This window comes from Paenibacillus taihuensis, assembly GCF_003386535.1.
Taxonomy (GTDB): Bacteria; Bacillota; Bacilli; order Paenibacillales; family Paenibacillaceae; genus Paenibacillus_Z; species Paenibacillus_Z taihuensis.
The window spans coordinates 57,672-111,491 of the sequence record NZ_QTTN01000021.1 but is presented as its reverse complement, the minus strand read 5'-3'; the positions used below and the strand labels follow the sequence as shown (position 1 = coordinate 111,491).

General features: G+C 52.4%; 50 protein-coding genes. 14 read left to right on the top strand and 36 right to left on the bottom strand.

Going from position 1 to position 53,820, the window contains the following annotated elements; genetic code table 11:
- Nucleotides 1-136 precede the first annotated feature (136 nt).
- Entirely contained in the window at nucleotides 137-763 is a 627-nt protein-coding gene (locus A8990_RS17915) for an O-methyltransferase (RefSeq protein WP_116190405.1), read from the bottom strand.
- A gap of 177 nt (nucleotides 764-940) precedes the next feature.
- Here A8990_RS17915 and A8990_RS17910 point away from each other — a divergent pair, with 177 nt between their 5' ends.
- On the top strand, nucleotides 941-2,089 hold the full coding sequence (locus A8990_RS17910) for a THUMP domain-containing class I SAM-dependent RNA methyltransferase (protein ID WP_116190404.1): 1,149 nt from the start codon (nucleotides 941-943) through the stop codon (nucleotides 2,087-2,089).
- A 22-nt stretch (nucleotides 2,090-2,111) separates the two neighbouring features.
- Nucleotides 2,112-4,115 (top strand): LTA synthase family protein, encoded by a 2,004-nt coding sequence (locus tag A8990_RS17905; RefSeq protein WP_116190403.1) that lies wholly within the window; start codon nucleotides 2,112-2,114, stop codon nucleotides 4,113-4,115.
- 108 nt (nucleotides 4,116-4,223) lie between these two features.
- Here the strand turns inward: A8990_RS17905 and A8990_RS17900 are convergent, their stop codons facing one another.
- The 6 genes from A8990_RS17900 to melA form a co-directional block, all read right to left on the bottom strand.
- Complete coding sequence (locus A8990_RS17900; RefSeq protein WP_116190402.1) at nucleotides 4,224-4,451, bottom strand: YuzB family protein; 228 nt, start codon at nucleotides 4,449-4,451, stop codon at nucleotides 4,224-4,226.
- Nucleotides 4,452-4,475: 24 nt separating this feature from the next.
- Nucleotides 4,476-4,778 carry a HesB/IscA family protein gene (locus A8990_RS17895; RefSeq protein WP_116190401.1) on the bottom strand — a complete coding sequence of 101 codons (303 nt, stop codon included), beginning with the start codon at nucleotides 4,776-4,778 and terminating at the stop codon, nucleotides 4,476-4,478.
- Nucleotides 4,779-4,910: 132 nt separating this feature from the next.
- Entirely contained in the window at nucleotides 4,911-5,150 is a 240-nt protein-coding gene (locus A8990_RS17890; RefSeq protein ID WP_116190400.1) for a hypothetical protein, read from the bottom strand.
- A 40-nt stretch (nucleotides 5,151-5,190) separates the two neighbouring features.
- A complete protein-coding gene (locus A8990_RS17885; protein ID WP_116190399.1) occupies nucleotides 5,191-6,396 on the bottom strand; it encodes a M14 family metallopeptidase in 1,206 nt (401 codons plus the stop codon).
- Nucleotides 6,397-6,526: 130 nt separating this feature from the next.
- Nucleotides 6,527-7,336: a glutamate racemase gene (racE, locus tag A8990_RS17880; protein WP_116190414.1), complete on the bottom strand. Its 810-nt coding sequence runs from the start codon at nucleotides 7,334-7,336 to the stop codon at nucleotides 6,527-6,529.
- Nucleotides 7,337-7,564: 228 nt separating this feature from the next.
- The gene (gene melA / locus A8990_RS17875; protein WP_116190398.1) at nucleotides 7,565-8,863 is read right to left on the bottom strand and encodes an alpha-glucosidase/alpha-galactosidase; all 1,299 of its coding nucleotides are present in this window, start codon (nucleotides 8,861-8,863) and stop codon (nucleotides 7,565-7,567) included.
- Nucleotides 8,864-9,043: 180 nt separating this feature from the next.
- On the opposite strand from melA, the gene A8990_RS17870 reads away from it, so the two are divergent.
- From A8990_RS17870 to A8990_RS17860, 3 genes are all read left to right on the top strand, one after another.
- Nucleotides 9,044-9,928 (top strand): AraC family transcriptional regulator, encoded by an 885-nt coding sequence (locus A8990_RS17870; protein WP_116190397.1) that lies wholly within the window; start codon nucleotides 9,044-9,046, stop codon nucleotides 9,926-9,928.
- Between the two features lie 189 nt (nucleotides 9,929-10,117).
- Nucleotides 10,118-10,582 carry a MarR family winged helix-turn-helix transcriptional regulator gene (locus A8990_RS17865; RefSeq protein WP_181909644.1) on the top strand — a complete coding sequence of 155 codons (465 nt, stop codon included), beginning with the start codon at nucleotides 10,118-10,120 and terminating at the stop codon, nucleotides 10,580-10,582.
- Between the two features lie 6 nt (nucleotides 10,583-10,588).
- A complete protein-coding gene (locus tag A8990_RS17860; protein WP_116190395.1) occupies nucleotides 10,589-12,232 on the top strand; it encodes an MDR family MFS transporter in 1,644 nt (547 codons plus the stop codon).
- 66 nt (nucleotides 12,233-12,298) lie between these two features.
- On the opposite strand, the gene A8990_RS17855 is transcribed toward A8990_RS17860, so the two are convergent.
- Together A8990_RS17855 and A8990_RS17850 are read right to left on the bottom strand one after the other, a co-directional pair.
- Nucleotides 12,299-12,721: a YtxH domain-containing protein gene (locus tag A8990_RS17855; RefSeq protein WP_116190394.1), complete on the bottom strand. Its 423-nt coding sequence runs from the start codon at nucleotides 12,719-12,721 to the stop codon at nucleotides 12,299-12,301.
- A gap of 20 nt (nucleotides 12,722-12,741) precedes the next feature.
- Nucleotides 12,742-13,227, bottom strand: a complete 486-nt coding sequence (locus tag A8990_RS17850; protein WP_116190393.1) for a hypothetical protein — start codon at nucleotides 13,225-13,227, stop codon at nucleotides 12,742-12,744.
- Nucleotides 13,228-13,675: 448 nt separating this feature from the next.
- Here A8990_RS17850 and A8990_RS17845 point away from each other — a divergent pair, with 448 nt between their 5' ends.
- Complete coding sequence (locus A8990_RS17845; protein ID WP_116190392.1) at nucleotides 13,676-14,788, top strand: IS4 family transposase; 1,113 nt, start codon at nucleotides 13,676-13,678, stop codon at nucleotides 14,786-14,788.
- Nucleotides 14,789-15,187: 399 nt separating this feature from the next.
- On the opposite strand, the gene A8990_RS17840 is transcribed toward A8990_RS17845, so the two are convergent.
- The 3 genes from A8990_RS17840 to A8990_RS17830 form a co-directional block, all read right to left on the bottom strand.
- Complete coding sequence (locus A8990_RS17840) at nucleotides 15,188-15,865, bottom strand: helix-turn-helix transcriptional regulator (RefSeq protein WP_116190391.1); 678 nt, start codon at nucleotides 15,863-15,865, stop codon at nucleotides 15,188-15,190.
- A 95-nt stretch (nucleotides 15,866-15,960) separates the two neighbouring features.
- Nucleotides 15,961-16,386: a DUF86 domain-containing protein gene (locus A8990_RS17835; RefSeq protein ID WP_116190390.1), complete on the bottom strand. Its 426-nt coding sequence runs from the start codon at nucleotides 16,384-16,386 to the stop codon at nucleotides 15,961-15,963.
- A 158-nt stretch (nucleotides 16,387-16,544) separates the two neighbouring features.
- The gene (locus A8990_RS17830; protein ID WP_116190389.1) at nucleotides 16,545-16,832 is read right to left on the bottom strand and encodes a Dabb family protein; all 288 of its coding nucleotides are present in this window, start codon (nucleotides 16,830-16,832) and stop codon (nucleotides 16,545-16,547) included.
- Nucleotides 16,833-16,942: 110 nt separating this feature from the next.
- Here A8990_RS17830 and A8990_RS17825 point away from each other — a divergent pair, with 110 nt between their 5' ends.
- On the top strand, nucleotides 16,943-17,200 hold the full coding sequence (locus A8990_RS17825; RefSeq protein WP_116190388.1) for a hypothetical protein: 258 nt from the start codon (nucleotides 16,943-16,945) through the stop codon (nucleotides 17,198-17,200).
- Between the two features lie 92 nt (nucleotides 17,201-17,292).
- On the opposite strand, the gene A8990_RS17820 is transcribed toward A8990_RS17825, so the two are convergent.
- From A8990_RS17820 to A8990_RS17780, 9 genes are all read right to left on the bottom strand, one after another.
- Nucleotides 17,293-17,676: a cupredoxin domain-containing protein gene (locus A8990_RS17820; protein ID WP_116190387.1), complete on the bottom strand. Its 384-nt coding sequence runs from the start codon at nucleotides 17,674-17,676 to the stop codon at nucleotides 17,293-17,295.
- A gap of 125 nt (nucleotides 17,677-17,801) precedes the next feature.
- Nucleotides 17,802-18,179 carry a YhjD family protein gene (locus tag A8990_RS17815; RefSeq protein ID WP_245996082.1) on the bottom strand — a complete coding sequence of 126 codons (378 nt, stop codon included), beginning with the start codon at nucleotides 18,177-18,179 and terminating at the stop codon, nucleotides 17,802-17,804.
- Nucleotides 18,180-18,341: 162 nt separating this feature from the next.
- Nucleotides 18,342-18,749 carry a phage holin family protein gene (locus tag A8990_RS17810; RefSeq protein ID WP_425463917.1) on the bottom strand — a complete coding sequence of 136 codons (408 nt, stop codon included), beginning with the start codon at nucleotides 18,747-18,749 and terminating at the stop codon, nucleotides 18,342-18,344.
- A 97-nt stretch (nucleotides 18,750-18,846) separates the two neighbouring features.
- A complete protein-coding gene (locus tag A8990_RS17805; protein WP_116190385.1) occupies nucleotides 18,847-21,042 on the bottom strand; it encodes an alpha-galactosidase in 2,196 nt (731 codons plus the stop codon).
- A gap of 156 nt (nucleotides 21,043-21,198) precedes the next feature.
- The gene (locus tag A8990_RS17800) at nucleotides 21,199-22,398 is read right to left on the bottom strand and encodes a Ger(x)C family spore germination protein (RefSeq protein WP_181909643.1); all 1,200 of its coding nucleotides are present in this window, start codon (nucleotides 22,396-22,398) and stop codon (nucleotides 21,199-21,201) included.
- Nucleotides 22,353-23,777: a spore germination protein gene (locus A8990_RS17795; protein ID WP_116190383.1), complete on the bottom strand. Its 1,425-nt coding sequence runs from the start codon at nucleotides 23,775-23,777 to the stop codon at nucleotides 22,353-22,355. Before A8990_RS17795 ends, A8990_RS17800 begins: the two co-directional genes overlap by 46 nt.
- Complete coding sequence (locus A8990_RS17790) at nucleotides 23,728-24,870, bottom strand: endospore germination permease (RefSeq protein ID WP_181909642.1); 1,143 nt, start codon at nucleotides 24,868-24,870, stop codon at nucleotides 23,728-23,730. The genes A8990_RS17795 and A8990_RS17790 overlap by 50 nt, the downstream gene beginning before the upstream one ends.
- 123 nt (nucleotides 24,871-24,993) lie before the next feature.
- Nucleotides 24,994-25,422: an RbsD/FucU family protein gene (locus A8990_RS17785; RefSeq protein WP_116190381.1), complete on the bottom strand. Its 429-nt coding sequence runs from the start codon at nucleotides 25,420-25,422 to the stop codon at nucleotides 24,994-24,996.
- A 29-nt stretch (nucleotides 25,423-25,451) separates the two neighbouring features.
- On the bottom strand, nucleotides 25,452-27,242 hold the full coding sequence (locus A8990_RS17780; RefSeq protein WP_116190380.1) for an L-fucose isomerase: 1,791 nt from the start codon (nucleotides 27,240-27,242) through the stop codon (nucleotides 25,452-25,454).
- Nucleotides 27,243-27,375: 133 nt separating this feature from the next.
- Between A8990_RS17780 and A8990_RS17775 the strand changes: the two genes are divergently transcribed.
- The gene (locus A8990_RS17775; protein WP_116190379.1) at nucleotides 27,376-28,398 is read left to right on the top strand and encodes a LacI family DNA-binding transcriptional regulator; all 1,023 of its coding nucleotides are present in this window, start codon (nucleotides 27,376-27,378) and stop codon (nucleotides 28,396-28,398) included.
- 198 nt (nucleotides 28,399-28,596) lie between these two features.
- On the opposite strand, the gene A8990_RS17770 is transcribed toward A8990_RS17775, so the two are convergent.
- Nucleotides 28,597-30,927, bottom strand: a complete 2,331-nt coding sequence (locus A8990_RS17770) for an alpha/beta hydrolase family protein (RefSeq protein WP_116190378.1) — start codon at nucleotides 30,925-30,927, stop codon at nucleotides 28,597-28,599.
- Nucleotides 30,928-31,001: 74 nt separating this feature from the next.
- Complete coding sequence (locus tag A8990_RS17765; RefSeq protein WP_116190377.1) at nucleotides 31,002-32,135, bottom strand: metallophosphoesterase; 1,134 nt, start codon at nucleotides 32,133-32,135, stop codon at nucleotides 31,002-31,004.
- Nucleotides 32,136-32,293: 158 nt separating this feature from the next.
- Between A8990_RS17765 and A8990_RS17760 the strand changes: the two genes are divergently transcribed.
- Entirely contained in the window at nucleotides 32,294-33,379 is a 1,086-nt protein-coding gene (locus tag A8990_RS17760; protein ID WP_116190376.1) for a DUF3231 family protein, read from the top strand.
- An 84-nt stretch (nucleotides 33,380-33,463) separates the two neighbouring features.
- Here the strand turns inward: A8990_RS17760 and ant(6) are convergent, their stop codons facing one another.
- The 4 genes from ant(6) to A8990_RS17740 all read right to left on the bottom strand — a co-directional run bounded on the left by ant(6) (nucleotide 33,464) and on the right by A8990_RS17740 (nucleotide 37,042).
- A complete protein-coding gene (gene ant(6) / locus A8990_RS17755) occupies nucleotides 33,464-34,312 on the bottom strand; it encodes an aminoglycoside 6-adenylyltransferase (protein WP_116190412.1) in 849 nt (282 codons plus the stop codon).
- Between the two features lie 120 nt (nucleotides 34,313-34,432).
- Nucleotides 34,433-35,281, bottom strand: a complete 849-nt coding sequence (locus A8990_RS17750) for a helix-turn-helix domain-containing protein (protein ID WP_116190375.1) — start codon at nucleotides 35,279-35,281, stop codon at nucleotides 34,433-34,435.
- A gap of 40 nt (nucleotides 35,282-35,321) precedes the next feature.
- Nucleotides 35,322-36,068 carry a phytanoyl-CoA dioxygenase family protein gene (locus A8990_RS17745; protein ID WP_116190374.1) on the bottom strand — a complete coding sequence of 249 codons (747 nt, stop codon included), beginning with the start codon at nucleotides 36,066-36,068 and terminating at the stop codon, nucleotides 35,322-35,324.
- 164 nt (nucleotides 36,069-36,232) lie between these two features.
- Nucleotides 36,233-37,042, bottom strand: a complete 810-nt coding sequence (locus A8990_RS17740) for a phytanoyl-CoA dioxygenase family protein (protein WP_116190373.1) — start codon at nucleotides 37,040-37,042, stop codon at nucleotides 36,233-36,235.
- Nucleotides 37,043-37,201: 159 nt separating this feature from the next.
- Between A8990_RS17740 and A8990_RS17735 the strand changes: the two genes are divergently transcribed.
- Entirely contained in the window at nucleotides 37,202-38,014 is an 813-nt protein-coding gene (locus A8990_RS17735) for a helix-turn-helix domain-containing protein (protein ID WP_245996081.1), read from the top strand.
- A gap of 92 nt (nucleotides 38,015-38,106) precedes the next feature.
- Here A8990_RS17735 and A8990_RS17730 read toward each other — a convergent pair whose 3' ends face one another.
- On the bottom strand, nucleotides 38,107-39,564 hold the full coding sequence (locus A8990_RS17730) for a DHA2 family efflux MFS transporter permease subunit (RefSeq protein WP_116190372.1): 1,458 nt from the start codon (nucleotides 39,562-39,564) through the stop codon (nucleotides 38,107-38,109).
- A gap of 173 nt (nucleotides 39,565-39,737) precedes the next feature.
- On the opposite strand from A8990_RS17730, the gene A8990_RS17725 reads away from it, so the two are divergent.
- Complete coding sequence (locus tag A8990_RS17725; protein ID WP_116190371.1) at nucleotides 39,738-40,433, top strand: TetR/AcrR family transcriptional regulator; 696 nt, start codon at nucleotides 39,738-39,740, stop codon at nucleotides 40,431-40,433.
- A gap of 59 nt (nucleotides 40,434-40,492) precedes the next feature.
- On the opposite strand, the gene A8990_RS17720 is transcribed toward A8990_RS17725, so the two are convergent.
- Both A8990_RS17720 and A8990_RS17715 read right to left on the bottom strand, forming a co-directional pair.
- A complete protein-coding gene (locus A8990_RS17720) occupies nucleotides 40,493-41,602 on the bottom strand; it encodes a slipin family protein (RefSeq protein WP_116190370.1) in 1,110 nt (369 codons plus the stop codon).
- Nucleotides 41,603-42,171: 569 nt separating this feature from the next.
- Nucleotides 42,172-42,969 carry a phospholipase D-like domain-containing protein gene (locus A8990_RS17715; protein WP_116190369.1) on the bottom strand — a complete coding sequence of 266 codons (798 nt, stop codon included), beginning with the start codon at nucleotides 42,967-42,969 and terminating at the stop codon, nucleotides 42,172-42,174.
- A gap of 191 nt (nucleotides 42,970-43,160) precedes the next feature.
- Here A8990_RS17715 and A8990_RS17710 point away from each other — a divergent pair, with 191 nt between their 5' ends.
- Nucleotides 43,161-43,499 carry a Ger(x)C family spore germination C-terminal domain-containing protein gene (locus A8990_RS17710; protein ID WP_116190368.1) on the top strand — a complete coding sequence of 113 codons (339 nt, stop codon included), beginning with the start codon at nucleotides 43,161-43,163 and terminating at the stop codon, nucleotides 43,497-43,499.
- Between the two features lie 81 nt (nucleotides 43,500-43,580).
- Here the strand turns inward: A8990_RS17710 and A8990_RS17705 are convergent, their stop codons facing one another.
- The gene (locus A8990_RS17705) at nucleotides 43,581-44,240 is read right to left on the bottom strand and encodes an NAD-dependent epimerase/dehydratase family protein (protein ID WP_116190367.1); all 660 of its coding nucleotides are present in this window, start codon (nucleotides 44,238-44,240) and stop codon (nucleotides 43,581-43,583) included.
- Between the two features lie 144 nt (nucleotides 44,241-44,384).
- Between A8990_RS17705 and A8990_RS17700 the strand changes: the two genes are divergently transcribed.
- Nucleotides 44,385-44,669 carry an Mpo1-like protein gene (locus A8990_RS17700; RefSeq protein ID WP_116190366.1) on the top strand — a complete coding sequence of 95 codons (285 nt, stop codon included), beginning with the start codon at nucleotides 44,385-44,387 and terminating at the stop codon, nucleotides 44,667-44,669.
- 102 nt (nucleotides 44,670-44,771) lie between these two features.
- Nucleotides 44,772-45,854, top strand: coding sequence for an ATP-binding protein (locus A8990_RS17695; RefSeq protein WP_116190365.1), 1,083 nt, complete (start codon nucleotides 44,772-44,774; stop codon nucleotides 45,852-45,854).
- 60 nt (nucleotides 45,855-45,914) lie between these two features.
- Here the strand turns inward: A8990_RS17695 and A8990_RS17690 are convergent, their stop codons facing one another.
- From A8990_RS17690 to A8990_RS32170, 5 genes are all read right to left on the bottom strand, one after another.
- Nucleotides 45,915-47,807, bottom strand: a complete 1,893-nt coding sequence (locus tag A8990_RS17690; protein ID WP_116190364.1) for a methyl-accepting chemotaxis protein — start codon at nucleotides 47,805-47,807, stop codon at nucleotides 45,915-45,917.
- A 198-nt stretch (nucleotides 47,808-48,005) separates the two neighbouring features.
- Nucleotides 48,006-49,457 carry a diguanylate cyclase domain-containing protein gene (locus A8990_RS17685; protein ID WP_116190363.1) on the bottom strand — a complete coding sequence of 484 codons (1,452 nt, stop codon included), beginning with the start codon at nucleotides 49,455-49,457 and terminating at the stop codon, nucleotides 48,006-48,008.
- Nucleotides 49,458-49,592: 135 nt separating this feature from the next.
- Entirely contained in the window at nucleotides 49,593-51,140 is a 1,548-nt protein-coding gene (locus tag A8990_RS17680; RefSeq protein WP_116190362.1) for a sensor domain-containing diguanylate cyclase, read from the bottom strand.
- A 27-nt stretch (nucleotides 51,141-51,167) separates the two neighbouring features.
- The gene (locus A8990_RS17675) at nucleotides 51,168-53,201 is read right to left on the bottom strand and encodes a PDC sensor domain-containing protein (RefSeq protein WP_116190361.1); all 2,034 of its coding nucleotides are present in this window, start codon (nucleotides 53,199-53,201) and stop codon (nucleotides 51,168-51,170) included.
- A 228-nt stretch (nucleotides 53,202-53,429) separates the two neighbouring features.
- Nucleotides 53,430-53,666, bottom strand: a complete 237-nt coding sequence (locus A8990_RS32170) for a response regulator (protein WP_245996080.1) — start codon at nucleotides 53,664-53,666, stop codon at nucleotides 53,430-53,432.
- Between the last annotated feature and the right edge of the window lie 154 nt (nucleotides 53,667-53,820).

Here is a 53,820-nt window from a genome sequence, read left to right as displayed (position 1 = left end):
GACACCCTTGCTCTTGGCTAGTGGTTGGCAACTACAAGCCCCCACAGCGGACTTTCACCGCCTAGTTAATCGCCATGCGTGGCACACAACAAAAAGAGGCGCACCACCATGCGCCTCTCTCTAACCAAACCAAGATCTACTTCACAACCGCAACCGCCAAGCCGTCGTAAGCCGGCAGCAGTGTGCCGATGAGGCGCTCGTCGCTCACCATCGACTCGTTGAACTGGCGCATCGCGAGCACCGACGGGCCGTTCTTGTCGGGATCGATCGTTCTGCCGTGCAGCAGCGCGTTATCGCCTGTGATGACTGCACCTGGATTCGCGAGCTTGATCGCCCATTCCAAGTAGAGCGGGTAGCTCTCTTTATCCGCATCGATGAAGAAGAAGTCGAACTTGCGGCCCTCTTCAGCCAGCACAGCCAAGCTCTCCTTCGCATCGCCAACGCGGTACTCAACACGGTCGCCCAGGCCTGCCGATTCCAAGCTGCCTCGCGCCACATCTGCATAATCCTGCAGCAGTTCTAATGATGTAACACGTCCGCCGTCAGTCAGTCCTCTTGCCAAGCAGATCCCGCTGTATCCGCCAAGCGCGCCAATCTCCAGTACATTGCGCGCGCCCGACATGCGGACAAGCATGGTCAACAGACGACCGTAACCCGAAGCGATGGAAATCTCCGGCATTCCTTTTTCGCGGATCGTCTGATGGACGCGCTCCAAATCCGCATCTTCCCCAAGCAGCCGCTCTACATACTGTTCCGTAGACATGTTCTCCTGCTCCTTTCGACGTTTGTCTCATGTAATGTTTGTAATTATTCCCTTAGATGTCCTATACTTGTACAGAAACGAATCTTTATTGATGAGCACAAGATTTGATTCCATAATCGATTGTATGATTTTTATAGACTAGACACAACCAGAGTCGTGAAGGCGGAGTGAGATATAATGGAAAAACTGCAGCTGATCGCAACTGCTCCAATGGGGCTTGAAGCGGTCGTCGCACGGGAATTGAAGGATCTTGGTTACCACGATCAGAAAGTAGAGAATGGCCGCGTTATTTTTACCGGCGGTCCTGAAGATATTTGCCGCGCTAACTTGTGGCTGCGCACTTCGGATCGTGTACTCATTAAGATGGCGGAGTTCCCTGCCACTACATTTGAAGAACTATTCGAAGGGACCAAAGCGATCAACTGGCCGGACTGGATTCCCGAAGACGCTGAGTTTCCGGTTGAGGGACGCTCCCATAAGTCCCAGCTATCGAGCGTGCCAGCATGCCAAAGTATCGTGAAGAAAGCCGTCGTTGAGAAAATGAAGTCTGCCTACGGGACCGAATGGTTCCACGAAGACAATGGCATGCGCTTCGTTATCGAAGTATGGCTGCTGAACGACATCGCCATGATAACGCTCGATACGACTGGACCGGGGCTTCACAAGCGCGGCTACCGCAAGCTCGTTACGGAAGCACCGCTCAAGGAAACGATGGCAGCAGCAATGGTGCTGCTCAGCAGATGGCGCCCGGAGCGCCCGCTCTACGATCCGTTCTGCGGATCGGGTACGATTCCGATCGAGGCAGCGATGATCGGCTGGAACATCGCGCCTGGACTGCGCCGCACATTCAACAGCGAGAGCTGGCCGATGGTGCCGGAGGAGCTGTGGGAACGCGCGCGGGAGGAAGCTTTTGACTCCGTAACAGATCATATTCCGCTTCACATTACCGGCTCGGACATCGATCCGCAAGCGCTCGAGATTGCCGCAGCCGCAGTGAAGAAGGCCGGATTCGCCAAAGATATTAAGCTGCAGCAGATGGCGGTTTCCCGTATTAAGCCCGAAGGCGACTACGGCTGCATCATTACCAACCCGCCGTACGGTGCTCGTCTCGGTGACGAGGACGATGCGGAGAAAGCGATCCGCCAGCTCGGCTTAAGCGCACTGTATCTGCCGAACTGGTCGATGTTCGCATTAACGCAGTCCCGGACGTTCGAGGATACGATTGGACGAAAAGCGGACAAGAAACGGAAGCTGTTCAACGGTCGGATTGAATGTACGTACTATCAATTCTTTGGCCCGATGCCTCCACATAAGAAATCAGAATAACGTAAGAGAGGATTACACGAAAATGGCTGTACCATTTCACTATTCGCGGCGCCGGCAGGCGCCGTTTTTTCTCATTGCTCTACTTCAACGGCTGGACTTCATCCTGTTCGTCGCCATCATGCTCCTGAAGCTGAACTTGTTCGACCGCATTATCCATGTCCCAAACATGGCAATGGTTCGCGATGACTGGATGACCGCAGCCGGCACATTAATCGTCATTTCCTTCTGGACGCTGTGGCTGCCAGCTCGCGGACGGCTACTCGCCCTCATCATACTCGATGTGCTGCTGACAGCAATCGTATACGCGGATCTGATCTATTTTCGCTACTTCCAGGATCTAATAACCGTCCCTGTGCTCATGCAAGCCGGGCAAGTTGGCGCTCTTGGAGAGAGCATCGATTCACTATTAAGCCCAAGAGATCTGTGGTTCTTCGCCGACTGGCTGCTGCTCCTGCCACTCTTCATCTACACAATCATACGAGCACGCAGAAATCGCACCCGCTCCGCAGAGTTGTCGTTCAACAAACCGCGCTGGATGACGATTGCACTTCGAAGACTCGCAGCATCGATAATTGTCTTCTTAATCGGCTTCATGCTCGTTTATGTACCTGTCCATAAGGCTAAACAAACATGGGCAGCTGAACTGTTCACAGGCAACTGGTGGAACCTGTCGCTGTATAACGTTACCGGCGTTCTCGGCTTTCACGGCTACGACCTGTACCGTTATGCGAATGAGCATTGGCTGCATAACAGCACCGTTACCGCCGAGCAAGAAACCGAGGCCAAGCAGTGGTTCCAGACTCGGGGCGAAGTGCGGGGGCAACTGGAGTCCGACGCATTATTCGGCAAGTACAAAGGCAAGAACGTCATTATGATTCAGCTCGAGGCGTTCCAAAACTTCGTCATCAACAGCTCCATCGGCGGCGTCCCAATTACACCGAATATGAATAAGCTGCTGGAGTCATCGCTTTATTTTCCAAACTTCTACCACCAGACTGCGCAAGGACGCACGTCCGATGCCGATCTGGCGGCCAATGTATCCCTGCAGCCGTTGCCGACTGGCTCCGTGTTTATCCGGTATGCACAGCATCAGTATGACAGCATGCCGCAAACACTGAGAGACAACGGATATACCGCAGCCGCATTCCATGCGTATGACGGTGGCTTCTGGAATCGCAACATGATGTATGATCAGCTGGGGTATGAGAAATTTTACAGCAAGAAAGATTTCACGATGAACGAGCCGATCGGCTGGTCGCTCGGAGACAAGTCCTTCTTCCAGCAGTCCGTGCAGAAGATGACGCAAGAGAAGGAGCCCTTCTACTCTTTCATGATCTCGCTATCGAGCCATCATCCTTACAAGCTGCCGCAATCCGCGCAGACGCTGGATACGAAGCAGTTCAAAGGGACGATGTTCGGCGATTATCTTGAAGCGGTTCACTATGTCGATGCATCGCTTGGCACGATGATAGATGCGTTGAAGCAGGCGGGACTATGGGACAAGTCGATCTTCCTCTTCTATGGGGATCACGACAATTCGATCTCGGATTGGAAGCCGTTCGAGTCCTTGCTTGGCCAGTCCTTGGATGAAACCGAGCGTTTCCGCATTCTCAAAGGGGTACCGTTGATCGTTCATTTACCGGACGATGCCCGTGCCGGAACCTATGAGCAGCCTGGCGGGCAGCTCGACATAACGCCAACGATTCTACACCTGCTCGGCATTGCAAGCAGTGACAAAGTCATGATCGGCACACCGCTTATTACAGCCGCTCCACCGAGAGCAGATAAGAAAGTGGTGTTCCGAAGCGGCGCTTATACGGACGGCAGCGTACTCTACCTGCCAGCCGAAGACGGACTGCCTGAGCATAGCAAATGCTACTCGATCACGGGTACGGGGGCTACCGGAACGAAGCATGCGCAGCTAACCGACCAGAGTGTCTGCCACACCGGTGCTCAGGAAGCGCGCAAAGAGCTGGAAGCTTCCGACCTTGTCGTTGAATATAACCTTGTGCTTCAGCTGCATTAGCCGTCTAAACCGCGCAACAAAAAAAGAGACTAGCTCCGCCCATCATCCCTTCGGATGACCAGGCAGGTTAGTCTCTTTCTCTTTCTCTTTCTCTTTTCACTTACGCGTCTATTTCTTCTTCACATACTTGCTTGCCTTCTCGATGACTTCGTCCTCAGTCGGCGCTGTGATGTAGCGGCCGTTGATGAAGATGAAAGCGAAACGCGAGCACGGGCCGCAATAAGACTTGCACGCCACTTTGATCTCCGTGTCAGGCGCCATCTGCTCCAGCTTCGGCACCATCGTTTTCACTTTGATATGTTTGCATTTGTCGCAAATGCGAATATCGTTTGACATGACTCTCTCCCTAACCGTTACAAATTAATGATCGCCGTGGTTGCCTTTGGTCGGGTTAGAAATCATGAAGCCTTCTTCAGGCACATAGAAATAGTCAATTCTGACGCCGTCCAGCAGTTCTACACCCTTCTCAATAATGACTTTAATGTCTTTATCCGTCTCGAAGACTTCGTCTTTATCGGTAGGCTCGTCCATTTGCATGCCGTAGTGGGCATGGTCGCCGTGCGAATGCGTTATAAATACGCGCAGAAACTTGCCTTCGTTCTCTGGCTTATCGATCTCTTCACGAAGCACCTTCGCGGCATTGCGTGTGATTTTGACACTCATTGTCCATTCATCTCCTTATGGATGATGCCTCGGATTGCCCGCTTCAGCAAGCAGCGCCAAGGCACGACTCGTCTAACCATCATCTCTCTATTGTAAAGAAACGCGGCGCATTGTTCAACCGCTGTCAGCACCTTATTTCAAATGCTCGCTGTATTTGCGCTCCATATAACGGGTGTACCACTCTGCCGCAATCATCGTAACCGCGATGTCGTCAATCGGCATGAACGGCATCACATCGGGCAATACCCAGTACAGCAGCACAGGAACGACATAGAGAAGCTTGTCTATCAGCCGAACTTCCTTTGCAGCGAGCAAACGGAAGATCCGGACAAACACCGCCCGCCAGTGGCGAAGCGACAGCAGCTTGCGCATGATGCAGCCCTCCTTCTACTTGCGCTCATTATAGCACAAGCTAGAGGGCAGCCTCCAACGCCGCGATCAGAAGCGGACGCACTTCATCATACAGCTCCGGGAACGAAGCGACCGGAAGTGGATTCACGCCATAACCAACCTCAATCGTAAAGCCAGGCTTGCGATAATGCAGGATGAACCAATCCTTGTAACCGGCGTCGCTGCCGGTCAGCTTAATCGGCTTGTAGCCGCTTGCTTTGCCCAGCTTCACCGCGATCGCTTCCGCCTCTGGAGGCTCGTAGCCGCGATAGTTCCAATAAATTTCTTGCCCCTGCGTGTGCAGCGCCACGACAAGGTCGAATTGCTGCTCCTGCGTCAGCGCGGCAATCGCCTGCGCCTCTGGTTCCGACAGCGGCTTCTCTCCTGTATAGTCGCGCGGTCCGGGACCTGGCACATCGCGCCGCTCGGCTTCCTGCTCCCAGAATGCGGGGAACTGATCGTTCAGATCGACGCCGCGCACATTTGCCTTCCACTTCTGGAACCGGTGAGAGCCATTGTTCCACTGCAGCAGCTCATTATAGAATGGATGCTCCCGCGAAAGTCCCTCCTGCACGAGCTCGGCGCCATCGGGATTAACGAGCGGAACAGCCCATAACGATACCCGCCGCAGCAGTGCTCTCACCTCGACACCGCACAGCTTCTCGCCTGCGGCCGCTGCCTTGCATAGATCTTCAATGAATGTCATGAGCAGCGGCGCCGTAATCCATTCATTCGCATGCATGCCTGCATTCATATGCACCTTCACCGGCCCGTCCCCAAGACGAAGCGCAGCAATCGGTTTCCCCATCACGCTATGGCCAATTGAATAACTCTGCAAGAACGGATAGGCCTCGAGCAGCAGCTCGATATTACTTTGCAGCTCGCGCTGGCCATATTCGGCCCTTGCATCGACGACGCGAGTATTCCCCGTATTCGGAATGGTCAGCAGCTGCCCTTCTTGAAGCGGTTTCAAATCTTGCGGGTGGTTCGCAGCCTTCAGCGCATAAGTCGTCACAGCGAACCGGGCAGCAATACGCAGCAGCGTATCGCCGGACTGTACCCGATACGTAAAATAATGCTGAGCCGGCACGTGCAGCAGCAGCCCTGGCACCAACGGTTCATCCGCGGCTATGCCAGGATTCGCAGCCAAGAGGGAAGCCGCATTCACATGATAGGTACGAGCAATGCGCAGCAATGTGTCGCCTTTCTGGACGATATAAGGTAGCATGTGATCACCCTTTCTAGTCACATGCTATGCCGCTCAAGCCTGCTGCATGACACTCCCGAGCAAACGCAAAAAGAGCCGCCGCTCTCATCCTGGGATAAGAACGACGGCTGCCTAAAGACATATAATCGCGTTATACGATCTTCGGAACCTGCCACACGACAGGTGTAAGTTCAATCTGCTCACCCAGCCATTCCTGGGCGATCATCCGAAACATCCGGGGATCTCCGCTGCAGAAGAATTGATGCACAGGCAGCTCCCCTTCCCGTGTCAATCGGTTGCGATCATGCAGGATCGTACTAATCTCTCTGGCCGTCTCATCTGCCGAGCTGATGAGCGCTACATCCTTGCCCATTACGCTCGCGATCGTCTCCGAGAGGAATGGATAATGCGTACAGCCTAGGATGAGGGTGTCAATGGCGCGTTCTTTCAGCGGCTGCAAGGAGGATTCCACGACATCGAACGTTTCCTTCGAACGGAAATTGCCCCGCTCTACCAGCGGCACGAAACGCGGACATGCCAGACTATATACTTGTGTGGATGGCGATAATTGCTTAAGCGCTTGCTCGTAAGCTCCGCTTCGGACCGTACCCTCCGTGCCGATGACGCCAACCATGCCGGTCTGCGTTCGGCCGTTCGCCGCACGGGCACCAGGATGAATAACGCCGACAACGGGAATTGCAACGCGGGAGCGAATATCTTCAAGCGCGACGGCTGTAGCTGTATTGCAGGCAATGACTATCATTTTGGGACGGTATTGGATCAAATACTCAACGATTTGCCTAGTAAACCGAGTCACCTCTTCAGCGGGCCGCGGACCGTACGGAGTACGTGCAGTATCGCCGAAATACATGATTTTTTCCCGGGGAAGCTGGCGCATAACTTCCTTGACGACTGTTAAACCGCCTACGCCAGAATCCAAAATTGCGATCGGTTGTTGCACAGACACACCGCTTTCTTGAACGTTTTGGCAGGACTTCAATAGAATATGAATGCTCTTGTTAAAAGGTACCTACATCTTAGCGCAAAATAGGACAAGGTTCAACAAAGTCCCCCTCCAAGACAGCCGCGGATCCACTCTTAGAAAACAGCCATGCCAATAAAAAAACCGCCTAAGCAGCGCTACTGCAACGGGGCAGCAGGGTAGCTTAGGCGGTATTCTCATTAAAGCTTACTTGTAAGCTGGAAGCCAGTCGCCATGCGCTTCGATCAAGTCGTCGCACATTGCTCTGATGTCGTCCATCGACAGCTCGGCGCTAGTATGCGGATCAAGCATTGCAGCATGATAGATATGCTCGCGCTTGCCAGTAATTGCCGCTTCGATCGTGAGCAGCTGCGTGTTGATGTTCGTGCGGTTCAGCGCTGCGCATTGCGGCGGCAGATCGCCTACGAACGTCGGCGTTACGCCGTTACGGTCCACGAGACACGATACTTCGACGCAAGCTTCTTTCGGCAGGTTGGTGATAAGGCCTGTATTCATCACGTTGCCGCCAATCTTGAACGGTACGTTCGACTCGATCGCTTCGAAGATATACGATGCATATTCATGCGTACGCTTGTGCTGCAGCTCCGGATTGTTAACAAGCTCAGCCTTCAGCTTCTTCCAGTTGTCGATTTGCTCGATGCAGCGGCGCGGATACTCATCCAGCGGAATGTTGAAGCGCTCGATCAGCTCCGGGTAGTTCTTCTTGATGAAGTACGGGTGGTACTCGGCGTTGTGCTCGGACGACTCCGTAATGTAGTAACCGAAGTTCAGCATCATCTCGTAACGCACCATGTCATGGTGCTTATCTTTCTGTCTCTCACGAGCGCGGCGCTTGATCTCTGGATAGAGGTCAACGCCATCCTTGCTTACTTCAAGCAGCCATGCCATATGGTTGATACCGGCGATCTTCGACTTCACGCCAGTTGTTTCCATACCCAGATCATGGAACAGATGATCGACGCACACTTGAACGCTGTGGCAGAGACCGACCGTTTGGATGCCGCCGTGAGTGTTCATAACGTTTGTTAGAACCGCCATCGGGTTCGTGTAGTTCAGGAACAACGCATCCGGACAAACCTCTTGCATATCTTTGGCAAAATCAAGCATGACCGGGATTGTCCGTAAGTTACGGAAGATACCGCCGATGCCGACTGTGTCCGCAATGGTTTGACGCAGACCGTACTTCTTCGGGATTTCGAAATCAGTGATTGTACAAGGGTCGTAGCCGCCAACTTGGATCGCGTTGACCACGTATTTCGCGCCGCGAAGCGCTTCCTTGCGGTCGGAGTAAGCTGTGATCGTGCATGTGCTTCCGCATGTGTTCTTAATATGATTGAGCATGGTTTCAGAGTCGGCAAGACGCTCCGGGTTAATATCGAAAAGCGCGATCTCGAAACCTTGAAGTGCTGGCGTATGTAGTACGTCACCTAGAACATTCTTCGCAAAAACTGTGCTTCCTGCACCAATAAACGTAATTTTCGGCATGATGATCCTCCCAAAATAGTTTCGCATTGTAAGCGGATTAATGTCTTCTCCTAATGCTTACTATACGCCATAAATGAACGGTTTGAGTAGGATATAATGCATGTTTTATATGTACATTTGTAGTTTTTTGAACTACACTATTTGTAGCAAACTGGTAATGAAAGCGAGGCTTCTTCTGCGATGAGCAAACTTAACGCTCGCACGTCCGACCACTACAAGTTCTCCGTCGTCAACAATACGCAGCCTGCTCAAGGCGAGCTGTCGGTCATGTTTGCGGGCGAAGGCAAGCCGATGCCTGGGCTTACGAACGGTCCCGCTGTACATAACTATTATCTGATTCATACCGTGATTTCCGGACGCGGCATGTTCGAGATCAGCGGGCAGCGCTTTATGTGCGCGAAGGGCGATACATTCGTTATTTTTCCGGACGAGCTGTTCACCTATATCCCCGATGACGCCGATCCTTGGCATTATATGTGGGTTGCCTTTAAGGGTCATATTGCCGATCATCTGCTGCTCAGCCTCGGTATTACACCTGCGAATCCGATCGTCCATGCAGATGACATCCGTTCGCTAGTGTCTCTGTACCGCAAAATTCGGGGTACGTTTGAACAGACGCCTTTTCCCGAGTTAGCCGATCTGGAGGCCGAAGGTCTGCTTCGCGTGTTACTGAAGGAGCTTGGTCAACACAATGCCGGGAAGTTGGCCTTCAACTCGCTTGCGATAATTCCGGATATTGAACGTCAAATCAAGCAGGCCGTCCGCTGGCTTTCTTATCAATATGCACAGCAGATTTCTATTGAAGATCTCGCGCGCAGTCTGGGCTACCATCGAACCCATCTCTCCAAAATGTTCAAGCAGGTGACGGGTATCTCCCCCATGCAGTTTCTGCTGAAAGTGCGGATGGAGCGTGCCAAAGAACTGTTGAACGGCGAGATTCACCTGTCCATCGACCAAGTCGCTTCATCTGTCGGTTATTCCGATGCGCTCTACTTCTCCAAGCAATTCCGCAAAACATTCGGCCTATCGCCCTCCGAATACCGACTGCAGGCGCACAGCCAATAAGTCCCGCTCCGCTTTTATTATGAACATGGGCAAAATAACGACGGCGGAGCCCCGCCTCATGTTGCTTCAGCACGTTCACACGCTTCCAATCGACGGCTCTTGACAGATGAGCTGTTCTTTTTTATCATTTACTTAAATTGTTTAACTATTAAATAGTGAAATCATTATTCGCGAAAGGAGATGCGTCCAATGACTAGCAGCTATGCCGAACGATTCCAGAAAGCAATCACGACAACGAACCGGAAGATCGGAGCGATGGTCAGCCACAGCTTCGAAGATGGATTGACGGGACCGCAGTGCTTCTTAATGAAACTCATTGCTGATGAGAAGCGCGCTACCTCCTCCATGCTCGCCGATCAGATGGAAGTGAAGCCAAGCGCGATTACGGTTATGCTCGACCGGCTCGTACAGAACGGGTTCGTCTCGCGGATTCCCGATGCGAATGACCGCCGGGTGACGCTGCTTCAGCTGACGGACAGAGGTACGGAAGCGCTCGCGAAGGTGCGGACGAATTATACGAGTATTCTCGACCAGCTTCTTCAGCAGCTCGGCGAGAGTGAAATCGATCGCTTCGTGCAATCCTTTGAATATATCGCTGCCGCAGCTGTGAAGTTAAACGACCAGATCAGCCAGAATCCACCACACAAGGAGTGATACTTAATGTCTCAACAAGCCGCTGCTACATCAGTGGAAGTGAAGGAATCTCAGGCAGCCTTCAAGCATCGCGGCATGCTCATCACGGGTCTCATCATTGCGATGCTGTTCGCAGCGCTCGACAATACCATCGTTGGTACGGCCATGCCGAAGATTATCGGCGAGCTCGGCGGACTAAGCTTGCTAACATGGGTAACGACAGCCTACATGCTCACCTCGACTACTGTCGTTCCGATCGCCGGTAAGCTTGCCGATATGTTCGGACGGAAGCTAATTTATGTAACGGGCATTATCATATTTATCATCGGTTCCGCGCTTTGCGGCATTTCAACCTCCATGGAACAGCTTATTATTTACCGCGGTATCCAAGGGATCGGCGGCGGCGTCATGATGCCAATGGCGATGATTATTATCGGCGACTTGTTCACAGGTAAGCAGCGTGCCAAATGGCAAGGGGTATTCGGCGGTATCTTCGGCCTCTCTTCCGTTATCGGACCGCAAATCGGCGGATTCATCGTCGATAACTGGAATTGGAATTGGGTGTTCTACATCAACTTGCCTGTCGGCTTGATCGCTCTCGTCTTTATTATCCGCGGTCTTCCGAAGCATCGGGCGGTTGGCAAGCCTAAGATCGACTACGCAGGTATCGTTACAATGATTGTCGGCGTTGTCAGCCTGCTGCTCGCACTATCGTTCGGCGGCAAAGACTACGCATGGACATCTTGGCAAATTATCGGTTTGTTCGTTCTCGCGATCGTTTCATTGTTTGCTTTTGTCCGAATTGAAGCCAGAACAAGCGAACCCATCCTGCCGGTTCAATTGTTTAAGAATCGGATCTTCTCGACCGTTAACGGCGTCGGCTTCTTCCTAAGCCTTGGCATGTTCGGCGCGGTCGTATTCGTTCCACTGTTCATGCAAGGCATTATCGGTACTAGTGCCACCGCATCGGGTACCGTCATGATGCCAATGATGATCGCACTGATTCTTGCCAGCATCGTCGGCGGTCAAATCGTCTACAAAATTGGACCACGCCGGCAAATGGTCACCGGCATGCTGATCGCTGCAGTGAGCTTTTACTTGCTCTCCACCATGAGCCAGGATACAACACGGGTGCTCGCTTCTTCCTATATGGTCGTTATGGGCTTCGGCATCGGTCTCGTTATGCCGCTGCTGACCCTGGTTCTTCAGGAGAGCTTCAAACGCGAGGAGCTCGGCGTCGTCACATCCTCCGCCCAGTTCTTCCGCTCCATCGGCGGTACGTTCGGCATTACGATCCTCGGCGCCATTATGAACCATGTGTCGGGCAGCGAGCTCGATACGAAGCTGACGCCGATTATTACGAAGATGCCGGATCAAATGGCGAATTTCAAAACCAAAATTATCGATATGATCCATACCGATCCGCATGGCCTGTACAATTCGCTGTTGAATCCAGATGCGCTCAAGCAGCTGCCTAAGGAAGCCGTCGAGACGATGGTTCCGGTGCTCAAGTCAACGCTTGTCGACTCCTTGCACAGCGTCTTCCTATACGCGCTCGTATTCATCGTCGTAGGCGCGCTGCTGGCACTGCTGATCGGCAAAGTGAAGCTGACACAGCGCTCCAAGGAAGAGAAGAAGGAAGCGGCTTTGGAAACCGCTGGCTCGCATTAAGTGAAAAAGGCTTCGCCGATAACTGATCGGCGAAGCCTTTTTCACATGTTCTGAACCAATCGCCGATTAGCCGATGGTTTGCAGCTCTTCTTGGCGCTCGGATGCAATTTCTTCTGCTTTATCTTCTGCAGCTTCAGCGCCAATTTCTTGCGACAGCTCAACGTCTTGCGCTTCTTCGACCAAATCAATGTCGTCGCTGCCGGAACGCCAGCCGCGCACGCTGTCGATGACATGGATTGCGCCGTCTTTTGCTTTAATCGCAGCTGTCGATACGCCGCTGCCTACTTGTTTCGCAATTTTCGTTGTGCTTTCGCCCACTTGGGACGCGATGCGTACTGTATGCTCGGATACCACCTGCGTGCCGTCAGAGATGTCCTTACGCAGCTCGCGTCCAGCTTTCGGTGCAAACAGCAGTGCTGTTACGGAACCGATTACGCCTCCTGCAATCGCGCCATATACGAAACTTTTTGCTCCACTTTTCTTTGCCATTTCAATACGCTCCTTTAAAGTTAGATAGTAGTATCCTGCCCTAGGTCAGGTCCTGAGCATGCAGAAGTGCGGTTTTCTTTTCGCTTCGTTTGCCAAAATTGCCATACCGAATAGCCTACCTCTGCCCAGTCCATTGCATCTGTAATTTGGTGCCTCAGCTTATCGCCGGATTTCGCAGCATGCCGCTCAACCGTTTCATTCAACTCAGCAGTCAGCCGGCTCACCGTAAGTGACAGCTGGTTAGCGGAATCGCCAATGCGGCGCGTCGCATCCGATAGCCGGGACACACCTTCCAGCTGTTTTTGCACATTGCGCATCGACGCTGTCATCGGATCAAGCAGCTCGCATACCTGCTCTTTGGCTTCCGCCGTATGGCGTTCCATGGCCTCCGCAGCCGTGAGCAGCTTCGCCAGCTTCCGGTCCGCCGCCCGCAGCCAAAGCAAAATCCCAGCAACTAGCGCCACAAAAGCCGCCACCGCAATCGCCTCAAGCCAAATCGAATCCATCGAATGGCACCTCCTTCACCATGCCCCCTAGGGCAAATGCCCATTTTCTTACTGTCATAATACCCAGCATGGGCTTGGCTTGACACAGCGTTCCGAAAAAAAATAGGCTAATGCCCGTATGGCATTAGCCCATGCTGTTGCGGTACAGTTGCCCCGCCGCTCACTTGACTCTATATTGGAAAAATCCACTCTAGAATGTCCATTTTCGCTCTCTGCTTGGCCTATGTTGGAATTATCCACTCATTTTTGGTGATTTGTGCGAAATGCGACTGTTTTAACAAGAAATGAGTGGATTTATCCTACATAGCATCGAAAAAGGGGCGATTTCGGCGAAAATGAGTGGAAAAATCCACGCCTGTTGATTAGCTAAAAAATGGTAGCAAAAAGACCGCTCAATTCTGTATAGTGTTTGTACCCCTACAAACTCTACGGAAGGTGAGACGGTCTCATGAAACATCGTACAATGTTAGCGCCTATTCTGCAATCCATCATTCCAAAAGAAGAACTACAAATCTTGTTGCAGCAAGCCAATTATGTCGATACAGCGAGAAAGTTTACTGTCTACGAACTCTTTGTCTTTCTAGCTGAAGCTGCGCTTCAACAGTGGGATGGCTACCGGGACGGAGAAAAGCGAATGGCTGCCTGTGGTTTGTCTAAAGTGGATCATTCCACGATCTCTAAGAAAGCGAAAGACGTTCCATTCGGCGTTTTTAAGCAACTGCTGCACCTGCTAATTGAAAAATGCAATCGCCCCACTCGCAGACGCCTTCGAATTCCGAAGGAGCTGCTTGCGGTCGATTCAACTACGATCTCTGCCGGGCATAATCGGTTACCATGGGCACCATCCGTCAAAGGCGAGAAGTCGGGCATTAAGCTTCACGTATCTCTGTTGACGGAGACCGGTGAACTCCACCGCGTCACGGAATCGACGGGCAAACAGCACGATTCAACCAAGTGCAGTGCGGTGACAGACTCGAATTTCATTCTGGTTGCGGACCGCGCATATGGGAAACACAAACAGTTCGATGCTTACATGGAGCAAGAACAGCCGCAATATTTTGTCATCCGGCTGAAGAACAACACGGTGTTGCATCAGCCTGTTTATCGTCAACGAAAACGTCCTTACAAACATACGATTGAGCAGGATTTGACTTGCCAGATTGGATCGAAAACGACCTTGACCCGAAACCGATTTCGGGTCGTGAAGTTGAAAGATCCAAACGGGAATCCCGTTATTCTAGCGACCAATTTACACCGTCCTTCTGCGGAGCGGATTGCTGAAATCTACCGACAACGCTGGCAAATTGAAGTGTTTTTCCGGTGGATTAAACAGCATTTGAATGTGCCTACGCTATTTGGAAGGACACCGAACGCTGTATATGGTCAGTTGTACACCGCATTGATTGTGTACGTGCTACTTCAGTTCGTGTACATGCAAGGAAATAGCCAGGTCCACCCAAGTGCACGGTTATCTTTTGCAGAGTTTGACCGACTCATCAGCTTTGCTGCATTGCCACCCGAATGGATAGTCTATTTGGTGAACCATCTCACTTTTCCGTAACCTAGATACTGGTAAATCAACAGGCGTAGAAAAATCCATTATAGCCAGTTTCCTATCCAGCTTGCTGGATAGTCGACCTTAAGGTAAGCCAAGGTCGGCTCTGTTACCCCCAAAGGGGGCTGTCCTTTGCTTCGCGCCGGTCGAAAAACAGGAGAGAAGCAGTCGAATGATTCTGGATAAGCGCTAGCGGTCGCCTAGGCGAAATGATTTGCGTGGTCTAACCAAGGCTAAATCATTTGCGCCTTTGTATTTGGATTCCAACCACATTCTATATTGTTCAATGGAATCCAAATACAACAGCGATCGAAAGAACATTCGACTGCGAAGCGGGAGTGGTTTTCGAGGTGTTTCGAGGCTTTCAATGTTTTCTCATTTTTCCCAAAACAAAAAGGCCGTCCTCTAAAGGACAGCCCCCGCCTCTCCGATCCGATAGCTGCACTTGCCCCCGCCCTTTGCCAAGCACTCCGTCCGTTCAACGTCCGTGCCGAGCAGCTGCTGAAACAACGCCAGCTCGCAGCCGCAAGCTTGCTGATAACGATTCGCCACCTGGGCAATCGGACAATTGTACTCATGCAGCATAATCCCATTGCCGTCCGTCTCGACCTGCACCATGTAGCCGCCGTCGTTCTGAATCGCTGCAAGCTCATTTACTTTCTGCTCCAGCGTCTTGCCTTCCATACGATACGCGTACCGGTCAATGAGCTTCCGTTTGCGGCCTTCAAACAACCGGTCAACGATAAGCGCCGTCTCCGGGTCGTCCTCCAGCTCTTCCAGAAAGTCGAGTGCAAGTACGTGGTAGTTCTTCGGGAACAAGAGCTCGGCTTGATCAGTCAGACTGAACATATGTGTCGGTCTGCCCATCGCTTGGCGAACAACGGTCGGTACGATAAGCCCGTCACGCTCCAGCGTGCTCAAATGCCGCCGCACAGCCATTTCCGTAATTTGCAGCTGCTTGGCCAGCTCGCCTGCATTCATCTGTCCGTTCGTCTTCAGCAGAAAAAGCACGGTCTGCCGTGTCGAGCCTTCCTGCCGGAATGCCTGCTCCTTCTGCAAAAACGGCGTTCCATCCTGTTCCATCCCAATCACCACCTTAATCGTTCCAGCCTCTACCCACAAATGTAACGCATTTTGACCGTTTCGTAAATCGACGAAAGTGCAGATTCCGCTAGAGCTTACTTCCCGAGCTCCCGTACCAAATACGATTCGACGGCAGACTTGAACGAGGCTAACGTCTTCGGAAGCACAGCCGTCATCGGATGCAGCTCGCCTCGCGTCCACTCGAAATAATCCTGCACGAGCGGCTTGCGCAGACGAACAAGCTCGAGCAGCGACTCCTGCAGCTCCGCCGGGAATACGTCTTCACCTGCAATAATGGTAACGATATCCTCGTAGCTGCTCGCATCCCGCATAATGAAGCCATCGATCAGATAGCTGCCGATGTCGGTTACGGCTTCGATGGCCAGATGGATCGCCCGCTCCTGCGCAAGCCCTTGCAGCAGACTGCCGTCCCAGCTTTGCTGCAGCAGCACGAGCGCTTCAACAACTTCAGGAATGACCTGCAAGCGTACATTCAACTGTTCACGATTTACATAATACATACTGCAAAATCTCCTGTTCTGCTTATGCTTATGACCGTTTTGTCTTATTCTTGCGTGCTTTGCGCTTGAGCCACAAGGTCATCACAATCGCACTGATAATAACAACGATCAGATAAGTCATCATTTCAAATACGTCACCCATTGTTAGCCGTCCTTTACTACGATTCGAAGTCTACGCTCACGGAAGCTTCGCGAACTTCAGTCATATGTGCGATAACTTCTTTATGTACAGGATGCACCTGATAAGCGCCAAGCGTTTCCATCGATTCAAATTTCGTAATGAGTGCAATATGATAAGAACGCTCGGAATGAAGCACATCTGTACCTACTTCAATCGAGAGCAGCTCATCGATCTTGCCCTCCATATTCTTCAGCACTTGAACCGTGCGCGCAACGCTCTCCGGGCTGCCATCCTTCAACTTGAACAAAACGATATGCGTAATCATAACTCGAACCGCTCCCTCGTCAATGTAATGGTTTGAGAAACATCCTTTTGTCACATAATAACCCAAGGTGCCGTCATTCGGCAATCTTCCAGCAAAGGTGTGTGCATCGTATGCGATATCCCGTTACCATTGCAGCCTCGCTGATCGGACTCCTGTTATGCCTCTATAACTCCACAGGGTACGATCCGCATAATTTCGTCTTCTTCATGTTCAGCGTGCCAGCTTGGTTCGCGGATATGATTATGGACATTCATAATGTGAATGTCTACTTCATGTACATCCTGACCATCGCCAGCTACGCGCTGCTTGGTTACATCTGCGACCAAATAATTGCACGAACACGCGGCAGACGCCGTTCCTACGATTAACAACCGTTCAACCGACAACCGAGCCCATATGCCAAAAGAGTGGTAAGCAATGCCTGCAAAAAAAGGAGCCGCATCCCGGCTCCTTTTCATCCTTATTCAACAATCAGAACGGCTTTCATATCTTGATGGCCTGTTCCGCACATAACGGCACAGTGCATCTCATATTTGCCTGGCTTATCGAATGTAACGTCTTGCTCCATCTTGTCGCCTTGAAGATCGATACCGAGATCAGGAATTGCAAGGCCGTGAACGCCGCTCTTGTTAACGAGCTTCAGCTTCACTTTATCGCCTTTCTTCACTTTGTATTCCTTCTTGTCAAAGACGAAATCGGCGGACGCTTCCACCTTCATTAGAGTAACGCCCGGCGGCAAAGATGCTGCCTCGTCTACCGGCTTGCCCGGAAGCTGTGTCGTCAGCAAAACAACGCCCAAAATCGAAGCCGCTGCGAAAACGATGAACATGATCCACTTATGCATTGCTTCTTGCTCCCCTTTTCATCAAATGTCTACTCCTTATATTACATAAGATCGTCCGTTCTTCTCAACCTTAAACTGTGTCGGCAATTAAACTTTTTTCACCTTTTTGACAAAACGATGAACGTCTACTTTGCCAAATAGTTCCGAAGCAGCCGTTCCGCCTCCGCTTTCACAAACGTCCAAGGCATTGAGAAATGGTGCTGATAGCCCATACAGCTATAGGAAGCCGTCAGCCCTTCCGTCGTACGCTTCTCCTGATACAGGTTGATATTGCATGCCCGAAACTGCCTGCGTATCGCGGCAAGCTCCAACAGCACGCGATCCTGCAGCCCGCGCATCATCGACTCATACAAGCGAGGCAGCTTCGTCGCTGCCGCTCCAACGATGCGAATATCATGATCGAGAATTTGACTTACGACGCCTAGCAGCACATAGCGCTTCACAAGCTCCAGTTCCTTGCCGATTTGAACGGGCGGCGTTGCTTGATTCATCTCCACAGCCACATGTAACCCCTCCAAGCCTTTGCACGATAAGAACATTTGTTCTTATTATAACAGTGCCATCTTCACGATGCAACCGGCAGGGGTTGTACACGAGAGAGGAAAAGAAAAACGGGCCATCCTAAAAAAGGATGACCCCAATTGAAGAGTGCTATACGCGTAAAGTTACTTCTTATCCTTATCTTTGCCTTTATCTTTCAATACCTCGATAAGTTGACGTAGCCGATCCGGCATTGGAACGCCGATCCGACCCAAGTTCTCCGTAATGGAGATAAGCTCATTCGCTAAATAAAAATAAATGGCTCCGCCCATGGCAACGTTGTTAAGCTCAAGCATAATATCAATCCGGTGAGCAAGCAGGATAACAAGCAGCATAATGCCTTTCTTCGCCAATCCCCAAGACCCAACTTCGCTGTTTAGTCCTTTCTCCTTTACCGCGGCTGTAACGCCGGTAGCGTAGTCTACGCCCATTGCCACGATGAGTAATGTCAATGACTCCGGCCACATACCAAAGGAGAACGTGAGCAGCGATCCGAGCACAGCGGTAATACTGCAAACGACGGTGTGTGGCACGATCGACACCCCTCCCTTCTAGATGCAACTGCACTACATCATATGCGGGAGAAATGTGGGTTGTCCCTTTAGGTGTACAAGATAGGCAGGCTCTGCTTTAGCTCTCGACCGCGACAAAACGGAACACCGAGCTGAAGTAATCGCCATGCGGCAGCGGCTTCACAATACCGGCAAACATCAGCTCGTCCCCGCCGACGACTTCACCTGTGCCTAGCCATTCGTAGCTCAGATCAGCACTAAGTCCCTTCAACTTCAAGCGGCTAAGCGGTGGATTCGCCTCGCTTAGTACAGCCACATGCACGACGAGCGCTTCACGTTGATCCGGCGAAACGAACATCCAAGCCGTTTCATTGCCCTCGAACGGGCTGAGCAGCCGGTAGAACGAGCCGTATTGGACAAGCTCGCGCACTTCTTTGACAAGCGCAACCTGGCGTTTGACCTCTTCCTTCTCCTCATCCGTAAACACCGTCAAATCCAGCTCGTAGCCGAAGTTGCCGGACATCGCTACATCACCGCGCGTCTTAAGCGGGGTATTGCGGCCAACCTGGTGGTTCGGCACAGCGGAAACGTGCGCGCCCATCGTGCTGATCGGATAGACGATGCTCGTGCCGTACTGAATGCGCAGCCGGCTAATCGCGTCGGAGTTGTCGCTCGTCCACGTCTGCGGCATGTAATAGAGCATGCCGGGATCGAACCGTCCGCCGCCGCCTGAGCAGCTCTCGAACAATACCTGCGGGAATGCAGAAGTAATCTGCTCCAGCACGCGATAGAGACCGAGCATATAACGGTGCGCCGTTTCCCGCTGCCGCTCCGGCGGCAGCAGTGCCGAGCCGATCTCCGACATATTCCGATTCATGTCCCACTTCACATACGTAATCGGCGCGCTTCGCAGCACCGAGCTCACGGCTTCAATAATATAATCCTGCACATCGGTGCGGGAAAGATCAAGGATCAACTGCTGGCGGCCTTCCGAGCGGCGGCGGCCAGGCACGTGCAAGCACCAGTCCGGATGCGCGCGGTACAAATCGCTGTCCGGCGACACCATCTCCGGCTCGAACCATAAGCCGAATTCGAGGCCGTGACTGCGCACCCGCTCCGCTAGATCTTCAAGGCCGCGCGGCAGCTTCTTCGCGTCGACGACCCAGTCTCCCAGCGAGGAGTTGTCGCTGTCCCGGCGACCGAACCAGCCGTCGTCAAGCACGAAGAGCTCGATACCTAGTTCGCTTCCAGCTTTGGCAATCGATTCGATTTTGTCCGCGTTAAAATTGAAGTACGTTGCTTCCCAGTTGTTGACCAGAATCGGCCGGACCGCATCGCGGAACGCACCGCGACACAGGCGTGTCCGGTACAGCTCGTGATACGTGCGCGACATCGCGCCGAGACCGTTACCCGAGTACACCATAACCGTCTCCGGCGTCTGGAACGACTCGCCTGCTTCAAGACGCCAAGAGAAATCGAACGGATTGATCCCAATAAAAGCGCGCGACGTATGGAACTGATCCACTTCAACGCCTGCGGAGAAACTTCCGCTATACACAAGACTGAAGCCGTACACATCTCCGTGATCTTCGGTTGCGCCTTCGGACAGCAGCGCGAAGAACGGATTGTTCATATGGCTGCTAGAGCCGCGGCGGCTCTCGATCGCCTGCAAGCCCGGCGTTAGCGCGCGCTTATGGACATACCGCTCGCGAGCCCACGCGCCGGATAGCTGCAGCATGTCGAAGCGGTCATGCGGAAGATCCACACTAGCGCTAAGCGCCCGCGTCAGCTGCACGACATCACTGCTTGTATTCGTAATACGCGCGGAGCGAATGACCGCATCGAAGGCTTCAAATACCGTATAGGAAAGCTCAACTGTTAGCCCAGCAAGCTTGTCCGCTAATGTAATAATGAGCGTCTGCGCCTCGGACTCCTGCTCCGCATACACAGCCGGCAGCCCTTCAAGCGCAGGCTTCCCTTGTACAATTGCATGGGATTCATACTGCAGCTCTGTTACAGTCGTTCCATTCGGCAGTCCGACCGCATAGGCCGGATTGCGCAGGTCGCTGGAACCGTAGCCTGGATATTCCTGCGGCAGCGTATCCAGCGAGATAGTCCGGTCCCCCGGAACCGGATTCGGACAGAACGAAGAACGCTCAATGCGCTGCAGCAGACGAGCCGGATTGCTAGGCTCGCTAATTTTGCGTCCCCAGTATAGATGTGCCGGATAACCGTGCAGCACTTGAAAAATATAGCTCATATTGCGGGTTTGCAGATGAAAGAGCCCCGTTTCGGCATCGAACATGATCGGCATCCTGAATACATCCTCCTTATGGATAAAACGACTCTAAATCATCGTGTTCAAAACGAATAAAACACGCTTGTCGTCTTCAAGTATAGGAGGATTTAACCATCATCAATATGGACGCTTGACGCAGTCATATGGAGAAATGTAGGATGTCTGTTTTGGTTACTGCATCTCGAACACGCCTGCTCGCCGAATACCAAAGGACAGTTCCACCTTCAGATCATTTTCGCCAGGATGCCAGTCCCCGTTTCGCGCTGTTTTCTTCCACTCTCCCAAATGATATCGGTACATAATTTCTTCCAAATTAAACAAATCTATATGCTTTCGAATGCCCGAAGTATAGGCGAGCATGATTTCGTCCTCGATCAGCTTGCGCACCTTGCTTTCAATTTCGGCCACCGTCAAATTTCCGCCAATCTCGATCAAATCGCCGTACGCCTTCACGTGAAGCACGAACTTCGGTCCGCCTTTTGACGTTTTCACTTCTTTCTTCTTTACCTTCGAGTACGTAATCCAGACGCTTGCCGCATCCTGATGGCCCTCTGCCTGGACCGTGTACTGCGCATGATAGAGCGGATTTTTCGACCACCGTACTCCGATCACCTGCTTCAGCGGCAGGTATACCGGCTTGCGCTTCAGTTTAAAGGCAAACACGCCATCCAGCTCCTGAACCATGATCGGCCGTTTGTTCTCCCGCCATACTTTGCTCGACACGGATACGCTCGGCAGCAGCGCGGTCATCGCCTTTTCATTGAAAGCCGTAACGAATTTCTGCATCGTCAACGGAGGTACGGAGCTGTTCTGTTTCTCGAGTGTAAGGGGATTATAAATGTAGCTGTACGTTTGCGACAGCTCGAAAAAAGCGCTTGCGGTGAAGATATCACTCAGATCATCTCGTGTGCCATAAATCCATGAGGTATACCTGGTGACGCGAACCCGGTTTACGGCGTCGAGAATTTGGGCCATCTTATCCATGGCGGGCTCCCGAACGATGACCACGCTCAGCTGGTCGAAATTAAGCCGGCTTTGAGTCGTCACCGCGATTTGCTTATTCGCTTCGCTGATGCTTTTGCCGCGCCCAATGCCGATCCAGACGCTGGGCTTCTGGGATTTCGGCGTTTCCGTCTTCGCGATTGCGGAGAAGTCCATCAGTTGAACCGTAACGACATATTGCCCTTTCTCGTAATCGATGCCCATCGCCTTCACGAACGCTTGCGCGCTTAGATCGCTTGTGTCCGCTCGCCCCTTGCAGCCGCTCAATAATACGCTTGACAGGACTAGCGTAAGCAGCAGAAGAAGCTCCCGGCGGCTCGCCCTCACGGCAGGTTCCGCTTTGCGCGATATTTCCACGGCAGCTGCCATACCGCGGTTAGCATCTTCTTGAACTCGAACGGAGCGAGCGGCTTCAGGTAAGGCATCCCGAACGACTCCAGCGTGCATAAATAGAGCATGACGGAGAACAGCGAGATAAAGAAGCCGAACAGCCCCAGGAAGGATGATGCGATCATCATATAGAACCGAATGACGGTAACGGAACCGTTAAGCGACTGGTTCACGAGCGTGAACGTAGATACCGCCGTTACCGCAGTAACGACCAGCATCGTCGCCGATGTCAACCCTGCCCGAATGGCAGCGTCGCCGACAATCAGGCCGCCTACGACGGTTACCGTCTGGCCGACCGCCCGCGGCAAACGAACGCCGGCTTCGCGGAAGATCTCAAACATCAGCATCATCAAAATAAGCTCCATTTGGGGGCTGAACGGCAGACCAATCCGGTTCATCGTTACGGTGGCTAACAGCGCAAATGGAAGCTGATCGCTATTGAAGGCCAGCAGCCCCAAATAGAAGCCGGGCAGAATGCCGGCCAAGAAGAAGCTAATCAAGCGCAAAGTCCGCTCGAAGACGACAAAATAGTAGGGTTGATAAGCATCCTCCGGGGATTTGACCAATAGAGATACGTTGACCGGCGCGATTAAGGCGGCAGGCGAGCCGTCCACGAGAATGGCGAATCTTCCATTCATAATCGATTGAATGACGGCATCCGGCCGTCCGATATAATCGATCAGCGGCACAAGCAAGATCGTTTTATCGGCAATGATGTCCTCGAGCTCGCCCGCGCCATGAAGCACCGCAATATCGACGCCCCGGATGCGGCGTCTCGCTTCCTCCAGCACAGCCGGCGAAGTAACGCCATCCACGGAGATTAGGCACAGCCTCGTCTGCGATTCCGAACCGACCGTAAACCATTCGGCATGCATCTTCGGCGTGCGCAGCCGTTTTCGGATTAACGCCAAATTCGTATCGATTTCCTCAACGAACCCGTCGCGTGGCCCTTTGATCGACAGCTCCAGCGTCGATTCTTCCGGACTTCGGCTCGGCGGCTGCGTGCAATCCATTGCGTAGAATTGCCCGTTCGACGGTTTCCAAACGATGATGTAGCCTGCGAACAGCTGATTGAACAGCTGTTTGCCTTCGACTCCGGGATCAAGGCTTTGAATAAACGGACTTTGCTCCGGATCGATTCGAACGCCAAGACCTTCTGGATGCAGCAGCTTCTGCATAAGTTGGGTATCCACCATGTTGGTGCAATACAGGACTTCGATCTGCTCGCGATCCATCCTGTCTTCAAGCTCATAGGATAGCGAGTGTACCTCGACGTCGCCGCATGGCCTCACCGCATCCAGCAGCCATTCATAAGTTATTGATTGCTCCGTCCTCTTGCTTTGGCTTCTGATTCTCATCGGCACCGCCCTCCTTCGGAACGCCTTTAAACGATAACATCCATATCAGAGTCGTTATTAAACCAAACACGCATATATCAATGGCAAACACGTATCGAATAGCGGTTTCGGAAGCATTGACCGAAGTAAGCAGCAGCGTAGCTAAGACCATATAAACGATGCAAATGACCAGGATGAAAATCGCTTTGTGCAGCGGCTTGCGGATCTGGAGAAGCTCCAAGGTTATCACTATACCTAACGATACGCGCACGAAAGCTCCCGAAAGCCATTGGTAAATGGCAAAAAAATCAACATGCTCGATATATTTGCCAATCGTCACGAGCCGCCACTGGGCGAACGCCGGGAAGAGCAGCTTATCAGCCTCCGCTGGCCCGAACTCCGTAAGGGCACCGATGGTCGGCCCTAACATGAGCATGGTAATAAAGGCAAGTTGAAGCACCATTTGCCAATGCTTAATTCGCCCCTTCAAATGATGTTGAATAAATAACAGCGCCGCTAACTCCATCAAGCAGCTGATCGCATACAAGGAGCCGTGCAGCGCCGGCGTCCACCCGCCCTCGAGCATCGGAAGCAGCAAGCTGTAGTTCTTGTAAGGCATGTTGGCGCTCATGACAAAATCGCCAAGCACGACAACTGCCGGAAGAAGCAGGCAGGACATATAGGCGATCGCTCTCAGTCCGCTATATACCGCAAAACCGGTAAGCAGCAACAGGCTGAGCATGATGACAAGCAGCGGCGTATCCGGAAGGTATGTGGAAGAGGTCCATGCGACCGTTTCAATAAAGGTTTGGAAGCTCGAATGGAGCAGCACGATGATGACCGGTATAATAATAAGCCACGCGCCGAAAGGAGACACTCTTGTGCGCAGCCATTCCCGCAGGTTGATCTGCTTCGTTCGTTTCATCGTCCCCGTGACGAAGATCGCCGTCCAGGGGAGGACAATGGCAAACCCGATGAGGCCGCACATCCATGAGTCTCTGCCGCTCACCTCCAGCACCGTCGGAAGGACAAGCACATGCGCGGATAAGCCAACCGACAGCGTCAGCATCATAAAGACCGGCCAGAAGCCGAGCTCGAGCGATTTCACTTTCATCTGGCATGCGTCCTCCTTTCCATTTCGGCATAGTTTTACCAAAAGACGCATAAAAAAACCGGACTCTCCGAGCAGTAGGCTCGAAGAGACCGGTTTTGAAAGGAATGGGCTGCGTTTCAGAAGTTACAAGACACAGCCTTTCTTCAGAATAATATTCGCATAACGCTCTGTCTCGCTCGTTGCTATTATCGCGTACGCTTTGCGGGCACGATCGTAGAAGTCGAACCGCTCCACCATATCGAACGGCGCTTCTAGTCCTGCACGTTCTCCAATGATACGGCCGTAGACCTCCCAGACTGGTGTCGCTACCGTATCGCCAGGAACGACCTGCATGAGCGCAGCCGGCTTGTCGACGTATTGGTCAAGCGGCATCAGCTGCAGAATCGCTTCCAGCAGCGCCGGAATTTCATGCCCGTCGCAGCGAATGAGCCGCTCGGCATGACTTGCAGCAGGGAAGTTCGAGTCCGCGAGGACGATCTCGTCGCCGTGGCCCATTTCCATTAGAAGCTTGAGCAAGTCCGGGGAAAGCAGTTTAGGTATGCCAATTAGCATAGTTGATATCCTCCTAATATGCTACCCGATTACTTGTAGAGCGGGCCGAAGTTGCCGCATGCCCGGTAATCCGCGCTCTCCGTATTGTCCGTACCGAACAGGCTCCATGCGCGCGGACGGAAGATATTCTCCGCAGGCACGTTGTGCATATTCACGGGGATGCGCAGCATCGAAGCTAGCGTAATCAGATCGGCGCCGATATGGCCGTAGCTGATCGAGCCATGGTTCGCGCCCCAGTTATCCATAACATCATATACCGTACGGAATGCGCCGCTTCCTGTCAGACGCGGTGCGAACCAAGTTGTCGGCCAAGTCGGATCCGTCCGCTTATCGAGCGTATCATGCACATCCTCCGGCAGGTCGACCGAATAACCTTCGGCGATTTGGAGCACAGGACCGATACCCTTCACGAGATTGATCCGCGACATCGTCATCGGCATGCCGCCGCGTGTCAGATAGTCGGAGGAATAGCCGCCCCCGCGGAAGTATTCGAGGGAACCTGGGCGCCACGAAGTTGCGTCGAGACACTTCTTCGCCTCTTCTTCGCTGATCTCCCAGAACGGCTTCATCACAGGCTGGCCGTCACGCTCTTGTTGGCCCGTTCCGTCAAGCGTTGCCGGACCGGAGTTGATCAAGTGCAGGACGCCGTTCTCCGCATGACCGCTCAAGCGGTGGCCCGTTACGCGTTCTACGGAATCCGGGCTCCAGAACGTACGCACGTCTGCGAAGATTTGAGCTGTGTTCGTGAGCAGGTTGCCCAGCAGCATGACGGCGCCGTTCAAGCTATCGTTCTCTGTCGCAACGATATAAGGTGCACGAATGCCGTTCCAGTCGAAGGAAGAGTTCAGCATGGCTTCGAGGAAGTCGCCGTTCGGGAAATGATCCGTCCATGCGCGTTGTCCTTGGAAGCCCGAAGCGATCGCATTGCGGCCAAGCGCTTCTTCGCCGTAGCCCATCTCGTCGAGGCGCGGGTTGCCGATCATGAGGTCGCGCGCGATGAGCGTCATCTTGACAACTGTCTCCCAGTCTTTATCCTTCTGCTCGCGCGTCGATTGAATCGCCGGCGGGTTGTTGTCCGGACCTTCAACGCAGTTCTCCTTCACCCATGACAGCGCGCGCTCGTACTCGGCCGGATCGTAGATGCCTTGATCCATCCGGCGAACGAACTCGGACATGTCAATGTAATCCGTACGCATACCGAGGTACTCTTGGAAGAACGCGTCATTCACGATGGAACCGGCGATCCCCATGGACACCGAGCCCATCGACAGATACGTCTTGCCTTTCATAAGAGCAACAACTAGACCAGCGCGGGCAAAGCCAAGCAATTTATCTCGAACATCATTTGGGATCGTAGTATCGCCGCTGTCTTGCACCTCGTTGCCGTAGATGCCGAATGCAGGCAAGCCCTTCTGCGCATAACCGGACAATACAGCCGCCAGATAAACCGCGCCCGGACGCTCCGTGCCGTTAAAGCCCCATACCGCCTTCGGAATCGACGGATCCATATCGATCGTTTCTGTTCCGTAACACCAGCATGGCGTTACCGTAATGGAAACGCCTACACCTTCGCGCGAGAACTTCTCGCCGCAAGCAGCTGCCTCGGCTACGCCGCCGATGCAAGTATCTGCGATAACGCATTCAACAGGTTCGCCGTTCGGATAGCGCAAGTTTTCAGCGAACAGTCGCGCTACCGACTTTGCCATCTCCATTGTTTGCTCTTCAAGTGATTCACGGATGCCCTTACGCCTGCCGTCAATTGCAGGACGAATGCCAATCTTAGGGAATGCGGATTGATAACGAGTGCTAATATCTGCCACGAACGAATCCCTCCAAATGAATGATGGTTATAAAATGTTACCGATAACTCTAAAATAACAATGATACCGCTTGCTGTCAATCAAAAGGTTATGTAATATAAATGCATGATTAGTTCTAAGGGGAGCTTAAACTATGGTGACCATCTACGATATCGCAGCCAAAGCGAATGTATCGGCTATGACCGTTTCTAGAGTTATCAATAACACCGGCAAGATCAGCGAGAAAACGCGTATCAAAGTGAAGAAAGTGATGGATGAGCTCGGCTATGTGCCTAACCAGATGGCGCGCAGTCTCGTGCTTCAGCAGACACGTATTTTGTTTCTGCTTATTACGGATATCATGAACCCTTTCTATACGACTCTTACCCGCGGTGCCGAGGATGCTGCGCGGAAGAACGGCTATCGGCTCCTCTTCGGCAACAGCGACGAGAGCGTGGAGAAAGAAGGCGAGTACATCAACACGATACTCACCACCCGTGTTGACGGCGCGCTCCTTGCGCCGGCCGGCGATCCTTCGCATCCTCATCTGGAACAGCTGCGCAAGCATGGCGTTCCATTCGTGCTGCTCGACCGCGAAGTGCCGGGCATCTCTTGCGATATCGTGCTCGGCGACAGCCGGGACGGTGCGCGCCGATTAGTCGAATATCTGGTCGAGCAAGGGCACCGGCTCATCGCGCTTGTGAACGGCTCGGCGTCTATCAGCAGCGCGCGCCTTCGGCTTGCGGGCTTTCAGGAAGCGATGAAGCTGAATGATCTGCCGTTCGATGAACGGTATGTGCATGAAACCAGCTTCGGGCCGGAGCTGGACGTGGATGCGATGGAGCAGTGGATTGCTGCGATGGATCCTCCTCCAACCGCGATTATGTCGGGTAACAATGTACTCGCCGTTGTTATCATTAAGCTGCTGCGGGCGCGGGGGCTGCGCATTCCCGAAGATATTTCGGTCGTCTGCTTCGATGACTTCGGACTTTACTCGGAGATGGACCCGTTCATCACCGTGGCGGCTCAGCAAGCGTATCAGTTCGGTTACCTCGGGATGCAGCTTCTTATTGACCGGATCGGGGAGCGGGAAGTGCCGGATAAGACCGTTTGGAAGAAGGTTGTCCTGCCGCCGGAGCTTATTGTAAGGCGGTCTGTGAAGCGGCTTGACGTATAGCCTAATAACCGTCCCTCCACTTCGGCCACGTCTCTTCAAATAGCCGCCGTCATAACCGTTACAATTTCAAAGGCCGCTCTATTCGGGAAATAGCCGCTCAGACGACAGTTATTGTCGAGCTAGATTATGATAAAAACACCGCATATACTCGCGCTTGAATGGACAAGCGCGAGTGCTGCGGTGTTTTTCTGTTGCTACTTAAGTTTGGGCTGCGGCACTGATGACGGTGCTAATTCCGATGTCATCCAGCATCACTTTCCCCCGGTCGCTGATGAAGTAGAACGTCACGCGAGTCAGCTCGCTCGGGTTGAAGTCAGCGTTCTTTGCCTGGAACTGCGCAAACGGCAAACTAAACGTCTGAAACACGGCTTCGGAGGGAACCTTATACTTGCCGTCCTTTATCGTTTTTTCCGTCCACGGGAAGCGGGTAAATGTCGTGTAAGGCAGCGGCTGAACCGCCTTGAACTGCGCAAGCGGCAGCCTCACTGCAGCTCCATTGCTGCTCGTAAGCTCGACGTCAATGTTCGGAAGCGGAGCCGCCGCACCATTCGCGTCCACTGCCAAATCCTTCGACAGATTCGTCATGGCGAATGTGAGCTGCTTCGCTGCCGGCGCAGCTGCCGATGCCGAAGCATCCTGTTGCTCCAGCTTCGCAGTCATTGTCTCAGGCAGCTTCAACGTGTAGCTGCCATCGCCTTGCTTCCATTGCAGCACCGCGCCGCGTGTGCCTTTGTCCTTCCCGTCGCGGTCTTTCGCCGCTTCCTCCGTCCAAAGCAGCTTGTCGGCACTTGCAGTAACACCGCTGTTCTCGGTCGCTTTGTCATAGTCCTCTTCGCTCCGAGCAAGCGGCAAGAAACTGCCGTCTTCGTAACGGTTCATATAGGTCGCTTGCGGCAGCCATGCGGCGCCTGTCCGATAGTCGGCGAACAGCGGCGTATACTCCTTCTTGCCAAGCAGCGCATCTTCAAGGAACGCCGACACATATACTTTTGCGACTTCACGCTGATCATCGGCATCCATCATGCCTGCCCGGCGCAGGAATAACCCGCCCGGCAAGCTGTCGTCCATTGTCCCCCACTCCGTATTGAACCGGCTGTGGTTCGCTTCGCCGATATAGAGCGTGGACTTGAAACGGTCCGAGCCAGCAGAGAACGTCGAGCGGATATATTGCCGCTCGCCATTGAATGTATCAACATCACCGTCGCTTGCGCCTTGCAGGGACAAGTAATAGGTGTCTTTCAGCTGCGCCTGCGTCTTGTCGACCACATTATCGGTCGGCGCGATCGCGATGACCGCTTGAATCTTGACGCCATCGCTGTTCAAGCTAGCCAGCGACTTGTCGTTCGCGAACCACTTGGACGGATCAGCTGCCATTGCAACAGCCTGACCGCCGCGCGAATGGCCTATTAGCGCGACCTGCTGCAGATCAACCGCGTGATAGAACGGCGTTCCCGCCTGTTCGTTATACTTGGCAATCTGCTGCAAATGCTTCAGCAGCATCCATGCCCGCACTTTCATATCGTTGTTCGGGATATTCCCCCAATACGAATAGTTCAAGAAATTCTCATCGACGGAGACAGCGATGAAGCCACGGCTTGCCAACAGCTCGCCGAGATACTCGTAGCCTTCGTCGGAGAACTGCTCCATCAGGTGATTGCCGTGCACCATGAGCACGAGCGGGAATTTCCCGTCGCCTTCCGGCATCCAGACGCGGCCGTTAATCGGAAGAGCGTTCTCGTCAAAGCCCCAGAACAAGGAGCGCAGCCACTTCCACCGCGAAATATATGCGGAAGCATCGACAGGCTCCGAGATGAGCGCTGCATCTTTGCCGTATTCATCGCGGCGGGAATCGTCGCCGCTGCCATAAGTGAAGTTCTTTACCCGGTATAGGCCGGGCTCTGCAGGATCATCCGCGAGGAGCGCTGGAATCTGCGCCTCTTCTACCACTGTTTCGCCGGTGCTTGCCGGAACCGCATCCGGCTCATTGATCGGCCAGTAGCGGAAGCTGATGACGCTCGCTGCCACTGCGGCTATAAGCGTGAGCTTGACCGCGACATGAACGCGGCGGTGCAGCAGCAAGCCCATGACGAGTCCGCCGATCAACCCAATTCCAGTGATGCTGGCAGCTAGTATGAGCGTCAACGGGTCTCCAAGATCCGTTTTGTTGCAGATATACCAGATGACGTACCCTGTAAACAAACTCGCTCCCGCGGTGAGACGCGGAATCGGGATATAACATAGAGCAAGAATATATGCGATAACGAGCGATGCCGCTCCCATCAGTATCGTGCACAGCATCACGGCAATGGCACAATCGACCAGAATGCCAAGACCAGTAGGCATGCCTAGCGCAGCAATGATCAGCACGGCATTGCAGATCAGCCATACGCCGGCAATTGCCGCTTTCCATACGGCATTATCGAACGCAAGCGAAGCCTTGCCCCGGTCAAGGAGCCGCTGCGCTATTCTCTTCCACACACTGCCGCGCGCAGGCGGCGCGGGTATCGATGGTATGAGTTCTAGGTCCATATCGGGCTCCTACTCTATCATAATAGAAAGCTATATTATTTGATTATACGATGGATAAGAGACGCGACCAACAGCTATTTGTTGTTATGGCTGGCAAACTTAACGGTGATCGACAAAATTTCGCTTCGGCTGCCAAGCCGAATCGGCGGTCCCCAAGTACCGAACCCGGAAGAAACGAATGCGTGCAGCCGATCTGCGATGTGCTTGTACCCGTAATCAAGCTCGAAGATGCGGCGCGTCACGAGATGGTTCGGCGCCATCTGGCCGCGATGCGTATGGCCGTGAACGGACAGATCGACACCTGCATCCGCAATCTCACGGATCGCACTCGGCTGATGGTCCATAACAATGAGCGGCAGCGATTTGTCCAGGCCTTCGACTAACGCGGCTGCATTTTTACGGGCATGATCCGTCTTATCTTTGCGGCCAATGAGATAGAAACTGTCTGCGATCCGTACATGCTCGTCAAGCATAACCGGAATGCCAACCTTCTCCATCGCCGGAAGGTAACGTTCGATACCGCCGCCATAATATTCGTGGTTGCCAAGCACCGCATAGGTGCCGAACTTCGACTTGATCTGTCCGAGCAGCTGTCCGTAGTTATGCCGAATGAATGGTTCAACGGCATCATCGAGCACGTCCCCTGCCAGCAGTACGATGTCTGGCTTCAACGCATTAACTCCATCCACGAGCCGCTGCAGATGCTTCCGTCCGACTGTCATGCCAAGATGCAGATCCGAAGCGACAGCGATATGCAGCTCCTTCAAGCTGCCTGCGGACTTCGGAATCGTCACTTCAAATTCCCGTACAACCGGGCTCCATGCGTTGCGCGAACCTCGTGCCATAATAAGCACAAGTGCGGCAATGACTGCCCAGCCTGTAATTAGGATCGAGTCCGGTCGCGAAACCGAAGCTGCGCGCAGCCCCCAAACTGCCAAATCCGCAACTGGCAGCAGCAGCACGCTGTACTGCATGAGACCGATCCAATACGAGCCGATCCATTTGAAAAGCGTGGTTACCGGCTTAGGCAGTGCTTTGCGAAGCAGCATGGCGAATAAATACGAGAATGTTACGAGTGCAAATACCGGCCAGAACACGGCGCTCGCCACATGCCCGCCAGTCTCCTTAATGAACAAGTCCAGATGCCAGCCAATATAAATCTGCAGCCCTGTATAAATCGTCAAAATCATGATCAATCGAGCAGCCATACATCCTCCCCCAAGTGTTTGCAAATCTGCAAATCTATCTTTTCTATTAGTATACCGATTCCATAGATAAAATGCGATTTTGCTGCCATTTCGCATTTGGAATTGAAAACCTGCGATAGGTTATATTAATGGAAAAATTACCGAGGTGAGGTCAACCAATGAAATTCATCAAACCGACTGCGGCGGTTGAAGTCACTAGGCCAATCGACAACGCCCGGTCGTCGACGGAAGTCACCCCATCAAGTGATATCGGACAGGCGTTGACGGCAGCCGAACAAGGAAAGCTTTGGGCCACATATCTAGGGAACACGATGGCGCATTGCGTGCTGACCCATATGCTTCTGCATGTTGAAGATCCCATCATCAAGGACATTCTTACACAAGCGCATAACGTATCCAATCAGTTCAGCCAGACGACCAAAGATATCCTGATGAAGGAGGAATTCCCGGTCCCCATCGGTTTTACGGAGGCAGATCTCGTTAAAAGCGCTCCGCGCTTGTTCGCGGATGAGTTTTACCTGCATTATCTCAAATATGTGGGTAAAGCCGGATTAAGCATGTACTCCATCGCGGTGCCGCTAGTTTCAAGATCCGATGTACGCACATTCTTCACCCAATGTGTGACGCAAACGCTCGAGCTGATGAACCTGGTCAACGAAGGATTGATCGCAAAGGGATTAATGGCGAAGCCGCCTTATACCCCCTATCCGGAACGGGCCGAATTTATCCAGAAGCAAAGCTATTTAAACGGCTTCTTCGGGGATGTAAGGCCGCTTCAAGCGATGGAAATCACGCATTTGTACGATAATATCGAGAATACGGCGACGAGCAAAGCTGTTCTCATTGCATTCAGCCAAGTTGCCAACTCAGAGCAGGCCAAGGCGTATTTCTTGCGGGGAAAAGAGATAGCGGAGAAGCACCATGCCCAGTTCACCCGGTTCCTTGAGAAGGAGAATCTGGCTGCGCCGCCGATCATAGACCATTTTGTGACGACCTCCACGACTTCTCCCTTCTCGGATAAGTTGATGCTGTTTCACAAGCTCGACATGTTCACGATGCGGATCAGAACATACGGCAATGCCCTGTCCATGAGCGCAAGACATGATATTGCGGCCAAATACGCACGCTTCCTTATTCAAGTCGGCGATTATGTCGAGGACGGCGCTAATATCCTGATTGAGCATGAATGGCTGGAGCAGCCGCCGCAAGCAGCTGATCGCGATGCACTGGCAGCTAAGAAATAATAGCGATAAGAACGATAAAAGCGACAAAAAACCCTTCGGTTTCGTATAACCGCAGGGTTGTTCGTGTTGCATGTTTAACATGCACTAGAAGAAGCGTATTCGCTCTGTATACTCGGTGATGGCTCTGTCGTAATCTGGATAGGAATATCCGAAGCTGTCCGATACGGCCTTGGCGTATTTTCTGAACAACTGATAGCACGTGAACAGTGACTGCCACATCTCCGGATATCCATTTTGCGAGAAGGTCGAGAGCAGTTTGTCCCAGTCTTCTTCTGGGAGGTATCGATCTATGAACTTGTAGTTTTTCCCGATGCTGAAGGTATAGCCTCTCTCTTCGCCGATTGACCAAGCCATCATTCGCAATAAATTAGGTCGCGCGATCTGGTGCAGATGATCGATCGCAAATAGAATTTCCCGTCTCGCGAGCCCCTTAACCACATAGGTGGACACCATCCAGAATTCGTTGCAGCAGTCATCGAACTCTCGTGCGGTCGGCTTTTTGATCCAATATTGACGGTCACTCGCGGTTGATTCATCTTTGACTCGTGAGTCCTTATCGAGCAGCAGTTGGACTAAACCGTCACTTTTCTCAAAATACTCCTCCACCTCTTCGAGCGGAATGAGCGTCAAATCCACTTTCGTCCCATCCTCAAACAGCATCAAGTAGGAGAACCAATTGCCCAGCTCCGGCGGGAAAAGCTCCATATCCTCAGGCTTCTGCATCATGATCCGTTTGCCAAAAGCATAAAGCCACGCATCATCCGCCTTAAAGGACTCCATGTCCGTTACAAAATAAGAGATGTCATAGTCCTGAAAGTCGTCACGGGGTATGTTTCGGTTCGTACGAGACCCTTCCAGCGTGACCAATCGAATGCGATCATCAGCCGCGGCAAAACCGATCAGGAGATTCATCATTTCTTGTTCCGTTCGCATGCTTATCGAAGCTCCTCCTTTTCCGAGCGAATCATACAATACTCTTTCCCACTATAGCAAAAAAGCCGGAACCTCCTAAAGGTCCGGCCTCTTCATAAACTGCAAACTATCCCGATCCCATTACTGCTTCCGATACTCCCTCGGCGGAAATTGGAACCGCTTCTTGAACGCCCGCTCGAAATGCGGGAGCGTGTTGAAGCCCGAAGCGAAGCAGATTTCCGTAATCGGCAGCTGCGTCGTCTTGATCAGTGAACGCGCGAACTGCAGCCGCACTTCCTGCAGGTAGCTCTGGAACGTGGAGCCTGTCCCTTTGCGGAAGCATTCGCTGAAATAATTGGCTGACAGCCCGCAGTACGATGCGACCTCCTCAAGCGACAGCGGCTCGCGGAAGCGATGCTGAATGTAGATCAGCCCTTTGCGCACTGCCGATTGCAGCATCTGATGCCGCTTGCCTTCCTCGCCCAGCTGCGGTGATGCAGTACGGCTTTTGCGGAACAGATCAATGAGCAGCCGCTCGACAGCGCCTTGGATGAGAATTTCACTCTCCGGCTGCAAGTCCATCGACTCGTCCCATATCCGCTCGTACTCCTGCAAAAGCTCTGCCATCTGCTCCTCCGCATACCAATGGGTATACTCCGTCCGGTGATCGAACAACAGCTCCATGAGCGGCTCTCGAATGAAATGATCGTTGAATATCAGATCATACAGCTGCAGCGTCTCGCCCGGATCCGGCTCCAAGCTGTGGAAATCCGCAGGCGAGAGCAGGAATACGGCACCTCGCTCCAGGCGCAGCGGCACTCCGTTTAATATGTGCGTGCCCGATCCGGACACCACGAAACCCATTTCAAAAAATTCATGCCAATGCGTATCGATAAGCCCGTCGACCGAATGCTTGAACAAGCGATAAGGAGCGGACAGCGTCATATAGCGGTCATTTGTCAAGCGTTCCGGCCCTTTATAGACGCTCATCTCTTGCTTCCCCCCGCGCTGCTGTGATTTCGTTCCCTTATTATACGTTAACGAAGTCACTTCCCGCGATATCCTTGCCTCGAGCTAGCCAAATTTTGTGACCAGAGTTCTTCTCAGGGATGACGCGCGCCTCTGTGGAGAAGTAGCGCATCGTGTAGCCGCACCGGCGGAACTGGCTCTTGTTCGCCGTGGCACCGTGAATGATACGTGAATCATGGATCGAGCACTCGCCCGGCTCCAGCTCGAAGTAGACCGCATTCGCATCGTCGCTATTTTTAATTTGGATTGTGAAAATATCATCGTCCGTGTCGACATCCTCGTAGTCGGAGAAGCCGCCCCCGTGCGTTCCAGGAATAACGCGCATGCAGCCGTTTTCCTTCGTGCTGCGATCGATCGCGAGCCATACGGTAGCGATTTTGTCGTAGCTAGTCAAGCGGCCTTTCCAATACGCGGAATCTTCATGCCAAGGCGTCGGCTTGCCGATCAGCGGCTCCTTGCAGATGAAGTGAGACGACCATAGACCGATGTTCGGCCCTATAATCGGCTCCACGAGATCGAGCACTTCGTCGCTCAGCAGAAACTTAAGCAGACGCTCGTCGCGGAAGTGCGGCGTATCGAGCTCGCTGTTCAAACGTCGGCCAAGCACACTCCACTGTTCTTCGAAAATATCCGTCAGCTCCGCTTGTTTCTCTGGGCTGAACAGCGGATTCTTATAGAGGGTGTAGCCGTTCTTCTCATAAAATTCAATCTCGGTTTGCGATAATTTACCGTTTGCGATGTTAGACATTGCAAGCAGCCTCCTTTAGGATATTGGCTTTCATTTCGTATGGTCCCATTATCCCTATTACGCTTCACGGCCGCTCCTCTTCTTCACCGATAAAGTATGCATTTCTTCGGTACCAAGAATAAAGCCGCAGCCCTCGCCGGCTGCGGCTCCGATCACAACTACGATTAATGATAGAAGGATGGCCCAACCTCGACGCCGCAAGGGCCGCCGTCCGGATTGCCTTCCAATACAATTTGTGTACCGTCCGCTTTGTAGAGCGGATTATAATGCTCGCTGATCTTCGTTGCGGATGCGTTCGCATAATGGCAGATGAATGCGCGGCGGAACTGATCCTTCGTCTTATTCCGGTACGAGCCGTGAATGAGATTGCCGTTGAAGAAGAGCACATCGCCTTTATCCATAATGACCGGCATTACAACGCCGTCCTTCGGCGGCTTCACATAATGCGTCGTGAACGACTCCTTCGAATCTGCCGTATCGGGGCACGAAATTTCGTGCGTGTTCGTCTTCGGCACAACGAGCAAGCCGCCATTATCCTCGTAGGCTGCATCAATCGCTGTCCAAGCCGCGATGCAGTTGCCCGGCTCCACCATCAAGTAGAAATTGTCTTGATGCAGCGCCTGGCCTCTCGAGCCCGGCGGCTTGTAGTAGAACATGCTCTGCGCAGCATAAGCTTCCTCGCCGTACAGATCGGCAAGCACTTCCAAGACCGGCTGATGCAGCATATATCTCTTCGCCGTTTCATTGAAGCGGTGCGGATGCATCACGCGCGGGTAACGCTGCAGCGGATCGGCGCCGTCAGCATCCAAGTTCGGCTCGAAATAACCCGGAATCGTCTCATGGCTCATTTTATCGAACGTATCCACGATTTCAGTCACATCACGATCCGTAAACAACCCTTTTACAATCAAATAACCGTCGGCATCAAACTGCTTCTTCTGTTCTTCAGTCAGTACGCGCAGCGCTTGCGTCATCGTTCATCTTCCCCCTATTGATCATCAAATTCGCCCCCAGGCTTATAGCTTTATTGTAAAGTTCAGTCAGGTGCTGCAAAAGTAACAATTATGCTGATTACTACAACAATCCTGCTATAATGAGCCTATATGCATCGATCGTGAAGGGAGTGCTGCAAGGTGAATGCCAAGGGCGACGAACTGTATTCATACATCAAAGAGCAAGGCGGCAACACGGTCATTGCTGATCATTTCAACTATCCGGACAACTATGTCATCAAGCGTCCGCAAGGCATGAGTGACTGGTTGATCACGTACACGCTCGGCGGCGAAGGGTATTTTATCATCGATGGCGCGGAACGATTTTGCCAAACCGGTGAAGTTACATTGATGCAGCCTGGTGTTCCGCATCAATACGGGACGCGCCGCGGGAGCCAGTGGCATTTCATCTGGGCCCACTTCTCCCCCCGTATTATGGAGACGAATTTGCTGCCAAATGAGAAGCTGCTTGTCCATATGATCGACAGCGATTCCTTGCGCAAGCGGTTCTTTCGCGCATTCCGCAGCCTTGTCTCCGACTCCATTGAGCGCGGCATGTACTGGAACGAGCTGTGCGAGAATACGATGCGTCACATTATTCTGCTGCTCGCCAAGCGAATGACCAAGCAGCTTGATCCGCGCATTGAAGAGATTCAGCATTTGCTCGCGACCCGCATGCAAGAGCCTATCCGGATCGAAGAGCTGGCGAAAGCAGTCGGCTTGTCTCCGTCTCGCTTGTCGCATCTGTTCAAAGAATCGACCGGGGCATCCATCGTCGATACGCTCAATGACATGCGCATCCGCCAAGCCGCTCTGCTGCTCGAGCATACGGACCGTCATCCTTCCGAGGTTGCGCTCGACGTCGGGTTTCAGAACTATAACCATTTTGCAAACCAGTTCCGTAAGCGGCATCAAGTAAGTCCACGTGCGTACAAGAATGAACCCCGTACATGAGAAGTAAACGCAGAAAAAGCACTCCATATCGCCGTCCTCAGCTACTAAGCTAAGTCCAGCGACAGGAGTGCTTTTTGTTCAAATTAAGCAGCTTATGCGGCTACCGATTCAGCAACGGCGCGGGCTTTGCGTTTGCCAACGATCAGTGTGAACGGAATCGCGGCAACTGCAATGTAGGTAGCGACCATGAATACATCGTTTACGCTCAACGTGAAGGAGAACAGCGGGATGAGCTTCGCGCTTTCTTTGCCCTCTTGCGTCAGCTCCGCCACATGCGTCAGCGTGTGCGATGCGAGCAGCGAAGTGAATAGTGCGATGGCGAACGAACCGCCGACGTTACGCACCCAGTTCGTAACAGATGATGCATGGCCGACCATGGTCGGCTGAATCTCTTCCATACCCGCCGTGCTTGTTGCAGCAGCAGCGAACGATACGCCAAGGTTACGGATGGACATCCACAGGATGATGTACATATGAGAGCTGTCATTATGCATATGCGTCAGCTCGAAGCTGCCGAAGATAATCAGGACAAGACCTGCAATCGTCATCAAGCGAGGTCCGAGAATCGGATAGAGCTTCCCTGCCATTGGCATGGCAAGCGCCATAATAAGCGAAGCCGGCAGCAGGATTAAGCCCGTGTCCATCGGCGTTTCTTGCTGAACATTTTGCAGGAAGAGCGGCACGAGCAGCGTACCGGAGTACAAGCTGATCGTAATGATCGTGTTCGCTACGAGCGTAATCGAGAAACGGGCGTTGCCGAATACGCGCAAATTCAAGAGCGGTTCCTTCGCCATCAGCTCACGGATAATGAACAGCACGAGCATGACTGCGCCGAAAGCGAACAGCCCGATAACGCGCGCGGAATCCCAGCCCCATGTGCGGCCCTGGCTAAGACCGACAAGCAGCGATGCGCTGCTAAGTACAACCGTGATGAGTCCCCACAGGTCCAGCTTTTTCGCTGAGCCGATGCGGTAGCTCGGGATCATGGCAATAATGAAAATGATCGCAATAATGCCGATTGGGATATTCATGAAGAACAGCCATCTCCAGCTGAACTGCTGAATGAGCCAGCCGCTTAGCGTCGGACCGAACGCTGGAGCAAGCATCGCCGACAAACCCCAGATACTTACTGCGAATGGTTGGCGCTCCTTAGGAATAACTTGGAAAATAATCGTCATCGTCGCAGGTACGACCAGACCAGTAAACAGACCCTGAAGAATACGGAAGACGATCAAGGAATTGATGTCCCATGCGAAGCCGCACAGCAAGGAGAAAGCGACGAAGCCGACCATCGCGTACAGGTACACGTTCTTGTAACCGAACTTGTCGCCCAGGTAGCCGGTTAGCGGCGCTATCGTTCCGAGCGAGAGCATAAAGCCGGTAAGCGTCCACTGAACGGTGCTGAGTGAAGTATGGAAATCTTGCATAAAAATCGTGAGCGCCACGTTAATGGTACTGATGCCCAGAATGCTGAGAAAAGCGCCGAAGAAGATGGCGATCATAATCGGCCAGAACCGAATGTTCGGAGCGGCCGTCGTTGTTGTACTCATTGGATCATCTACTCCTATCCTATTTGCCCAGTTGGGCTTATGTAAAAATGATCATATATCAAACCTCAGATAAAGTAAACTGCTTTAGCTAAATTTAGTTTAGTTTGACCAAATGGTTTATTTATTTTTTTTAATTGTGTATACTGTGAACAAAGAAAGTGAGTGTGAGCGCTATGGAAACGACAGGCAGCGAAACACCGATTTGCCGGTATACAGATGAATCTATTCTTAATAAATACGCAGCGAAGCTTCTTCACCCGATTAAGTTGAACGGCATCGCTAATTTGCGCATGGACGATATTGCCAAGGCGATGGATCTGTCGAAGGCGACGTTGTACAAATATTTCCCTTCCCGGGACGAGATCTTAGAGCGTCTGACAAGTCTCTTCGTGAAGTATGTCGTCGGTTCAGGCTCCGAGGCTACGCTTGCGGAAGGCAGCAGCGAAGCTTATATTCAAGGCTTCCAATCGACGTTCGGCCAGACACTGCTGATCGCCAATTATGGCACCGAGATTTTCTTCAAAGATCTGCGCGAAATCTATCCGCAATTAATGGCTTCCATCGAAGTCGCAATCAGCGAGCGGAATGAGAAGCTGCGCAAGTTTTATGAGCGCGGAATGGCCGAGGGCTATCTGAATCCGCTCAATGCAACGCTGCTGATTCTTGAGGACGAGCTTATGTTCCGACATCTGCTCGACCCGATGTACTTGATGAAGCATAACTTGACGCTGCGTGGTGCAATAAGCGACTACTATCAGATCAAGAAGCTCCAGCTGTTTAAGCCGGACATTTACGCTTCGATTAATGACACTCAGATGATGGACAAAATCGAGTATTTGGTTCGCAAAGTGACGTTTGGCACAGCATAAAAAAGGTGGCACAAGGAACTCGGATTCGTATCCGTCCTTCATGCCACCTTTTTTTGCGTTCAATCCGTTCTCGGCTTGAGCAAAGTATTGAGCTGCTCCAGAAGGCCGCCGCTGCCCGTGAGTGAGATGGTTCCGATCTTCTCGCAGATCTTCTCGAGATACTCGAGCTCCTTCAGCCGCATCAGCGTCGCGTTCTCATCCATCAGCTTCGCGGTGTTCAGCAGGCTGCGTGTCGACGCGGTCTCTTCCCTGCGCGTAATCAAGTTCGCATGCGCACGCTTCTCCGCAATGAGCACCGTGTTCAGAATGTCTTTCACATCCCCGGGCAAAATAATATCCTTCACCCCTGCGGACAGAAACTGCACGCCGTATTCCTCTTGCTGCTCACTGAGACGATTATGCACGAACGCACCGATTTCATGCTTCATGCGCAGCAGGTCATCCAGCTTCAGCGTGCCGACATACTCACGCAAGATGAGCTGCAGGCTTACATAAATCTGCTCCTCCATCGATCGAATGCGTACCGTTTGCAGCGGATCCGTTACTTGGTATTGGCAGACGAAGTTCAGCCGCAGCGGTACTTTGTCCTCCGTCAGCATTTCTTGCCCCGTCATATCCAGCTGCTGCCTGCGCAGATCGATCGTCTTCACCGCAACAGCAACCGGACCGCGCCAGAAATAGTATTTGCCCGGCGCAAGGCGGCGAACGAGCTGGTTGTTATAGTACAACAGGCCAGCTTCCTCTGCAGCGACATCATACACTTGGACAACCATATTACCGAGTTTAGGCAAGATCGACAGATCAATATCCGCAGCTAGCTCCGGCTCGAGCAAGTTTACTCGCACTGCCCGGTACTCCTTGATCCCTTTCCAGAATGCATATTTGCCTGCCTTGCACAGTCTCGCGAACTTTCCATCCTCGTACAGCAGTACGTACTCTGAGTCACGGACATCAATCACTTCAAGTGCATCGCGCAATCGCTCATCCTGCAGGAACAGCTGCAAATCTTTGCCCGGCACCTCGAACGGCTTCGTCACGTTGAGCACTTCCACCTTTACGTCCGAGAAGATCGAGAACCGGTATGTCCCTGGCAATAAATAACGCGTGTAGCTGCCTTTCGTGAAGAGCAGGCCGCGCTGGTCGTTCTGAATCATCATTGTTTTGAACATCTATAAAAACCTCCCTATCGAGATCATAAATACTTCGGCCATGTGGTTCATCAAGCCAGGAACGCTCGCGAGAGTTGACGAACGGAGCTGCGCTTAAGAATGAAGCTTCCGCGCACGCTGCTGCCGCAAGTGTTCGGATTGTGCGCCGCATGCCCCGAATGCAGGCAGCTTCATCAATAATCTCGTTTCACTTTCAGCTTTGCGCGGCGTACTCTCGCTCCAATCGGTATCCGCGAGCTGCTAAGCTCATCTCCATCGTGCCCGGCAAGCGGGCGTGAACGTTCCTCATGCTGATGAAATAAGTTGACTACACCATAGATCGCTTAGCAGGCGAGTGAGGAATCGAACCTCGTTATAATTGGAGTTCCCGGCGCTGCTTGATCTTCAGCATACTTCGGCACACGTGCCAAGCACTGCGGAACTTTGCAGAAGTTCCAGCTTTGAAGCCAAGCGCTCTTCGTGGGGAACAACTTGATTATCGCGTATAATTACGGCAGCGAACATGGCGGAAGTATTACGATCACCAGATAAAAAGAAAAAAGAGCTCGCATTTCGCGAGCTCTTCATCGTTATTTCACTTCACAAGCAACCCCGTCACCGTCTCCATCGAGCTTCCGGCTGTAGCCCGGATCGCCTTTATGCAGCGGCGCTTTGCCCGCCTTGCGGACTTCGGCGCAGCACTTGTACGCCACGGTCACGGATGCGCCGGACGACGACTTACTAGGTGACTGCGATGCCGGCACTGCCGACTCCTCGTCAGACTCCGCATCTCCCGTCACCTTGACGGCATCTTCGGCAATAATCGGCGTAATCGCCTCGAACGCGCCTGTATCTTCCCACATCTCCTGGAACTGAGACGCGAACGACTGTGCAACCTCTTCGCTGCGCAGCACCATGAGGATCTCATCGTTCTCCGTGCTCGCCGATTTCGAGTAGTTGAACGAGCCTGTCGTCGCCGTTTTCCCGTCTACAATCGTCATCTTCAAATGCATCAAGCCGCTGTGCTTGTTGATCTTCAGCGGAATGCCGGCGCTGCCGAGCAGCTTGAGCGCTTCCTTTTGCGTCTTGCCTCCCGATTGAATCCGGTCGGTAATAACCCGCACAGCTACGCCGCGCTTCTTCGCCTGCTTGATCGCATCGACGATGTCCGGCTTTGTCAAGCTGTAGATCGCGATATCGAGCGTCTTCGTCGCCTCATTAATGACGCTGATAAGCAGCTTATCCGGCTGCTGATTCGCCTGCGTGAACGCCCATTCCGCGTCCATCTCTTTCACCTTGGACGTGCTGGCCGACGAAGCATAGATTGCCCCTGCCGCCGCGATGCAGAGCGCAATCGCCAGCGGTACCATAAATTTTAATAGTCGCATACTCCCACCCTTTGAATCTCTATTCTGGTCTTAGTTTACCACGATTTAGGCAGGTCAAACGAATGCAGGCAGCACTATTTTGCACATACTAATCCAGATTAAGGCAGCGAAGGAGTGGATCGTGAGATGCGCTAAAAACCGGAACGAGCGGATACGAGCTTACTGACGCAAACGATGCAAGCATTCGAGCAATGCTCCGACCTCATTCATCGCTAAATCCCCGCCCATACCGAGACCGTCATAAGCGGTCCGCAGGATTCCTTCACCGAATCCCTCAGCACGAATCTGTCCTTAAGCAGCTGAAGCTGACACAGCAGCTGACACAGCAGCTGCAGCCTGAGCTGCAAGCCATTGCGGAACGATTGCAGCAGCTTGGAACCGATTCGCTCGGGATCGGCATCGCCGTGCGTAACAGCATGAGCAGTTATAGTGCGTGGAAGCAGCTGAACTGGGAGCAAGTGTATCCGAAGACGAAAATCAAAGTATCGCTGCATATAAAGGTCAAAGATTACGGACAGATCGAGTCTTAAGTCTTCATGCATGCAAAAAAACGCAGTCGGTATCGGCTGCGTTTGCGCGTTTGTTACTGAACTCGATTCGATTCGATTCGATTAGATTTGATTGATCTCGCGGCTTTCGATATGCGGCTTCGAATACCCGTGCTTGGCTACTTTCAACATCGCGCGCCCTAACTGATCCGATGTCGTGACCGAACTCTTAAACGCACGCTCGAGCAGCGGAGCGAAGGGCCGAATAAACGCATACAGCAGCATGTACCATCCTGTCCTCGACCTGATGCCATGCTTCGGTATAATCGCGGCCGGTCTAAACATATACGCTCCCTTGAAGGGCAGCTTCAATAAGTCGTTCTCCGTCTTACCTTTCACTCTAGCCCACATGCTGCGTCCCTGCTCCGTCGAGTCCGTCCCGCTTCCAGTGACATAGATGAACGTCATGCCAGGATTCAAGCGAACCAACGTATTCGCAACGCTAAGTGTCAGATCGTATGTAATGGCGCGATATTTCTCCTCTGTCATGCCTGCCGAGGAGACGCCGAGACAGAATAAGCAGGCATCGTACCCCGATAGCTGCGTTTCAATCGCCGATAGATCCAATAAATTCGAATGAACGATCTGGGTCAGCTTGGGATCCGACTTGCTTGTCTCGCTTCTGCCGACGGCAAGCACCTGCTCCACCTCCGGATCGAGCAAACACTCTCGCAGTACGCTTTGACCGACCATGCCTGTTGCTCCGAATAGCAGCACTTTCATCTCGCTGATGCCTCGCCTTCTTCCTGTTATTAGCTATAACGATAGCATATCGGAGCTGAAGGAGGAAAGCGCCAGCAAGCTATCGAATATACTGATGTTAGCAATACGCAGCATGAGGATACCTAGAGGGGGCGGCACACACGCATGGCTAAAAAATCATTTCTGCAAAAATATAAAGAGGATCACCAGCATCCGATGAACAAGCTGACTCATACGATCGGCATCCCGATGATCGTCATCTCCATTCCAGTTCTGATCTTCAGCTGGCAATGGGCGATCCTGCTATTCGTACTCGGCTGGATTCTGCAATTCATCGGCCATGCGTTTGAAGGGAAGAAGCCTTCTTTCTTCTCCAATCCGATCTACTTGCTCGTAGGTCCGGTATGGTTCGTCAAGAAGCTGTTCACAGGCGCCGGCGGGCGCAAATAACGATGCTGCAGCTTAATTAGTTCACGGTAAGCTCGCCATATGTTATCATAATGGTAGTTATTTACAAACGAGACAACTAAATAATTGCTTGAGGTGAGAGAAATGAATCCAAGAAGCCCTTCACTTCTTTATCCGATTCTATTCGACCGTCACCCTGAGGCCATTCTCGCAACTGATCTGGAAGCTTGCATCGACTATGCCAATCCCGCTGCCGTACAAGCATTCGCACGTCCTCCTTTACAGTCACTCCTTGGTACCCGCATACATACGTTATTCGCAGAAGAGGACTTGCCCGTACTTCACAAACACATTCAGCAAGCGATTTCGTTAGGCGAAGCTCAGTTGTTCGATTTGAAACTGCCTGCAAATGGACAAGCCCCTACACCACTTCGCATCATGCTCGTGCCTCAAGCCGAGCCAGCGCAAGCACTAACCTTTTATTTGACGACGTACACGAAACTATCATCGCTCCCGATTTATTTTGCCGAAGAGCCCTCTAGTTATGACATCAATCGTGTGGAGCATCTCTCCACCGTAAGCCAGCTTGCCGCCAGCATCTCCCACGAAGTGCGCAATCCGCTCTCCGTTACGCGGGGATTTCTGCAGCTGATGACTACGCCTGGATTAACGACCGACAAACAGAAAGATTATATCAAGATCAGTCTCGAGGAGCTCGACCGGGCAGCCGGTATCATTACGGATTACTTGAGCTTCGCAAAGCCGGTTATCGATGAAACGGTACCGTTCTTCCTCTACGACGAGCTCGAATATATTGCCAAGATGATGATTCCCTACGCCACCATCCGAGATATCCGCTTCCAGCTGCTGAATGAAGCGCAAGGCATTCAGATCTTCGGCAGCACCAAGAAGTTCCGTCAGGCGCTGATCAACCTGATCAAGAACGGCATTGAAGCGATGCCGAGCGGCGGGGAGTTGCGGCTTGCGTGTACCGGCTCAGCCAACGGCATCGCGCATATCGAGATTGCCGATACCGGCACTGGTATGGATGCAGAGATGCTGAAGCGTGTAGGCAAACCGTTCTTCACGACGAAGGAGAAAGGGACCGGACTTGGCATGATGGTCGCCTACAGCCTGATTCAAGGGATGAACGGGGAAATCGAGGTTAGCAGCAAGGTTGGCGAAGGGACATGCTTTAGCATTTATTTGCCGATTATTGAAGGTTAAAGAGAATAGGCAGCCGGGTGCATGGAGCCCTGCTGCCTATTTCATTGAACCAAGCTAAGCTTACTTATACTTGAAATGTTCCACTGATCCGTTCAACCGCCCCGCCATGGAGGACAGCTCGATCGACGATGCTGCCGTTTCTTCCGCGGCTGCCGCCGACTGCTCGCTAATTGCAGCCACCGAGCTGATGGAATACATCACATCGTTCGCGCGCTCCGCCTGACCTTCGCTCTCGCGGTAAATCTCTTCCACTTTATTCGCTGTCTTATTCACGTTGCCCACAATCTCGCCGAACGAATCGCGTGTTTGCGCGAACTGTACGACGCTATCGCCCACAGCTTGAACACTCTTGACAGCGCTTCTCTGCATACCCTTGATGATGTCCGCAATTTGCTTCGTCGCATCGCCGCTGCGTTCCGCGAGCTTACGCACTTCGTCCGCTACAACGGCAAAGCCTCTGCCCTGCTCACCCGCCCGCGCAGCTTCAATCGCTGCATTCAGCGCAAGCAAATTCGTCTGCTCCGCAATCTCGTTAATGACGAAGATAATGTCGCCGATCTGCTTCGAGTCGTTCTCCAGCTGCTCCATATGGCGATTTACTTCATCCATCTGACTAAGCGTCATGTTGATGCGGTCCGTGCCTTCAATCGCGATCGACTCCGTCTCGGCAGAAATCTGCTTCGCTTCCTTCGCGCCGTGCGCAACTGCCTTAATCGATTGATCCAGGCTGGCGAACAGCTCCGTCATCTTGTTCGCCTGCGTCGCTTGATCGACGCTGCCCTTGGCCACCTCATCGGTGCTCAGCGAGATCTGATCCGCTGTCGCCGAGACATTGACAGCAGCACGCGACACTTGTTCAATCATGCTCGATAACCCGTCCAGCATCTCATTCATATGGCCGGCAAGCGTGCCCAGCTCATCCTTGGACGTAACGGCAATTCGCGGCCTAAAGTCTCCAGTAGCCAGCTTCTTCACGACATCGGTAATATAGACAATCGGTCTGACCAACCGATTCGAGAAAACAATAATGGCCGCCAGCGCAGCGATCGAAGCAATGACGGCAACAAGCAGCGTCGTTGACATCATACGGCTGATCGGCGCAGTCATTTCCTTCTCCGGAACAGCCAGCATCACAACAAAGCCTGTTTCTGTTGCGTAGGCATAACCAATGGACTTCACACCGTCCGCTGTCTCGAAAGAGTAGTTCGATGGCTTGCCTGTTTTTGCATTCTCATAAGCCTGCGCCAACTGACGAACTCCGATATCTGATATGTTCTTCTTCATAATATAAGATTCATCCGGGTAAGAGATGAAGTTGCCGTTCATATCCAGCAGCGCCGCATACCCGGTCTCGCCGATCCTCGTATCGCGAATGATCTTCGTAGCTTCCGCAATCGGTACCGCAGAGGAGTAGAAGCCGTATGCCGCTCCATCCTTCATCAGCGGCGCTGCAATCGGAACGATAATCGAAGTCGGATCCACCTTCGAATAAGCTGGCGAAGCGATCGCAGACTTGCCCTGCTTCATTAAAGGTATGTAAGCACGTCCAGATAGATCGAGCGGCTTCCCGCTATTCAACACCGCATGAGCGCCTTCGAGATCGAGCGAGTACGTTGCCCCTTGCGAGAACTCGGGATTCGTCGAGACAAGTCCTTGAATGGCTTCCAAATGGCGGGAAGCGTCATTGCCGAACTGCTGAGCGAACCTCGCCATCGTCTCGAGCTTGGTCAACTCTCGATTCAAATCCTGATCGAACGACTCCGATATTGTTGCCGTTGTCAGTGCGAGTTCCTTGTTAATCTGCTCGTGGTAGAGCGATTGGTTCGGTAGGAAGAGTGCGATCGACATCGCCGCTACAATAACGATTACGATGAGCAGCGTCACACTAAGGAGTCGATTGCGGAGCTTGCGGAATGTAAACATATCTGATGCTTTTGCTAGGACTGAATTCAACTGATATCCCCCTGTTCGTCTTCAACGTGTCTTAAGAATAGGAGATAAATGTTAAGATAGTACCGAAACCGATGTAAGCAAACTATTAGATAAATGGAATAACGGATTCCAGAGAAGAATGAAGAAATTGTAAGGAGAATCGAATTATGACCTACCAAATAGAATAAAGACCTCCCAAATGGAAGGTCTTTACTTGCTTTAATAGATATGGTAATTCCTTCGACCCGATGTTTTGACCGCGTACATCGCCGTATCCGCATTCCGTATTAGTGTATCGACATCGTAACCGCCTTGCGGTGAAGTGGCAATGCCGATGCTCGGCGTGACAGTCAGCACGACGCCATGGGGCTGAAGCGGTTCCTCGAATGCTCTCAGCACGGCCTCTGAGATCACAACCGCACGATCTGCCGAATGTTCTCCAGATAGAAGAATCGTAAATTCATCGCCTCCCATTCGAGCTGCGATTTCATCTTGATCGATACAACCGTTCAACCGCTCCGCTACCTGCTGCAGCAGCGCATCCCCTACATGATGACCGAAACGATCGTTGACGTCCTTGAAATGGTCGATATCCAAATAGATAAGCGACACGGTGCGTTCACGTTCAGCCGCTCTCGCATCCGTCAGCGCTTCGGACAGACGTTCCATCAGCATGCGCCGATTCGGCAATCCCGTCAATAAGTCGTAATAAGCAAGCCTCTGAATCTTCGCCTGCTGCTCATAAATTCGGGTGAAATCTTTGGCAATGCCGAAGAGGCCTTCAATCTTCTCGTTCACAATAATCGGTATCAAGGTCATATTGATTGGTATCACTCTTCCGAATCGGTTCATAATTCGGATATCCCCGTTAACCGAGCTGCCGCCGTATGCATCATGAATCATCTTCGCCACTTGTGCAGCATCATCATCCACAACAAAGCTTCTGCCTGTTCTCAAATGCAAGCCTTCTAGCGTATACCCGAGCATATCAAGCATCACTTGGTTCGCAGATAGAAAGTAGCCGCCAAGATTGAATGAGCACACCGAATCCGTATTGTTCTCGAATAAACATTTGTAACGCTGCTCATTCTGGATGTTCTCAAGCCGCAATTTCGTTTGCTCAAGCACGAGTTCAATGAGACGCGTGAACGTGATGACGACTTCCTCATCCACTTCCCCAGGAGCAGCTGTAACATGTTGGTAGATCGCGAATGTCCCATGCACCTGTTGATCCGATGACCGCAGTGGATAGGACCAGCAAGAACGCAGCCCATTAGCAAGTGGGATTGCCTTCTCCTTCTCCCAGTACGGATGATGCGCAATGTCGTGGACAATGACCGTTTCGTTGCGGTATGCCGCCGTTCCGCAAGATCCGGCCGCCGTTCCGATCAAGCTGCCGTTCACCGCATCCACATAGTGCTGCGGCAAGCTGCGGTTCGCAATGACATACAGCGACTTCTTCTCTTGGTCGAGCAGCATGATGGAACAGATCCAGCCCGGAATCAGGTCCTCTACAATTTCTATAACATGATCAAGAACTTGCCCCAGCGGCTCGCCCTTCAGAATGAGCTTGAGCACATGCCGTTGTCCTTGAATCATTTTCTCTCTCATGAGATTTAGCTTAACGAGATGGTCAAAATCGGATAATGACGTATGACTAGTGGGCTCCATTTTAACCTCCAAGTTGTTCGACGCTGTTCAAAATAGAGTTAGATCAGCTTCAGTATAGGAGGTACTTGTTAAGAAAGTTGACAATTAATCGTTAAATTTTTGTTAGTAACCCTGCTGCCAATCCAGCAAAGATGGTTAGTTTTGGGCAATTTGCACGGTTCGGTTACGTCCCTCGTGCTTCGCTTGATACAATGCGGCGTCCGTGAGCGCATACAGCGCCTTAGGCGTCCGAGCATGCTCCGGATAATGGCCAACTCCGATCGACACGGTAACATGCCGGCCGGAAACAACTGGAGTCTCCTTAAGCGCTGCGTGAAGCTGCTCGAGCACTATGGACGCCGTATCCGTATCAGCCTCTGGGAGCAATATAATAAACTCTTCGCCGCCGTAACGACCACATAGGTCCTCTTCCCTTGCGATATGCTGCAGTGTTTCCGCAACGCGGCGCAGTGCTTTGTCACCAAGACTGTGCCCATATTGGTCGTTGAATTTCTTGAAATGATCAATATCGAGAATCGCGATGGCAAATGCTCTCCCTTGATCCACCCACTGCTGCATCACTTGATCAATATGTCTGCGGTTCGCTAGGCCTGTCAGCTTATCGGTCAATGATTCCTTCTTCAGCTCGGACACTTCGTGCTCAAGGGCGGCCGCATAATAACCAATCGTTCTTTTCACTTGATCAATTTCCGTATACCAAGCTGGAATGGTTTGAATGGAATCCAGTACAGCGTCATCGTCGGATAGCGAGTAAGAGTATGCCGCTAGTTGTTTGAGCGGGGTGAATAGCTTGATAATTATGAATCTAGCAAGCAGAAGCAAGCTGACGAGCACAGGCAAGGTAAATAAGAACAACCTCCATGCCCCCGCCAATGCCGATGCTTTGATCGCCGAATCGGGCGTTTGCAACGTTACTCCCCAGCCGGTTGATGTGATGGAAGCATAGCCCGCAAGCGTGTGCGTACCATCCGCTAGAACAGCACGCTCGCTCCCGCTTTCTCCCTCCAGAAAATGATGCGCAATGCTGTCTTGCCGGGAATCGGTCCCGACACGGTCATGATCGGGATCGTACAGCAAATACCCGTCATTATCGATGACGCGATAGGTAGCATCTGCGTCACCGCTCTGCTCTCCAATCATACGGGAGAAAATATTGTCTCCCTCCAGATAGATGGTGCCGATCAGATTCCCATGGAACTTCCGGTCATCACTGACGACCGGAACCGACATGACGACGACCAGCCTGCCTGTTATCGCCCTGAACGGCGGCGAAATAAACGGCTCTCTCAAATTATAAGCACCATCGTTCAAGGACGATTTCTTCCCCACGATGTTTATGTTCGGATAGCTCGCCACGTAGTGCCCGTTCTCGTCGGCGTATGCGGCAGAATTGAAGAAATTGCTCTGTTCCTGCAAGGAGAACGTCTGCTCAATTCGGTTTGTATGATCGGCATTGATTGCTACTCTGGCTGCCATCGCTTTCAATTGGCGCTGCATTTCAGCTAATGTGATATCCATCGTGTCTGCAAGCTTTCTAGCAATCTCCGCATTCGTTTGGAGTGCTTTCTGCTCCTGCTGGCTTAAGAAGACGAAATAGCTGATCGCAATGATACCGCATACCAGGATAGCCATGAATCCAATCAGAAGTGAAATGACCCATCCGCGCAACGAAAAACCATTCATGACCTCCCTCCTCTCCCCCAAGCACGGCTAAATACGGAACGATCTTATTCGTTCGGCGACGAGCGTCGCGCTGTTGTTCAGAGAATCGCTCAAATGACTGATTTCGTCCATCGCGGCAGCCTGCTGCTGCGTTTCAGCGCTGATCGATTTGGCCGTATCCGATGCTCTATGGGAAACGGTGGCGATGCCCGCAATCATAGCAGACAACTGCCCGCACTTGTCGCCCGCTTGTCCAAGCTTGACTGAGGCGCTGATCATTTGGCTGCGGATTGGCTCCAAGCCGGCAGCTAGCTGCTCGAAATTGCTGCGCATATTCGCTGCTTCCGCATGCTCCGAGGCTTCGGCGCTTGCAGCAAGCATCCGGCGCTGAAGCTCGTTTAGCTCATCATTCATCTCTTCCACCAGCCCCTGCATACCGCGACTGGCATGGAGCGCATGAGCCGCCACCCTTCGGAGCGCTGTGTCTGCAGCTTCCTCGCCAAGCGCAGCCTGCGCCGCATCATGTGCGAGGTCTGTGAATTCCTTCATCCTATGATGTACAAGCGATGCCTTCCGGGATATAGACCCCAAAGCGTCAGCTGCCTCGTCATCAGCATCTCGGCGCAAGACTTGCTGCTCCATGAACGATTGTACTGCCGCAGCACTCTCTTCATAGGAGGCGACCGTCTCCTCAGCAGCCGAACAAGCCATCTTCAGCCCATCGCAAGCTTGTCTGAGCACGGCACGCAGCTCCTCGGTAACTTGAACTCCGTCTTGCATCATTTTGGATTGCTCATCTGCGCTTTCCGCGACTTCAATGATCGAATTTGCCACTTCCGTAACGGATTGTGATGTCTCCTGCGTCGTTTCCGCAAGCACATTGGACGCGGAGAATACGCGAGAGAAGGCCGCTTTAATATCCTTCAAGCTGCTCCCGATGCGATCCATCATCTCATTGTAGCTCGCTGTCAGCTGGCCGATCTCATCCTTCGACTTGTACTGCGAGCGATGCGTCAGATCTCCGTGCGCCGCCTTCTCCATGAAACGGACAAGGCCAAGAATCGGGTGAATAAGCAGTGAAGATGAGAACCAGATGGCCAGGCTGGCAGAGACTGCGAGCACGAGAGACAGCCAGAGCACTTTCTTCTGAATATCGTAGACGAATGCATACGCCTTCTGCTCATCCTGCACCGAAATGACTGCCCAGCGCTCCGAGGAGCCTGGCAGCTTAACCGGCTTGAACGCCGCAACGAAGCGCTCCTTGCTGCTATCCGCATAGCTTCCGGTTCCCGTCTCGCCCTTCAGCGCCCGCTTCGCCAATATGCTCAGCTCTGGGCTAAGGTCGATCGATTGCTCCTCTGTCAGCTCATTGCCTTGCTCGTCTGTAAGCTCTTGACCGTTCTTGCCTTTCAGCCAAACCGTCTTCGTGAGCTGCTTGAGATTGTACATCTCCTGTACATATTGCTTATTCGGGTGGGCTACGATCACGCCTTCGCCGTCTATAATGAAGCTGTAGCTGCCCTTGCCGAACGAATTGCGCTCGACAACCTCCTGCAGCTCATTCATCTGAATATCCGCGCCGATCGAACCGATAATCGTCCCTTTCCCATCGGCAATCGGAACGAATATGGAAGTGATCGGTTGTTTCGTAAACAGCGAGTAATAGGATTTGCTGACAAAGCTCGTTTGACTGGCCTGCAGCTGTTTGAACCACCATCGGTCCTTCCGGTTCGCGACAACGCCTTCGGAGCGCGCCGTCTGCATCCCGTCATTGCCTTGGATATAGAGCAGATCGAATTCCGGATTCCGCTGTACCGCCCGCTCCAGTATCGAGCGCTGCACTTGCCGATCGAATGAAGTTACTGCAGGTTCGTCCGCGATTTCGCTCACAACGTCAAATGCCCCGTCGATATAGAACGACACGCTGGAGGCTATGGAAGAAGCAACTGCCTGGTTCTTCTCCTCAATCGTGGAAGCATATTCTCTCGTCACAATGACGTATTGAAATAGATTCGTAATGAGAAGCGGAACCAAAACTAAGGTTACGGCGATTAGAATAAATTTGCTCTTCAATGAATGCATCGCGGACACTTCCCTCAACTGTTGTCATGAGCCATGCGGCTCCCCATCATCCCGTGCTACGAGTATATCAAGATTTATCGACAAAATCCGCATTTTTTTGACAAAAAATCCACGATTTTATTGACGTCCCATGACAGGAGGAGTTTATTGGTGAAAGCGAAGAAAAGGCTGCCCGCCGCATCTCCATCGTATGCATGCTGGACAGCCTCTTTTTATTACTGCATTTTTTTATGCAGCTGTTCCGTTATGACCTGAATCATCATCGTACGGCTTCGTAATAATCCCGTTCATGCCCACTGCCAAATAGGTGAGGTGATCCGACTCCATCACGTTCGCGGTGACCGCTCTGATCGGTACATGCTCATAGCAGGCGCGTTCGCGGATTCGATGCGTCGCTTCAATCCCGTCCATCTCCGGCATATGCACGTCCATAAGAATGAGATCAGAGGTGCACTCCTCGAGCATGTTGCGGTTAAGCTCGAGGTCAGCCCGCCGAAAGGAACGGCAAGCAGCAGCGCAACCGACCGCACATCGAAGACGAAGCTGTTGTACGCGGCCCTGTTGTACAGCAGCAGAATGCCCAGAATACCGCATACCACGCCGAGAATCAGCTTTTTCC

What these genes read in the sequence shown, in the direction of transcription:
- A8990_RS17800 (WP_181909643.1), bottom strand. Translation starts at nt 22,398, where the DNA reads ATGGCAGCTGCCGTGGAAATATCGCGCAAAGCGGAACCTGCCGTGAGG.
- A8990_RS17855 (WP_116190394.1), bottom strand. Translation starts at nt 12,721, where the DNA reads ATGGCAAAGAAAAGTGGAGCAAAAAGTTTCGTATATGGCGCGATTGCA.
- A8990_RS17725 (WP_116190371.1), top strand. Translation starts at nt 39,738, where the DNA reads ATGGAAACGACAGGCAGCGAAACACCGATTTGCCGGTATACAGATGAA.
- A8990_RS17795 (WP_116190383.1), bottom strand. Translation starts at nt 23,777, where the DNA reads ATGAGAATCAGAAGCCAAAGCAAGAGGACGGAGCAATCAATAACTTAT.
- A8990_RS17830 (WP_116190389.1), bottom strand. Translation starts at nt 16,832, where the DNA reads ATGATTACGCATATCGTTTTGTTCAAGTTGAAGGATGGCAGCCCGGAG.
- A8990_RS17870 (WP_116190397.1), top strand. Translation starts at nt 9,044, where the DNA reads ATGAGCAAACTTAACGCTCGCACGTCCGACCACTACAAGTTCTCCGTC.
- A8990_RS17825 (WP_116190388.1), top strand. Translation starts at nt 16,943, where the DNA reads ATGCGATATCCCGTTACCATTGCAGCCTCGCTGATCGGACTCCTGTTA.
- A8990_RS17685 (WP_116190363.1), bottom strand. Translation starts at nt 49,457, where the DNA reads ATGGAGCCCACTAGTCATACGTCATTATCCGATTTTGACCATCTCGTT.
- A8990_RS17775 (WP_116190379.1), top strand. Translation starts at nt 27,376, where the DNA reads ATGGTGACCATCTACGATATCGCAGCCAAAGCGAATGTATCGGCTATG.
- A8990_RS17890 (WP_116190400.1), bottom strand. Translation starts at nt 5,150, where the DNA reads ATGCGCAAGCTGCTGTCGCTTCGCCACTGGCGGGCGGTGTTTGTCCGG.
- A8990_RS17860 (WP_116190395.1), top strand. Translation starts at nt 10,589, where the DNA reads ATGTCTCAACAAGCCGCTGCTACATCAGTGGAAGTGAAGGAATCTCAG.
- A8990_RS17750 (WP_116190375.1), bottom strand. Translation starts at nt 35,281, where the DNA reads ATGAGCGTCTATAAAGGGCCGGAACGCTTGACAAATGACCGCTATATG.
- A8990_RS17705 (WP_116190367.1), bottom strand. Translation starts at nt 44,240, where the DNA reads ATGAAAGTGCTGCTATTCGGAGCAACAGGCATGGTCGGTCAAAGCGTA.
- A8990_RS17710 (WP_116190368.1), top strand. Translation starts at nt 43,161, where the DNA reads ATGCTCCGACCTCATTCATCGCTAAATCCCCGCCCATACCGAGACCGT.
- A8990_RS17675 (WP_116190361.1), bottom strand. Translation starts at nt 53,201, where the DNA reads ATGCATTCATTGAAGAGCAAATTTATTCTAATCGCCGTAACCTTAGTT.
- A8990_RS17715 (WP_116190369.1), bottom strand. Translation starts at nt 42,969, where the DNA reads ATGCGACTATTAAAATTTATGGTACCGCTGGCGATTGCGCTCTGCATC.
- A8990_RS17720 (WP_116190370.1), bottom strand. Translation starts at nt 41,602, where the DNA reads ATGTTCAAAACAATGATGATTCAGAACGACCAGCGCGGCCTGCTCTTC.
- A8990_RS17900 (WP_116190402.1), bottom strand. Translation starts at nt 4,451, where the DNA reads ATGTCAAACGATATTCGCATTTGCGACAAATGCAAACATATCAAAGTG.
- A8990_RS17905 (WP_116190403.1), top strand. Translation starts at nt 2,112, where the DNA reads ATGGCTGTACCATTTCACTATTCGCGGCGCCGGCAGGCGCCGTTTTTT.
- A8990_RS17760 (WP_116190376.1), top strand. Translation starts at nt 32,294, where the DNA reads ATGAAATTCATCAAACCGACTGCGGCGGTTGAAGTCACTAGGCCAATC.
- A8990_RS17695 (WP_116190365.1), top strand. Translation starts at nt 44,772, where the DNA reads ATGAATCCAAGAAGCCCTTCACTTCTTTATCCGATTCTATTCGACCGT.
- A8990_RS17740 (WP_116190373.1), bottom strand. Translation starts at nt 37,042, where the DNA reads ATGACGCAAGCGCTGCGCGTACTGACTGAAGAACAGAAGAAGCAGTTT.
- A8990_RS17770 (WP_116190378.1), bottom strand. Translation starts at nt 30,927, where the DNA reads ATGGACCTAGAACTCATACCATCGATACCCGCGCCGCCTGCGCGCGGC.
- A8990_RS17865 (WP_181909644.1), top strand. Translation starts at nt 10,118, where the DNA reads ATGACTAGCAGCTATGCCGAACGATTCCAGAAAGCAATCACGACAACG.
- A8990_RS17845 (WP_116190392.1), top strand. Translation starts at nt 13,676, where the DNA reads ATGAAACATCGTACAATGTTAGCGCCTATTCTGCAATCCATCATTCCA.
- A8990_RS17820 (WP_116190387.1), bottom strand. Translation starts at nt 17,676, where the DNA reads ATGCATAAGTGGATCATGTTCATCGTTTTCGCAGCGGCTTCGATTTTG.
- A8990_RS17840 (WP_116190391.1), bottom strand. Translation starts at nt 15,865, where the DNA reads ATGGAACAGGATGGAACGCCGTTTTTGCAGAAGGAGCAGGCATTCCGG.
- A8990_RS17765 (WP_116190377.1), bottom strand. Translation starts at nt 32,135, where the DNA reads ATGGCTGCTCGATTGATCATGATTTTGACGATTTATACAGGGCTGCAG.
- A8990_RS17805 (WP_116190385.1), bottom strand. Translation starts at nt 21,042, where the DNA reads ATGCCGATCATGTTCGATGCCGAAACGGGGCTCTTTCATCTGCAAACC.
- A8990_RS17680 (WP_116190362.1), bottom strand. Translation starts at nt 51,140, where the DNA reads ATGAATGGTTTTTCGTTGCGCGGATGGGTCATTTCACTTCTGATTGGA.
- A8990_RS17885 (WP_116190399.1), bottom strand. Translation starts at nt 6,396, where the DNA reads ATGCTACCTTATATCGTCCAGAAAGGCGACACATTGCTGCGCATTGCT.
- A8990_RS17730 (WP_116190372.1), bottom strand. Translation starts at nt 39,564, where the DNA reads ATGAGTACAACAACGACGGCCGCTCCGAACATTCGGTTCTGGCCGATT.
- A8990_RS17835 (WP_116190390.1), bottom strand. Translation starts at nt 16,386, where the DNA reads ATGTATTATGTAAATCGTGAACAGTTGAATGTACGCTTGCAGGTCATT.
- A8990_RS17745 (WP_116190374.1), bottom strand. Translation starts at nt 36,068, where the DNA reads ATGTCTAACATCGCAAACGGTAAATTATCGCAAACCGAGATTGAATTT.
- A8990_RS17700 (WP_116190366.1), top strand. Translation starts at nt 44,385, where the DNA reads ATGGCTAAAAAATCATTTCTGCAAAAATATAAAGAGGATCACCAGCAT.
- A8990_RS17785 (WP_116190381.1), bottom strand. Translation starts at nt 25,422, where the DNA reads ATGCTAATTGGCATACCTAAACTGCTTTCCCCGGACTTGCTCAAGCTT.
- A8990_RS32170 (WP_245996080.1), bottom strand. Translation starts at nt 53,666, where the DNA reads ATGCTCGAGGAGTGCACCTCTGATCTCATTCTTATGGACGTGCATATG.
- A8990_RS17790 (WP_181909642.1), bottom strand. Translation starts at nt 24,870, where the DNA reads ATGAAAGTGAAATCGCTCGAGCTCGGCTTCTGGCCGGTCTTTATGATG.
- A8990_RS17910 (WP_116190404.1), top strand. Translation starts at nt 941, where the DNA reads ATGGAAAAACTGCAGCTGATCGCAACTGCTCCAATGGGGCTTGAAGCG.
- melA (WP_116190398.1), bottom strand. Translation starts at nt 8,863, where the DNA reads ATGCCGAAAATTACGTTTATTGGTGCAGGAAGCACAGTTTTTGCGAAG.
- A8990_RS17895 (WP_116190401.1), bottom strand. Translation starts at nt 4,778, where the DNA reads ATGAGTGTCAAAATCACACGCAATGCCGCGAAGGTGCTTCGTGAAGAG.
- A8990_RS17915 (WP_116190405.1), bottom strand. Translation starts at nt 763, where the DNA reads ATGTCTACGGAACAGTATGTAGAGCGGCTGCTTGGGGAAGATGCGGAT.
- A8990_RS17850 (WP_116190393.1), bottom strand. Translation starts at nt 13,227, where the DNA reads ATGGATTCGATTTGGCTTGAGGCGATTGCGGTGGCGGCTTTTGTGGCG.